The sequence below is a fragment of the Polaromonas sp. genome (assembly GCF_049790275.1).
GTDB lineage: Bacteria > Pseudomonadota > Gammaproteobacteria > Burkholderiales > Burkholderiaceae_C > Polaromonas.
Genome location: NZ_JBAQYR010000119.1, coordinates 1 through 50,735, shown reverse-complemented (window position 1 = coordinate 50,735; position 50,735 = coordinate 1). Strand labels below are relative to the sequence as shown.

The following is a 50,735-nucleotide window of genomic DNA, read 5'->3' as shown; positions in this document are numbered from 1 at the left end:
GGCCGGCTCGGCGCCGGACTCGGCGGCGGGACCTGGCTGCTGGGCGGCCGGCAGGAAAATAAGAACCAGTGCAGCCAGCACCAGCAGCAGGCCTGCCAGAACCGCGGGCCGGGAAACCTGCGCCAACAGCGACGGGCCGGGCCCATCACCTGGCGAGCGGAAAGGCGCATTGATGGGGGTGTGCTGCTGACCGAGACTGGGCTTGCCGGTTTGCGGCAACAGCGCCAGCACCTGGCCGGCGTCGATCTTCAGCGTGCGGCAGACGCTTGCCGCAAGCGCACGGACAAATACCGCGTCGGGTAACAGATCGAGCCGGTCGGCCTCAAGCGCTTCAAGCTTTTTGACCGGTACCTTCAGGGCCACTGCGAGTGCCGCGATATGCAGGCCCGCCATCTCCCGGGCTTGCCGGATCAGGGAACCGGCGCTGGGAACAGAACCATCGACAGGCTGGCCGGCGATCCCCGGCCGCAACGCATCGTCCTGCGTCATTGCAGGGCTGCCGTTGAACTCACTCATTGAAGGCTCCTCGGTCATACGCAGCCGCCTCACGCGATTGTCCAAAACGTTTTTTCAGCTGATCAGCCAGTTGCATCATCGCTTCGCGATTGCCCAGGCTTCGCTCCACCTTGATGCCCAGCCACAGGGTTTCAGCTCTGGCCAGATCGCTGTTATTTACACGACGAATGTAGAACTGCGCACGCGACAGGTCACCGCGCTGGAAAAGCGCGTTCGACAAGTGATAGCCGGTAATAGGGTTGCCCGCATCCAGTTCATAAGACTGCGACAGGCTGCGCTCACCTTCAGCCGCCTGGCCTGCACTGATTTGGCAAATGCCTTGCGTCATCAGTGTTTTGGCCGACCCGCCATACGAAGGGATAGCCAGGGCGCGCCCGAACAGGGCGATCGACTCGCCATATCTTTTTTGCTGGCACAGCAGCCAGCCGTAGTTATGCAGAATGTCGCCGTCACGCGGGTTGAGCGCCATCGCACGGCGAAAACTGTCTTCGGCCAGCGCGTTGTCGCCCATGCGCATGTAGACCAGGCCGCGCAGGTTGTGGGCATCGGGATAGGACGGATCCGCGAGCAAAGCCTGCTTGAGTTCATCGAGGGCGACATTGGTCTGGCCCTGCTGGAAATAGTTGGCAGCAAGCTCAAGTCGCAGACGCGCGCGCTTGCGCCCGTCCGTTTCATCCGACTCGGTCATGACCTCCGCGCGCCCGCTAGCGGCGCCGGACGCGGCACCCGGTGTGCCGGCGCAGCCGGCCAGCAGCACGGCCACCCAACAGGCAGAAAGCCAGATGGCATTGCGGACGAAATTCATACACCGACCCCCTTGGTTACAACCTTGATTCCCTTGAGCATACCTTGCCGCCGCGTCGCCATGCGCTGCTCGACACCGGTGCGGTCCTGCACATCGCCGGCCAGTTGCCCGCAAGCTGCATCGATGTCGTCGCCGCGTGTTTTCCGGACGGTGGTCACGATACCCGCATCCAGCAGAATTTTCGCAAAAGCCATGACCTGCGGCATGCCGGACCGCTTGAGGCCCGAGGCCGGGAAGGGATTGAAGGGAATCAGGTTGAACTTGCAGGCCAGACCCTGCACGGCATGTTCACGCATCAGGGCAAGCAGCTGGTGTGCATGCTCTGGTTGGTCATTGACGCCGTCGAGCATGCAATATTCAAAGGTGATGAAATCTCGGGGCGCCGCCACCTGGTAACGGCTGCAGGCCTGCAGCAGTTCGGCAATCGGGTATTTTTTGTTGAGCGGCACAAGATTGCTGCGCAGCTTATCTTCAGGCGCATGCAGCGACACTGCCAGTGCCACGGGGCAATCTTGGGCCAGACGGTCCATCATGGGCACCACACCCGAGGTGGACACAGTGACGCGCCGGCGCGAGAGCCCATAGGCATGGTCATCCAGCATCACCCGCAGGGCAGGCAACAGTTGCGAATAGTTCTGCAGCGGCTCGCCCATACCCATCATCACCACGTTGGAGACAACTCGCTCCTCCTTGCCGAGGTGCTTGCGCAGGAAGTGCTCGGCGTACCAGAGCTGGCCAATGATCTCGGCCGTCGTCAGGTTGCGGCTGAAGCCCTGATGGCCGGTGGAACAGAAGCGGCAACCCACGGCACAGCCGGCCTGTGAGGAAATGCAAAGCGTTCCGCGGTCGGATTCGGGAATAAAGACGGTTTCGATGACGTCGCCAGCACCGACATCAAACAGCCATTTGATGGTGCCATCGGCCGAATCGTGGCGGGACACCACCTTGGGCCCCTCAATGTGGGCTGAAGCGGGAAGTTTCTCGCGAAGGGATTTCGCCAGATCGGTCATCTGGTCGAAGCTGGTCGCACCCTTCTGGTGAATCCATCGGAACAGCTGGGTGGCCCGGAAACGTTTTTCTCCGAGCCCCTCGCAAAACGCAGCCAGACCTTCCAGATCGTAATCAAGCAGGTTGGCTGTCATCGCATCGGAAATTCGCGAACTAGCGCGAATAGATGTTCATGCCCGCGAAGAAGAAGCTGATCTCCACCTGGGCGGTTTCGGTGGCGTCAGAGCCATGCACGGCGTTGGCATCAATGCTGTCGGCAAAATCGGCGCGGATGGTCCCGGCGGCGGCTTTTTTCGGGTCCGTGGCGCCCATCAGGTCGCGATGTTTCAGAATCGCGTTTTCGCCTTCAAGCGCGGAAATCATGACCGGGCCGGAAATCATGAACTCAACCAGGTCCTTGAAGAAAGGACGCTCTTTGTGCACCGCATAAAAGGCTTCGGCCTCGCCGCGCGACAGGTGCGCCATCCGGGCCGCAACCACTTTCAGGCCGGCAGCCTCAAAGCGTGCATAAATTTGACCAATGACATTTTTGGCCACTGCATCGGGTTTGATGATGGAGAGAGTGCGTTCGATCGCCATGAGATTTCCTTAACCTTGATTTTCTGGGCTTTATTCGAATCGAATAAAGCCTCTGATTTTAACCCGGGGCCAATGGCCCTGGTTAAAAAGTGCGTGGGCTTGCGCCGGGAGTCAGCGGTTTCCGCCGCGGTTGCCGCCACCGCTGCGATTGCCGCCACGGTTTCCACCACCGCCCCCCCCGCTGCGCCGCTGGCCGGAACCTCCGCCGCCGCCGCCAGGGCCACCGCCACCACCACCACGGCGCTGGCCCTGACCAGGCGCCTGACGCTGGCGGGTGAAGGTTTCCGCACCAATGTAGCCGAATGACGTTTTCATGGGGTCAGGCTGCGCCCCGCCCGGACTCTTGTCGCCCCGGTCACCGCGATCACTCCCACGGTCATCGCGGCGTTTCGGGCCTTGCCCGCCGGCATTGCCGCCGAACTTGCCCGGCGGGCCGGACCGGGGACCGGCGCCATTGCCTCCGTTTCCCCCATTGCCACGACCACCCTTGGCACCGCGGCGCCGGTTGCCGTCGCGCGGCGCCTCATTCCGGTTCATCGGCGGTTGCAGGTCGAGCGGATCGTGTCCGGCTTCGTCGTCCTGGTCACCCGGTTCACTTGCCCTGTTGTTTTCGGGCATGGCCTGCGCGTCCACCGGCCTGACGACTCCGTTATCCGGCCGCCCACGCCCGCCGCGCGGGCGGTCCGTGCGGCGCGGTCCGCGTCCTGGGCGGCCTTCGCCGGATCCGGCCTCGCCTGCTTCTGCGACGTTCCTGTGCGCGCCACGCGGATCGGCACGGGCTTCCGAACGCCCGACAGCGTTGGTCAGCGCCGCGATGTCGCGCTCATCCAGCTCGACAAAGGCCCCTCGCTTGAGGCCGCGCGGCAAAACCACGGCGCCATAACGGATGCGGATCAGGCGGCTGACGGCGTGACCGACCGCCTCGAACATGCGGCGCACTTCGCGGTTGCGCCCCTCGGAAATTGTCACGCGGTACCAGCAATTGGCACCCTCGCCACCGCCGGCCTCTATCGTGCTGAACTGGGCCATGCCATCGTCAAGCTGCACACCATCAAGCAGCCGTTTTTTCTCTTCATTGTTCAGGGCACCCAGCACACGCACCGCATATTCGCGCTCCAGGCCAAAGCGTGGATGCATCAGCTTGTTGGCCAGCTCGCCGGAGCTGGTCAGCAGCAGCAGGCCTTCGGTGTTCAGGTCAAGCCTGCCGACCGACTGCCATTTGCCCTGGAACAGCTTGGGCAGGCGGCGAAACACGGTGGGCCGGTTTTGCGGGTCGTCATGCGAAACCACTTCGCCGGAGGGCTTGTGGTAGGCAATCACCCGCGGCGGCGGCGGATCGATACGCACCCGGATCGGTTTGCCATTGACCTTGACCGTGTCGCCAAACTGGATGCGCTGGCCGATGTGGGCCGGCTCGGCGTTGACGGAAATTCGCCCTTCCAGAATCAGTTGCTCCATTTCCAGCCGCGATCCCAAACCTGCCTGCGCCAGCACCTTGTGCAACTTGGGCGTCTCCGGCTGGGGCAACAGGACGCGCTTGGGAGGCTCGAGCGCGCCATCTTCCTCATCCGCATCAAACTTGCCGGTAATCACGTCTTCAAAGCGGGCCAGCGCCGGCGGCATGGCTGCTTGTCCGGTCCTACCCGGAGCGACCTTGCCCATGCCTTCCGCAGAAGTATCGGGAACTACCAATTCGATAGCACTCTTCGCCTGTGAATCAAGGGCTGAAGCCACTTTTGGCTCTTCAGCCTGGGAAGCTGCAGCGGTGGCCGGAGCCGGATTTTCGTTTTGATTCATGCGTTACGTTCAGGCGTTGGGGTCGATGGCCGTGGGGCTGCTCAGGGAAGCGTCCTGTTGTATGTCCGCGGGGTCGCCCGCGGCGGAAATATCTGCAAGCGCCAGGCCAGCCTCCAGCCCATCCGCCAGTTCCGGAACGGCCACTGACGCAGGCGCTTCATCCACGGCCAACGTGGCGGACATGCCAAATTCGATCTGCTCCAGCATGGAGGCCTGCCCCGCCGCGTTGTCCATCGCCGGCAGCTGGTCCAGTGACTCCAGGCCCAGGTCATCGAGAAACTGCCGTGTGGTTGCGTACAGGCCTGGCCGCCCGACGGTTTCGCGGTGGCCGATCACCTCGACCCAGCCACGGTCCTCAAGCTGCTTGAGAATCATGCTGTTGATCGTCACTCCGCGTATGTCTTCCATGTCGCCGCGGGTGACCGGCTGTCGATAGGCGATGATTGCCAGCGTTTCCAGGGTGGCACGGGTGTAACGCGGCGGTTTCTCAGGATGCAGGCGATCGAGGTATTCGCGCATCTGCGGACGGCTCTGGAAGCGCCAGCCGGTGGCGACATGCACAAGCTCCACGCCTCGCCCGTACCAGTCGTTTTGCAGATCCTCCAGCAGGAGCTTGAGGGTGTCGGCCGTGAGTGCCCCGTTGAACAAAACACCCATCTCACGCAAAGGCAGCGGCTGCTGCGCGCAAATAAGTGCCGTTTCGAGGACGCGCTTGGCATCCGTCGTATTCATGGTCTTGGTTCCGAAATGATTCGAGATAAAGGCGCCTGGCGGCGCAGTTCACATTCATGCGCAACCACAACATCTGGGCGCGCCATGCGGCGGGTAGCAGAAAACTACTGGATTTGATTGTATCCCAGCCCCAGCCGGGTCAGAGCCGCTGCCAGATCCTCCGGCAGCGGCGCCCTGAACTCGAGGGCATCACCGGTGACCGGGTGGGTGAACGCCAGCCTGCAGGCATGCAGCGCCTGACGGCCCAGACCTGCCGCAGGCCTGCCGCCATACATCTCGTCCGACACCAGAGGATGGCCGATGGAGGCCATATGGACCCGGATCTGGTGGGTCCGCCCCGTATGCAGCCTGCAGCGCACCAGGCAAAACGAGCCCTCACTCTGCAGCAGATAAAGATCGGTCGAAGCGGTCTTGCCTGCATTTTTTTCCAGGTCCACCACCGCCATGCGCAAACGGTTGCGCGGATCGCGGCCCATGGGCGCATCAACCCGGCGGCCCTTGGGGCCTTGCCAGGCGCCATGCGCCAACGCCAGGTATTCACGGCTGACACTCCGCTCGGCGATCATGGCCACCAGCTGGTCCATGACCTGGCGCCGGCGCGCCACCACCATCAGGCCGCTGGTGTCCTTGTCCAGCCGGTGCACGATGCCGGCGCGCGGCAGCCCGCTGGCCTGCACGTCGCGCGCCAGCAGTCCGTTGAGCAGGGTGCCGCTCCAGTTGCCGGGCGCCGGATGCACCACCAGGCCAGCCGGCTTGTTGATGACCAGCAGGTGCTCATCCTCAAAAACGACCTCCAGCGCCATCGCCTCCGGCTTGAAGGCCTGGCTCTGTGGCGTGGGTTTGAGTTCGATCACGAGCTTGTCACCGGCCTTGACCCGGGTGGAAGCCTTGGTCGCCGTGACGCCGTTCAGTTGCACAGCGGCAGCTTCAATCAGCTGCTGCAGATAACTGCGCGAGAACTCGGGCACCATGCCCGCCAGCGCACGGTCCAGGCGTGTCCCGTGGCTTTCCACGGGAACACTCACCTCGCGCAATTCGGCATCAGCGCCGGTTTCGCCCTCCCCCAGAATCTCGTCCACCAGGCTGCCTGCGGTGATGGCGCTCGATATAATCAATTTGCTTTGTACAGAATCAGTCATTAACAGGATCAATAGCGATGTTTTCCACCAAATTATCGGTTGTTCCAGCCACACGCCCTGCGGCCGCCGCGATGCTCGCCTGTGCATTCGTCCTTTCGGCATGCTCCTCTGCCGTCAAGGATCCCACTGCCGCCTGGAGCCCGAACAAGATTTACGCAGAAGCCAAGGACGAAGCCAACTCCGGTGCTTACGACAAGGCCGTCCCGTTGTTTGAAAAGCTTGAGGGCCGCGCCGCCGGCACACCGCTGGCGCAGCAGGCCCAGCTGGAAAAAGCCTACGCCCAATTCAAGGGCGGCGAGCAGGCCCAGGCTCTGGCGACACTGGACCGCTTCATGAAGCTGCACCCGGCCAGCCCGGCGATCGACTACGCCCTTTACCTCAAAGGCCTCGTCAACTTCAACGAGAACCTGGGCATGTTCAGCTTTCTGTACAAGCAGGACCTGTCCGAGCGCGACCAGAAAGCGGCCAAGGAATCGTTCGAAACCTTCAAGGAACTGGTCAACCGGTTTCCCGAATCCAAATATTCGGCAGATGCACGCCTGCGCATGACCTACATCGTCAATTCGCTGGCCCAGTATGAGGTTCACGTGGCGCGTTATTACTACTCCCGCGGCGCCTACATTTCGGCAATCAATCGTGCGCAAACCGCGATCGCGGATTACCGGGATGTGCCGGTACTCGAAGAGGCCCTGTTCATCCTGTACAGGTCTTACGACGCCCTCAAGATGACCCAATTGCGCGACGACACCCGGCGCGTGATGGAAAAAAACTATCCCCAGAGCGAGTACCTGTCCAAAGGCTTCAAGTCGGTGGATGGTCCCTGGTACAAGTTCTGGTAAGCAGCTCCAGCCTGTCGTTCAACTCCTCTTCCGAAGCCAGGCGCTGCATCGCGGGCAATGCGCGCAGCAGCCGTTTGCCATAGCCCATCAAGGCCAGCCGGCTGTCGCAGACCACCAGTACACCCTGATCGGTTTCGCGGCGTATCAGCCGACCGGCGCCCTGCTTGAGCGCCACTGCCGCCTCCGGCAGGAAATAATCGTTAAAAGCGCTTTTGCCTTCCGACTCCAGCAGCCGGGACCGGGCTTCCACCATCGGGTCGTTCGGCGGCGGGAAAGGAAGCTTGTCGATGATCACCAGTTGCAGCGCCTCCCCGGGCACGTCGATACCCTCCCAGAACGAAGCGGAGGCCACCAGAACGCAGCCACGGCCACCCTGTCCGTCGGCTTGCCGGAAGCGCTCGATCAGGGCCCGCTTGGGCATCGCGCCCTGCACCAGCACCTCAATGTCGGATGAGCCCTCAAACGCCGCCTGCAACGCCTCGCCAATAGTGCGCAAGGCACGCAAGGTCGTGGTCAGCACCATGGTGCGGCCGCCGAGCCGGCGCGCCCAGTGCGCCGCCGAGGCCGCCACCGCCGCCGTGTGTGCGGGATCGCCCGGCTTGGGGAAATTGCGCGGGATATAAAGCGCCGCCTGGCGCGCATAGTCAAAAGGGCTGCCCACCTGCAGGACTTCGGCGCCGGTCAGTCCGCAGGGCTGCGTGAACCAGCTCAGGTGCGCGTCATCACCGAGGGTGGCCGAGGTAAACACCCATGACTTGGCCGCGGCTTTGTCGTCCGTGAAAACCTTGGCCTGGATGGCCTGGGCGATATCCAGAGGAGACTCCACCAGCCGCAGCTGGGTGCCCACATCCAGCCAGCGGACACCGCCCGGCTCCGGGGCAAGGGTAAAGCAGCGGGCACGCTCGTCCAGCTCGATGGCACGTTCGTGCAAGCGGACAAAATCAGGTGCGATTTCACTGACCGTGTCCAGGGCCTCGCAAGCCTTGGCCAGAGAGATGCAAACTGCGGCCAGCGCCCCCGTCCACTCATGCGCGTTCAGCCCTTCAGGTGTTGCCTCGTTCCAGCGCAGTTTGCTGCCCGGATAGGCTTTGCCCACGCATAAACGCAGGTCGCGTGCGGCGTGTTCGACGGCACCCGCCAGCATCTGCCAGTCCTGCAGGCCACGCGCAAGCTGCAGCCCGGTACCCAGCATGTCGCGCGAAAAATCGAGCAACTGGCCCGTGGAGAGGTTTTTCCCGAGGAACTGCACACCGGTTTCATTGAGCTGGTGCGCCTCGTCAAAAATCGCAATCCTGACTGTCGGCAGCAGCTCGGCAACGCCTGATTCGCGCACCGCCAGATCGGCAAAAAACAGGTGATGGTTGATGACCACCACGTCCGCAGCCAAGGCTTCACGGCGCGCATGGTTGACATGGCAGGCGCGAAAGCGCGGGCACTGGGTACCCAGGCAGTTTTCACGGGTGGAGGTAACCCAGGGGATGACTGGCGAACGTTCGTCCAGACCCGGGAGTTCGGCCAGGTCTCCGGTCTCCGTCACGCGTGCCCACTCTTCCACCTTGGCCAGCGCGCGAAGCGAGCTGCGTTCCGGAAAGTTGGCATCGTGGCGGGCCATCTCCATCCTGTGCAGGCACAGGTAGCTACCGCGTCCCTTGAGTAGCGCGGTGCTGACCGGCACACCCAGGGCTTTGACAAGGGTGGGCAAGTCGCGTCCGAACAGCTGGTCCTGCAGCGCCTTGGTGGCAGTGGACAGCAGGACCCGCTCGCCGCTGAGCAAGGCTGGCACCAGGTAGGAAAAGGTTTTTCCGACCCCTGTGCTAGCTTCCACCACCAGTGGGTACGCCCCCTCGATGGCGCGCGCCACGGCCAGCGCCATATCGGTTTGCCCGCTGCGTGGGATAAAGTGTTCGGTCGCGCGCGACAAGACGCCGTCGGGGGCAAAAGCCTCCAGGACTTGGGCTTCCAGGTTCATCAGGCGGGTTCAGGCGGATCGAGGGACAGCTCGAGCTGGGAAATCTGGTCGCGCAGGAGAAGGCGGCGTTTTTTGAGGCGCCTGAGCATCAACTCGTCAATCGGCACGGCATGCGATGTGAGGTCCACCAGGGCATTGAGGTCGGCATGTTCGATTTTGAGTTCTATCAGGCGGCGCTCCGGGGAGTGCAGGTTGGAGTCCAAGTTTTTTATCCGGGCAGGCAGCTTCATCTGATAATACGTCGATTACGGAGATAAATCGAGTCCACATGACTCGGCCATTCAATATGTCCAAAGGTTATCGAATTACAGCTTCCACCGGTATCCACAAAGGAGACCGCGACTACCAGCAGGACCAGGTGGCCCTGCTAAGCCATCCACGCATTGCCGGCTGTATGCTTGGCATCGTCGCCGATGGCATGGGCGGCCGAAGCGGCGGCCGCAAGGCGTCCGACCAGGTCATGATGACTGCCAAACAGCTGTTCGAGCGGTATGCCCCCGACACGGACGATGCCGCTGCGATGCTCAGGCAACTCGTGGAAGAAGCCCACACCGTGATCAAGCTTACCGCCATTTCAGCCGAGCAGGAACCGCACAGCACGCTGGCCGCGTTTTTGATCAACCCGGGGGGCGACTGCCATTGGGCACATGCGGGTGATTCGCGCATCTATCACTTCCACGGCGCCAAGCTGGTCAAGCGGACAACGGACCACTCCTATGTCCAGACGCTGGTGGACAAGGGGGAGATCACCGAGGAGGAAGCCAATGTGCACCCTCAATCCAACATCCTCATGGGTTGCCTGGGCACCGAAGAAGCGCCACCCGTCAGCCTGCACTTCATCCCCCAGTTGCGTCCCGGCGATTCATTGATTGCCTGCAGCGACGGCATTTGGCACTATTTCAGCCCGAGCGAAATGGGCTCAGCGCTTTCCATGTTGTCTCCGCGCGAGGCTACGGAATTCCTGATCCAGAAAGCCAGGTCACGCGCTCACGGCGGTGGCGACAACCTGTCGCTGGTGATTGTCAAGCTGGAAGCGCTGGCCTGAGGCTCCGGACAGGCCCTAGTTGGGGGTTGGTAAAGAGGCTGCCGGCGGTTTGGTCTGCTCGCGCTGCCTTTTCTCGCGGCTGGCTCTTCTTTCAAGCACTTCCTGCTGCTTGTCATTGTATTTCTGCACCTCGTCGGCAATCTCTGCCTGTCTTTCCGCACGAGCCTGTGCCCTCTCTTTGGAGCCTTTGAGCTTGCTGGCGGCATCGGCAGCATTCGAAGCTTCGCCCTGTTGCAGATTGACCCGTTCATCGGCTTTTTTGCGTGAACGTTCTTCCCGTGCTTCCGTGTCTTCCAGTGCTTTGGTACGGCGCTCGGCCGCCTGCCTGAGTATTTCAGGTGAGGACTTTTCTTCCGTTTTACGGAGCTGGTCGGCCGCTCTCTCGCGACGCTGCTGGTCGTTAAGAGCCACTTCGCGCTGCTTGAGCCCGGTCATCGCCTCGCGTTGCCTGAGTTTGATGGCATTCAGGCAACTGTTGACTGCAAACTTTTTGTAACAGGCTGCCTCCTCCACGTCGAATTTCGCTTCCAGCGCTGCGCGTTCGGCGTTGATCTGTTCGCGCTCGCGATCTACTGCGGCGGAGACCGGGTCATTCGCGACCTGTCCACTGGCAGCCGCGCCGAAGAGGGAAAACAGCAACAAAAAGAATAAGTTTTTCATGTCAGCTTGGTGTCGACATTCCTGCGCTCAAGTGCCAGAAACTCGGAGGACTGCATTTCATTGAGCCTTGAAACCGTCCGGGGAAACTCATGAGCCAAGGGTCCTTCCGTATATAACGCCTCCGGGGCCACTTCCGCCGACATGATGAGCTTGACGCGGCGGTCGTACAGCACATCGACCAGCCAAGTAAAGCGCCGCGCCTCGGACGCCATGCGCACGGGCATGTGGGGTACATCACTGAGCAGCACCGTATGGAACTGTGTGGCAATTTCCAGATAGTCATTTTGCGAACGAGGCCCGCCGCACAGGGTCTTGAAATCGAACCAAACGACGCCGCCGGCCTTGCGTCTGGCCTGGATTTTCCGCGCTTCAATATGCAGCACAGGTGATTCATCATGGGACTCTGCCAGCCGCTCAAAAGTTTCCCTCATTTCGGCATCCGCCTGCGGACCCAGCGGCGTGTGGTAAAGCCTGACCTGCTCCAGCGTGCGCCGGCGGTAATCGGTGCCATTGTCGACGCTGATCACCTCCAGGTGCTGCTTGAGCAGCGCAATCGCCGGCAAAATGCGGTCGCGGTGCAGGCCGTTGGGATAAAGCTCGTCGGGATGGAAGTTGGACGTGGTGACAAAACCCACCCCATTGTCGAACAGCGCCGCCAGCAGGCGGTGCAGAATCATCGCGTCGGTGATGTCGGCCACGTGGAACTCGTCGAAGCAGATCAGCCGGTAACGTTTTGCAATACGTTTGCCCAGTTCATCGAGCGGGTTGACCGTGCCCTGGAGCTCGCGCAACTCGCGGTGGACCTCCCGCATGAACTCATGGAAATGCAGGCGCGTTTTGCGCTTGAGTGGAACCGCGTTGTAAAAGCAGTCCATCAAAAAGCTCTTGCCGCGCCCCACCCCGCCATGCATATAGACGCCACGCGGGATGTCGGGCCGGTTGATCAGTTTTTTAAGCGGGTTCGAGCGCTTCTCCTTGAAGGCCGCCCACTCGGTGGCGCAGCGCTCCAGGGCGGCGACCGCGCGCAACTGCGCGGGATCGCTGGCGTAGCCCCGTGTCTTCAGCTCAGACGCGTACTCCGAACTGACGGACATCGTGTCGTTGACCGGCGGGCTCAGAAGTTCAGTGTGCGTTTGTCGACGGCCAGGGCCGCTTCCTTCGTTGCCTCACTGAGCGAAGGATGGGCATGACAAATCCTGGCAATGTCTTCCGAACTGGCCCGGAATTCCATCGCCACCACGCATTCGGCAATCAGTTCGCTTGCCATGGGGCCGACTATGTGCACACCGAGGATTTCGTCAGTGGTGGCGTCGGCCAGCATTTTCACCATGCCGGTGGTATCGCCCAGCGCCCGCGCGCGGCCATTGGCCATGAAGGGGAAGGTGCCGGCCTTGTAGGCCCGGCCGGCAGCCTTGAGCTGCTCTTCGGTCTGGCCCACCCAGGCGATTTCGGGGTTGGTGTAAATCACCCAGGGAATGGTGTTGAAGTTGACATGGCCGTGCTGGCCGGCAATACGCTCGGCAACCGCCACGCCTTCTTCTTCGGCCTTGTGCGCCAGCATGGGACCGCGCACCACGTCTCCAATTGCCCAGACATTGGGCAGGCTGGTTTTGCAGTCTTCATCGACCACCACCGCGCCGCGTTCGTCGAGCTTCAGGCCCACGGCCTCCGGATTGAGGCCCTGGGTGTTGGCCACCCGGCCGATCGAGACGATGAGTTTGTCCACCTCCAGTGTCTGCGCTTCGCCCTTGGCATCGGTGTAGGCCACACTGACGCCCTTCTTGCTGCTTTTGATTTCGCCGACTTTCACGCCGAGCGCGATTTTCAGACCCTGCTTGTCGAAAGCCTTTTTGGCCTCCTTCGCGATCTGCTGGTCCACGGCCCCCAGGAAAGTTGGCAGGCCTTCCAGCACGGTGACTTCAGCGCCCAGACGGCGCCAGACCGAGCCCATTTCCAGGCCGATCACGCCGGAACCGATCAGGCCCAGCTTTTTGGGAACCGCCCCAATGCGCAGGGCCCCGTCGTTCGACAGGATGTTCTCTTCGTCAAACGGCGCGCCGGGCAAGGCACGCGCGCTGGAGCCGGTGGCGACAATGATGTGTTTGCCGGAAACGGTTTCTTCGGCAGCACCGGCGACCTGGATGTCGTACAGCCCGTCTTTGATTGCCGTGAAGGAACCGCGGCCGTGGAAGAAGGTAACCTTGTTTTTCTTGAACAGGTAGACGATGCCGTCGTTGTTCTGCTTGACGACCGTGTCCTTGCGGGCCAGCATCTTGGCGACATCCAGGCCCAGCCCCTTGACCTCGATGCCATGCTCGGCAAAGTGGTGGCCGGCATGGTCATAGTGTTCCGAGGACTGCAGCAGCGCCTTGGACGGAATGCAGCCGACGTTGGTGCAGGTGCCGCCCAGGGCCGGGCCGCCCTTGGCATTTTTCCACTCGTCGATACAGGCCACGTTGAAGCCCAGCTGGGCGGCGCGAATGGCAGCAATGTAGCCGCCGGGGCCACCGCCGATGACGATGACGTCGAATTGTTTAGTACTCATCAATATTCTCACTTCACTTTACGAAATGCCGGACTGTGAATGCCGGCAGGCGAACCAAAAGCAATCAAATAACCTGTGTCGCTGACAACCGGAGACCATGAAAAGTCATTACCCCGAAACGAAAGCGACACCTTGGTTGGCACGCGGCAAAACATCGGCATGGGCCAACCTTCACGGATACACCGAATCGAATCTAGTGGCATGTTGTCGCTGAACAGGCGCCCCACGTCTTCCCGGCTCATTTCGCGCCAAGTTTGGGAGGTCACGTCATCAGGCGCGTTCCCGACGATTCTTGCTTTCCACTGCCCCTCTGCACTCCCGGAGATGATTAGCTGCTTTACGCCGGCGATGAGGTAACCGTTAAGAGGCACTTCCTCAAACTCGCCCGAAAAACCGTCGTCGGGGCGAACCGCCGCGCAGCCTGCTGCCAAGCATGCGGCAAGGATTACCAGGATGACGCGCGCGGAAAACCCTCCCGCCGCGCCCCCACTGGCTTTCCCTGGCGTCATCAGATGTCAAACAGCAGACGTGCGGGATCTTCCAGCGCTTCCTTCATGGCCACCAGGCCGAGCACGGCTTCGCGGCCGTCCACGATGCGGTGGTCGTAGCTCATCGCCAGGTAGTTCATCGGGCGCACCACGATCTGGCCGTTTTCCACGACGGCGCGGTCCTTGGTCGCATGCACGCCGAGGATGGCCGACTGCGGCGGGTTGATGATGGGGGTGGACAGCATGGAGCCGAACACGCCGCCATTGGAAATCGAGAAGGTGCCGCCGGTCATCTCTTCGATGCCGAGCTTGCCGTCGCGCGCCTTGGCGCCGTACTCTGCAATTTTCTTTTCGATGTCGGCAAAACTCATCTGGTCGGCATTGCGCAGGATGGGCACCACCAGGCCGCGCGGCGAACCGACGGCAATGCCGATGTCGAAGTAACCGTGGTAGACGATGTCATTGCCGTCCACCGAGGCGTTGAGCACCGGGTATTTTTTCAGCGCATGCACCGCCGCCTTGACGAAAAAGCTCATGAAGCCGATCTTCACGCCATGCTCTTTCTCGAATTTTTCCTGGAAACGCTTGCGCATTTCCATCACCGGCGCCATGTTGACCTCATTGAAGGTGGTCAGGATGGCGTTGGTGGCTTGCGACTGCAGCAGACGCTCGGCGATCCGTGCGCGCAGGCGGCTCATGGGCACACGCTGCTCCGGACGCTCACCCAGGTTGCTGGCCCTGGAAGGTGACGCAACTTGAGGCAGGGAAGTGGTTGGAACACCCGTCGGTATTGCGCTGGCAGCTACAGATTTAGGAGCAGATGCAGCGCCACCGGCGACCGCACCCAGCACATCGCCCTTGGTCACGCGGCCATCCTTGCCGGTACCTGGAACCGAGCCCGACGCCAGCTGGTTGTCAGCCATCAGCTTGGCGGCGGCAGGCATGGGTACACCGGCCATGCTCCCGCCAGATGCCGCTGGCGCGGCGGGAGCTGCAGCAGGAGCGGCCGCCGCAGGCGTTGCGGCGGCAGGTGCCGCAGCGGCTGCCTTGCCCTCGGTATCAATTCGGGCAATCAACTGCTCGGCCGTGACCGTGCCGCCATCGGCCACCAGGATCTCGGACAGAACGCCTGCCGCGGGTGCCGGCACTTCGAGCACCACCTTGTCGGTTTCGATTTCGATCAGGATTTCGTCGATGGCAATGCTGTCACCAACTTTTTTCTTCCACTGCAACATGGTCGCTTCGGCGACGGATTCGGACAGCTGCGGGACTTTGACTTCTACGGTAGCCATTTAAATTCTTTCGTGTGTAATTTCCGGGCAGACACGCCTGAGGCAGGCGTGGCCTTTTCTTTATTTGGACAGGATGAAACCCTTGAGCTTGGCGAAGGCGCCGTCTACCAGCGCCTTTTGCTGCTCCTGGTGCAGATGCGAGTAGCCCACGGCCGGCGAAGCCGAAGCTGCGCGACCCGAGTAACCCAGCTTCTGGCCTTCAGCCATGTTCTCGTGGATGTAATGCTGCACAAAGAACCAAGCCCCCTGGTTTTGCGGCTCGTCCTGGCACCAGACAATGTCGGTGACATTCGGATACTTCTTCAGCTCTGCTGAAAACGCCTTGTGCGGGAAGGGATAGAGCTGCTCCACACGCAGGATGGCCACGTCGTCCACACCTTTTTCGTCACGCTTTTTGGCCAGGTCGTAATAAACCTTGCCCGAACAGGCGACAACCCGCTTGACTTTCTCCGCCTTGAGCCCGGCGCTGTCCGGAATCACGGTCTGGAAGCCGCCCTTGGTGAATTCCGAGAGCGGCGAGGTGGCGTCCTTGTTGCGCAGCAGCGACTTGGGCGTCATGATGACCAGCGGCTTGCGCAGGTTGCGCACCATCTGGCGGCGCAGCACATGGAAAATCTGGCTGGCTGTCGTCGGCTGGACCACCTGCATGTTGGTGTCGGCCGACAGCTGCATGAAGCGCTCCAGGCGCGCCGAGCTGTGCTCCGGGCCCTGGCCTTCGTAGCCGTGCGGCAGCATCAAGGTGATGCCGTTGACACGCCCCCATTTGACTTCGCCGGAGGCAATGAACTGGTCGATCACGACCTGCGCGCCGTTGGCAAAGTCGCCGAACTGGGCTTCCCAGATCACCAGCGTGTTGGGGTCGTTCGACGCGTAGCCATATTCGAAGGCCAGCACGGCTTCCTCGGACAGGATGGAGTCGATGACCACGAACGGTGCCTGGTTCTCGGCCACGTTCTGCAGGGGCACATAGGTGCCGGTGTCCCATTTCTCGCGGCTCTGGTCATGAATCACCGCATGGCGGTGCGTGAAGGTGCCGCGTCCGCAGTCCTCACCCGAGAGGCGCACCGGGTAGCCGCTGGCCACCAGCGAGGCCAGCGCCATGTGTTCGCCCATGCCCCAGTCAACAGGAATATCGCCGCGGCCCATGGCAGCGCGGTCGTCGTAAACCTTTTTGACCAGCTGGTGCGCCGTCACCGTGGCGGGGATGGTGCTGATCTTTTCAGCCAGTCGCTTCCATTCGGCCATGGGAATCGCAGTGTCGCCGGCATCGGTCCACTTTTTGCCGAGGAAAGGGCTCCAGTCCACGGCGTACTTGCTCTTGAAGTTGGTGATCACCGGATCAAAAGTGCTCTTGCCGGCGTCGAGCGCGGCGCGCACGGCCTTGACCATGTCGTCACCCAGCGTCTCGCCCATCCCCTGGGCCGCCAGCCTGTCGGCGTACAGCTTGCGCGTACCGGGATGCTGCGCAATTTTTTTGTACATCAGTGGCTGTGTCAGCGCCGGTGTGTCCTGCTCGTTGTGGCCGAGCTTGCGGAAACAGATGATGTCGACCACGACGTCCTTCTGGAACTCCATGCGAAACTCGAGGGCCAGCTGGGTCGCCAGCACCACGGCTTCCGGATCATCGCCGTTGACGTGCAGGACAGGCGCTTCGATCATCTTGACCACGTCGGTGCAATACAGCGTGGACCGGCTGTCGCGCGGGTCGCTGGTGGTGAAACCAATCTGGTTGTTGATCACCAGGTGCACCGTGCCGCCGGTGGAATAACCACGGGTCTCGGCCAGCGCCAGCGTTTCCATGACCACGCCCTGCCCGGCAAAGGCCGCATCGCCGTGCACCAGCACCGGCAACACCTGTTTGCCCTTGGGGTCGTTACGGCGGTCCATGCGGGCGCGCACGGAACCTTCCACCACGGGATTGACGATTTCGAGGTGCGAGGGGTTGAAGGCCAGGCTCAGGTGCACCGGCCCACCGGGGGTAGTCACATCGGAGCTGAAACCCTGGTGGTACTTGACGTCGCCGCTGGGCAGGTCTTCCGGCGCCGTATGGTCAAACTCGGCAAACAGGTTGGCAGGGACCTTGCCCAGCGAGTTGACCAACACATTCAGGCGCCCGCGGTGGGCCATGCCAATGACGATTTCCTGCACACCGATGCTGCCGCCGCGCTGGATCAGCTCGTCCATGCTGGCAATAAAACTCTCGCCGCCTTCCAGCGAGAAGCGTTTCTGGCCGACGTACTTGGTGTGAAGGAAGCGCTCCAGGCCTTCGGCCGCCGACAGGCGGTCCAGGATATGAAGCTTCTTTTCCTGGGTGAAATGGGGTTTGCTGCGGATGCTTTCGAGTTTCTGCTGCCACCAGCGCTTCTGGTTCTGGTCGGTCATGTACATGTACTCGGCGCCAATGGTGCCGCAGTAGGTCTCGCGCAGCGCATTGAGCAGCTCGCGCAGGCTCATGGTTTCCTTGCCGAAGAAGGTGTTGCTGGTGTTGAACACCGCCTCCTGGTCGGCATCGGTGAACCCGTAAAAAGACGGGTCCAGTTCGGGAATGTTGTCGCGTTCGGTGCGCTTGAGGGGGTCGAGGTCGGCCCAGCGGGCGCCGACGTTGCGGTAGGCGGCAATCAGCTGCTGGACGGCCGTGCGCTTGCGCCCCCACTCGGAGTCGGCGGTGGAAGCACCCACCACACGGGTCACGCCCTGCTTGGCCCGTTCGGCGAAGGCGTTGACGACCGGCAGGTGCGGAACGTCCTTGGCATTGCTGCCATCGACAGCGGGCACGTGCTGCAGGGCGTCGAAATACTCGCGCCAGTTGTCGGGCACGCTGCCGGGGTTGGCCAGGTAGTTTTCGTACATCTCTTCGACATAGGGCGCATTGCCACCGAAGAGATAGGTGTTGCCTTGATAGGCTGAATAGACGGACGATGCCGCCGGCAGGGAACTCATTACGCTGACCTCCGTTTCCCTTGAGGAAACATTAGCTGGCCACAACAGGATGTGGCTGGTTGATTAACCTTCCGCAACACGGCTTGACCGATTAGCGGATGCGACTGTGGCAAGGAAGGGCCTTCAGAAACAGGCTCGATTGTGCCACCGAATGCCCAAATGGCGAAACCCGGACCACCACAAAGGCGCCCGGGTTTTGTCATGCAGCGGACCGACCGCGTTGGTCGGCCTGCTTCAGGCTCAGGTCAGGCCGGGGTTTCCCGCCATGCCGATCAGGCCCGGCACATTGGGTTTGGGCGGCTTGAGGACCTTGTGTGTCTTCAGGTAAGTCTCGACAATCTCCCAGACTGGTGGGCCGGCATTCTTGCTGGCTTCCTGCACCGGCGCCCAGCCGGCCACCTTGTAGGTCTTGCCGGCCTCGATCAGCTTGTGGCCCAGTCGCATGTCCTGGATGCGGGCGCCCATCTTCGCGCCAGGCTCGCAGCGATAGCTCAGCCCACCGACACGAACCATGTCGCCGCCCTGCTGGTAATACGGGTCGGGGTTGAACAGGTTGTCACCCACGTCTTCGAGGATGGTCTTGATCATGTCGCCGCGCATCTCGGTCAGCGTGGTCCAGGGGTAGGTGATGGCCGTCTGGTCCATCAGGTGCTCGCGCGTGATCGCCTGGCCCGGCAACAGCGAGGTGCCCCAGCGGAAACCGGGTGAAAAGGCGATGTCGGCGCCCCGCACCTCCATCAGCGCGTCAAGGATGAGCTGGTCAAAAGTACCGTTGAAGTTGCCGCGTCGGTACAGCGTAGCCTCGGTGACAGCGAGTTTTTCGGACAGTTTGGCCTCGTAGGGCGCGCGAACCTTTGCAATCAGTGAGCTCATGGCCGCGTCAGGCGGCAGCAGGTCTGAAAACACCGGCAGCAGGCGGTAGTTGAAAGCCATCACCTTTTTGTCCTTGACGTCGAGGTCGAGCACACCCAGGAACTTGCCGTTGCTGCCCGCATTGGTGACGATGGTCTGGCCGCCGGGGTTTTTGACGATCACCGGCACCGGCACGCCGTCGTGGGTATGGCCGCCCAGGATCGCGTCGATGCCGGTCACGCGCGAGGCCATTTTGAGGTCCACGTCCATGCCGTTGTGGCTCAGCAGCACCACGGCCTGCGCACCTTTGGCGCGAGCTTCGTTGACGGCTTCCTGCATCTCGCTTTCGCGGATGCCGAAAGTCCAGTTGGGCGTCTGCCAGGACGGGTTGGCAATCGGCGTGTAGGGAAAGGCCTGGCCGATGATGGCGACGGCAACCCCGTTCATTTCCTTGATGACATAAGGCTTGAACACCGGGTCGCCGAAATCGCTGGTCTTGATGTTCTGCGCAACAAAATCGACTTTGCCGGCAAAGTCCTTCTCGACAATGGTCTTGATGCGCTCTTCTCCGTAGGTGAAGTCCCAGTGGCCGGTCATCACATCCACGCCCAGCAATTTGGCGGCATCGACCATGTCCTGGCCCTGCGTCCACAACGCGGTGGCACTGCCCTGCCAAGTGTCACCGCCATCGAGCAGCAAGGCTCCGGGCCGGCTGGCCTTGAGCTGACTGACCAGCGTCGCCAGGTGCGCAAAACCACCAACCTTGCCATACTGGCGTGCCGCCCGCTCGAAGTTCAGGTAGGTGAAGGCATGGGCCTCGGCCGTTCCGGCTTTCAGGTGGGCTGCCTTCAGCAGGTTTTGCCCCACCAGATGCGGCAGCCGGCCCTTCATGCTGCCCACACCGATGTTGACGGAGGGTTCGCGGAAATACACCGGCATCAGTTGGGCATGGCAGTCGGTCATGTGCAGCAAATGCACATTGCCGCTGCGCGGCACGTTGTACAAGCCAGCCGCCTGCGCGGCGCCGGCCTCACGCTGTAACGGAAAACCGGCGGCCAGTGCGGCCGCCATGACACTTGCAAACTCGCGGCGGGACAGATTCATGGCGATGGATACCCTGCCTGTTCAAGCAGGCGCTGTTGAATGACTACTGTTTTGATAGCTGCCTCCGCCCGCTGGGCAAGGGCTACAGGCATAAAAGGCTATCAACTCACTTGTTCACGGGCGACGCCGGATCCAGCAGAAGCGCCATCACATGACGCAGCTGGGTTTCGTTCAGGATGCCGGCATGGCCAAACCGCGGCATGCCAGAGCATGCGTTATACGCCTTGGAATTCCAGAGCTTGCCCCAGGTGTAGTCCACAACGGGTTTGCTGGTTGCGGCCGCCGGATCGGCGACGCCGCGCAGCTTGCCGTAGTTGTAAAGGCTGGGACCGATGGAACCAAAGGACAGCTCTTCCTTGCTGATCTGGTGGCAGTTGTAGCAGCTTCCGCCGTTGGCGGAACCGGGCTGGTCGGTCCAGGTCATGCCACGGCCGTTCTGCGCGATTTTTTCGCCCTCTTTCCAGTCGCCCAGAAACTTGCCGTCCGAAGGCATCTTGATGGTCTTCAAATTGGCCTCCTCGATGGATTTGGCCAGTTTTTCGTCGAGCGCCGCGCCCTGGGCTTCCGAGCAGGCCTTGTTGGACGCGTCCTGGTCCAGCCAGCTGGTTTTGGCAATGCCCTGGTCACGGAACGAGGATCTGATCACTTTCTGCGTGGCCTCGGCCACCTGCTGCGGCGAAGGACCCGCGGCGCAACCGGCGAGCAGCACGCTCAGGGCCAGCATGCCGGCCTGCTTGTATGTCTTTTTCATGTCTGTGCTTCCTGTTCTCGTTTCAACGCTTGAGGGCCGGTGCCGTGGAGGCGCCGCCTTTTCCGTTCACCCCCATGAAAACGCCCAGTGCGATGGTCGCATCCGAGGCATATCCGGGAAACGGAAAGCGTTGCTGCCGATAGCAGTCGTTCAGCCGCCGCTGCATGCCCCAGAGATCGCCGCTGGAAACCCGATAGGCCGGCCAGGCACCGAAGCCGTCGCCGGCGCCCGGATTTTTGGTCAGGTTGGGCAGGTCCTGCAGACGCACCCGCTTGTTGTCTTCGCCATGGCAGGAAGCGCAGGAGAAGTCATACGGGCCGCCGCGCTGGTAGAACACCTGCTTGCCCACGGCGTACATGAGTTTTTCCTCGGCATGGGCCTGCGGCAGATTGAACTTCATGCCGCGTGATTCGCCGGAAATCCAGGCCACCAGCGACTCCATGTTCTTCTGTTCACCGCGGCCGAACGGCGTCTTGGCGATGGCATCGGCGCTGAACCCCTGCAGGGTTTCCATGCAGGTCAGCAGGCGCGACTCCAGGTCCTGCACACGGCCGGTGTCGGCGAAATAACGCGGCAATTCGACAAAAGCGCCCTTGACGACGCCCGGGCCCTTGCCCAGGTCGCATTGTGCCAGGCTGGCATTTTTCGGGCCGCGGGCCTGCTTCCAGAGGGCTTCTCCCCTGGCCTCGTACAGCTCGGCGGGGTTGCCATCGGCCAGCATGGCGCGGTATTCGGCAATGCCCTCGGCCGTGCTTTTTTGCGCCGCCGCCGACAAAGGCAGCAGGCACACGGCCGCCAGCCCCAAAAGATTCCATCTCATCGCGTGCTCCTCGTAGTTATTGGCTTGTCAACGGTTCAGGAAATCACTGCTTCATCGGTTCGCTTGTCGCCCTTGTTGTCGACCCAGCTAACGGCTACTTTATCGCCGGCCTTGCCACCCTTGAAGGCAAACTGCATAAAGGGGTTTTTGGACACGGCCGGGCCCCACTGGGCGCTCATCACCGTCTTGCCATTGTGCGTGGCGCTGATGTTCTGGATGAACCAGGCCGGCACGATTTTTCCGGAGGCGTCCTTGCGCTGGCCACTTTCCATTTCATGGCTGACCAGCACACGCACCGTGGTTTTATCACCTTGGGCCTGTGCCCGGATTCTCATTGGATCTGACATTTTCTCTTTCCTTTCAATCGTTTCTGGATACCGGAAGCGGGATGCAAGGCCATGGCGCCCGCCTTCCGGCTCAACCGCCGCAGCCGCCCAGGGTGACCTTCACTTCCTTGACCGCGTAGAAAAACTTGTCCCCCACCTTGGCCAGCGCATAAACGTTCGAGGACTGGCCCATCTTCAGGTTGGTGGAAACGTTGGGGTCGGTGCCCTCGGGAATGTCGAACAGCGCAGCCAGGGCGTTCGGGTTTTTCTCCACCACCAGCGCCAGTTGCGTGGTTCCGGCGATCTTGCTTTGCGCGCCGACACGCACCACGGCGCCGTTCTCCGCAATTTCGGGTGCCTGCAGGATCAGGTCCTTGCTTTCGACCGGCGCAGCGGTAGCGCCCAGTGCCTTGGCGGCCTCGGCCATGGACTTGCTGTCAAACGCAAGCTTGTTCCAGGCAGGCGCGGTTTGCGCGTGGGCCGGTGCGAGCCCGGCCGAGGCGGCCAGTACCAGTGCGGTAGCACCAGAACCGGTGGCTAGAAATTGACGACGCTCCATGCTTTGAACTCCTTTGAATATGACTGTGCTTATTAAACTTGAAAACGACTGGACATAAAACGCGAACCAGCAACTCCGGCCTGCCTACGGCGAAAAATCCCGTGCCAACCACTGGGCCAACTGGGTCGATTCGGCATCGCTCAATGACTGCGGCGGCATCGGCATGGTGCCCCATATGCCCTGCCCGCCTTGCTTGATTTTGCCTGCAAGGTAATTCACCGCGTCGGTGCGGCCCTTGTATTTGGCCGCAACGTCCCTGAAAGCCGGGCCGACCAGTTTGCTGTCAATCGCATGGCAGCCCACACAGGCGTTTTTCTGCAGCAGGGGCATGACAGCAGCCGTGGCGGCGCCGGCTGCATTTCGGGGCAAACCCGCACCCGCTATCTTTTCAGGAGCTGCTTGCGCTTTATCAGAAAGGGCTACGCCCCTGTTTGGCATGAAAACTTCAGCCGCCGGACGGCTGGTGTCGGCACCTCGGGTGGAGCCCACCAGACGCATCTGGTCCGCCAGTTGCCCGTGGGCATTGCGGGCGTAGTCCGGCAAGAAGCTTTTCACGACGACCTCTTTGCGGCAGTCGCGCATACAGGCCGAACCCTGAGCATCGGGCTTGGCCGTACCGCCGAACTCGGGCCCCGGCCACATAGCATGGGCCGTGGTGGTGCCCTTGCGGTTGGGCAGGCGCTCCTGCACCTCGCGGATATTGGCATCGGACAAGGTGAACTCTGCAGGAACAATGCTGCCCAGGTTCAGGATGTAGGCCGTCACCGCATACACCTCGTCGGTGCTCAGCGACTTGGGTGCGTTCCATGGCATGGCCCGGTTGATGTAGTCCCACAGCGTGGACAGCGTCGCCATTTTCATCAGCGCCGTGCGTTGCGGCTGGTTGGCACCGGGCAAAAGGTTGTGCACCCGGCCGGTCTTGATGTCTTCGGCCGTGGTACCGCCCGCAATCGGTGTGAATATCTCGGACGATTCGCCAAAGCTGCCGTGGCAGGAGGCGCATTTACCTTCCCAGACCACTTCACCCTGGCGCACCGACCCCTGTCCTTTGGGCAAACCTTTGAAATCGGGCCGGACATCGATGTCCCAGGCCCTGATTTCCGCCGTTGTGGCCGTGCGGCCTATGCCCGGGTACCTGTCCGCGGTTTTTCCATCGGCATGGGCCACGGATGCACCCCCAGCCGCGAACACAAAAACGAGGGTCGCCCAGCCAAGGCGCAAAAATCTAGAGTTGGACATTCTTGACCTCGCCGTTCTCTCCCAGCGCCCAGGTCTGGATCGCGTTGTTGTGATAGATGCTGCGCGAAGCCCGCACCTTGCGCAGATCGCCATAGGTCGGCTGAATGTGGCCGATTTCGTCGATGGCGCGGCTCTGGAAAAAAGCCGGCTTGCCGTCCCAGACGAAGTCGCTGTTGAAGCGCGTCAGGCATTTGGACAGCACCGGCCCTTCAAGGCGCGCCGGCTTCCAGTTCCGGCCGCCGTCCACGGACACATCGACCCGCCGGATCTTGCCGCGTCCGCTCCAGGCCAGGCCGGTGACGGTGTGAAAACCCTTGTCGAGCAGCACCTGGCCGCCGCTTGGCGATGTGATCACGCTTTTGACTTCCTGGATGCTGGTGTACTGGCGGTGCAGGCCATCAGGCATCAGGTCCATATAGTGAATGCTTTCGTCCTTGGTCGCATAAGGCATGTCGCCGAGTTCGATGCGACGCAGGTACTTGACCCAGCTGACGCCCTGTACGCCCGGCACGACCAGGCGCAGGGGGTAGCCGTTTTCGGGGCGAAGCATCTCCCCGTTCTGTCCGTAGGCCACCAGCACTTCGCCACTCATGATCAGACTCATCGGGATGGTGCGTGTCATGCCCGAGCCATCGGCGCCTTCGGCCAACACAAATCTGGCGCGCTTGAAGTCGGCCCCGCACAACTCCAGCAGCGCGCGCAGCGGCACCCCGGTGAATTCGCTGCAGCTGAGCATGCCGTGGGTGTACTGCACCGTCGGCACGGCCACATTGCCCCACTCCATGCCGGTGTTGGCGCCGCACTCGATGAAGTGCATGCGGCTGACGCTGGGCAGGCGCATCAGCTCATCCATGTTCAGTACCATGGGCCGCTTGAGCATGGTGGCATCCGAGCCATTGATCATCAGCCGGTGTTTCGACGGATCCATGTCCCACCAGCCCTGGTGATGCCGTTCAAAATGCAGGCCGCTCGGCGTGATGATGCCGAACAGGCCCTGCAGCGGGCAAAAACTCACGCTGGACTGCGGCACCCGCGTCAGGCCCGGGCTTTCACGGCGCTGCAGGTTTTTTTCCCACTCACTGGGCAAGCCATAGGCACGGGCCGCCACCGGCTGGCCCAGCCCCTTGCTGTGGGCCGGCAAGTTCATGATCTCGGGGTCGTCCCCCGCCATCGCCCGTCCCGTCACCATGGCACTGGCAGCTGCAGCCACCGCGCCAGACAAAAAGCTGCGCCGCCCGGCACGAACTTCCTGGATCTGACTACGGCTCAGGAAATTTTCCGGCGCACGCCGGATAAAACGGTTCAGCATGGGGCGCTCGCAAAAGTTTCAGATGTCATAGCTGTGCGCCTTGGCGTGCTGGATGGGCGAAAGGCTTTGTTCTGCCGGAACGGCACCCGGCTCGTCGAGTTCAATCGCAATCTGGGTACAGACGCTCCGGCACAGGGCGACGGCTTTTTCGCTTTGCACGCGATAAATCACCTGCGTGCCTTCCTTGCGCTTGGCGAGCACGCCGGTACGAAACAACACCGCGAGGTGCTGGGACAAATTGGGCTGGGTGGTATCAATCTCGGCCAGCAGCTCGTTGACCGATTTTTCGCGCTCGCACAGAGCGCTGAGCACACGCAGGCGCATGGGGGTGGCCAGCACCGCGAACAGTTCGGCCGCAAGTTCAAAAACCCGCCCCTGCTCGGATTTGGCTCCCGCCTGGATCATGTCATTCATAGGCAGTCTGGATATTTAAATATAAGGAATGACTGATATTAAGAGTGAGATGCATCACAAAAACACCGGAGATACCCTTAGGCGACGGGCAAAGAAAAGGAGCTGTCGCTAGGGAAACCGTTGACTGGCACGCAATTCGCACAAGGTCGGCACGGCCAGAAATCACCACAAAAGAGGGGGCTTTTGTCTCACGCCGTGCTATAAAACCACTGGCGTCCAGTGGTTGTTACCTGTCCATACCCTATGTTTCTCAAACGGCTTGTTTTTTCAATTTGTGCTGCGTCGGCCTTTGCTTTCCCGATCGCTCCCGCACACGCCGAAGTTGACGTGCTGGTTCGCGAATCTCTGGCGCTCGTCGAACAAGGGCAGGCACAACAGGCCTTCGACCGGCTTGCTGCCGTCGAAACAGAACGCGCCGGCGACCCGGACTTCGACACCGTGCTTGGCATCGCGGCGAACGACACCGGGCAGTTCACCCGTGCCGTCTTTGCACTTGAGCGCGCCCTGACCGTCCAGCCGGCCAATGCGCGGGCCCGCGCTGAACTCGGCCGCGCACTCTTCGCGCTAAAGGACAACCAGGCCGCCCGCCAGGTCTTGCAGGAAACCAAGCGGGAAAACATCCCGGCCGATGTGGCTCGTCGCATAGACGATTTTCTGCTGGCGATCGACCGCAATGAAGAGGCCGCACGGTCTTCCATCAAGGCGTACATAGAAACCAGTTATGGCTCCGACAGCAACATCAACAGCGGTCCCAGCAACGCCAATGTCGCCGTTCCGGCGCTTGGCGGACTGGTTTTCACCCTCAGCCCCACCGGCGTCAAACTGAAAGATGACTTTTACAGTGTCGGTGCGGGCATCTCCGGACGCTACGTGACGGAAAACCCCCGTCTTTCGCTGATTGGCAGTGCGACCGGCAACTACCGCTTCAACCTGGACCACAATGACTTCGATACCAACCAGTTCGACATCACTGCGGGAGCAAGCTACCGGGTCGACAAGGACGAATTCACCGCCGTCGCGCAGGTCGGCACCTATGCAGCCGACAACACCCCCGTGCGTAATCAAAGAGGTGTGGTGGGTGAGTGGACCCACCGCCCGGACGTCGCCAGCCAGTGGAGCACCTACCTGCAGCTGTCCACTCTGCGCTACCCGGGTCAAAGCCTGCGCGATGCCGAGCGTTATGTGTTGGGCACCTCCTATGCAACCGTCCTTCGCAGCGGACTACTGGTTTTCGGCGGTGGCTACTTCGGCGTCGAAGACGAGCGCGCTTCCGGCGTGCCGCACCTGGGCCACCGGCTGGTGGGCCTTCGCGCCGGCTTGCAGCAGCCCCTTAATGCCGATATCGACCTGTTTGCCAGCGTGGGGTTCGAAAATCGCCGCTACGGCGGACCCGATCCACTCTTTCTTGTTACACGTGATGACCGGCAGTCCACCCTGAACCTTGGCTTGAACTGGGTCCCAGCGGTAACCTGGCGCGTCACGCCTCAGTTGTCCTTGTTGAAAACAAGCTCCAACATTGCCATCTCGGACTTCACCAAACGCGTGCTCTCCGTCACGGTTCGCAAGGATTTTTAGGGAAGCCAGCGATGTTGTCACCGTAGCGGTCGTTTTTGCAAAACAATAGCCAATAGCGCGATTACCGCCATTCATCATCGCCTGGTCAACGTCATGTCCGGATCGAAAGAAATTCATCATGAAGCAAGACTTCCAACTTAAGAACACCGTCCTGCTGATGGCGCTGGCTGCTGCCTATCCCATGCAAGCCCACGCCCTGGCGGGTGTCGCCCAGTTCACGGCAGGCGAAGTCAATGTGCGGCAGACCGATGGCCGTACCATCGCGCTCGCAAAAGGCAACAACATCGACAGCGGCCAAGCCATCGTGACCGGCGGCAACGGCCGCGCCCAGGTCAGGTTCACCGATGGCGGGCTGATCTCCCTGCAGCCCAACACCGAATTCAAGATCGCCAACTACGTCGACCAGAATGATCCCAAGGAAGACCGTTTCCTGGTGGACCTGCTACGCGGCAGCATGCGCGCCATTACCGGCCTGATCGGCAAACGCAACCGCGACAACTACAAGCTCACCACCACCACGGCCACCATCGGCATCCGGGGCTCGGGCTTCAAGGTCGGCTACAACCCCGATGGCTCGCTGAGCATCAGCAGTGAGCTGGACAAAATTGAGGTATGCAACCAGAGCGGCTGCATCGGGCTGGTGGCCGGCGAATCGGTGAGGGTTGTGGACAGTAACTCACCACCGGTGCGCACAAGCGAGCAGGCCAAGGTGGAAACGCCAACCACGCAAGAGGATCCCAATCCTGTTGGCAATCAGGTGAATTCCACCGGCGCAAGCTCGGCAATCGGATCAACAACCACCGTTCCAGTCGTGCGTACCTTTACAAACATCAAGGTCAACGCGGCAGGCTCGAATGGTACGACTGCGTACAAGGTTTCCACAGCGGCCGGTGCGACCACCGTCTTCAGTGACAACAAGTTGCTCAAGCTCGACGACGTCAACGGTGTTGAGGGCAAATGGGGCGAAACCGGCACACCACAGCCGGAGGTCAATTTCAAATCGGTTGGCAATGTGACCGATGCCAACTTCATTGGTTGGGGAATGTGGACCACCGGGCAAAGAGACTACATGGGGACAGTGTTGCTGAACCATGTTCACTATATTGCCGGTCGGCCAACGTCGGCGCCCGAAATTAGCGCCATGTTCAACCCGATTCCATACAACCTGACTTACAACATGGTTGGCAGTACGGCACCGACCTATGACGGCGCTATCGGTACGCTCAACGGTGCCAACTTGGTATTGACGTTCGGATCAGCGGCCTACCAGTTCTCGGCAACGATCAATACCAATTTCGTCAGTTTTACTGACTCGGCCTCAAGTCTCACGGGCTCGTCGTTTACTGGCGTCAATGGTTATATCAAGGGCGAATTGATAGGATCAGGTGCGGCCTTTGCAGGCCTTACATACAGCAAACCCCTCACCAACGGCCCCGTCACGGGCGCCATTGTTTTCAAGAAGCCTTAGCAGGGAAATCTAGTAGCTTGCGCGAACGGCTGCAATGGCCGCTTCGCCATGCAGAAGTTCCGCTTTGCGCACCCCGGCTTGCACCATGGCCTGACGAAGCAGCGGCTGTGCTGCCAGACGGGACAGTGCCTCCCAGGCGTCCTCCTGGGACGCGACAAGAAGCCCAGACTCTCCCTGGACAATCACCTCGGCATAGCCTCCGTGGATTCCGGCGACCACTGGCAATCCCGACGCCATGGCTTCTGCAACCACCCGGCCGTACGCTTCCACCGTTGCGCCCGTGCGATAGAAAAAAACATCCAGCGACTGGTAAAAATCGACCACGTCCCCCGCGCCCGCAGGCAAAAGCTCCACACCCTCCACCCCCTGCAGCTGAGGCGCCAGACAGGTGCCGCCCATGATCCGCACACGCCAACCTTTGGCAGCCAACATGCGGTAAAGCAGCGGGTCCTGCGGGTGGTGTTTGTCAGGCGCATCCCGGCTGACCCGGCCTACAGTGAGCGCTCCCGTTGACGACGGATTGCGCAGACGCGCCGCGTGCAGAAAAGGTTGAATATCCATCGGGCTGTAGATGACCTTGCCGGGCAAGCCCGCAGTGAGTCGCAAAGCCTCGGACGCAAAGACGAGTTCAGGCTCCAGCGATGTGGTGTCCCGGAAGATCTCAATCAGGGTAAAAAGGCGCTCAAAACTTGCCAGGTTGCATTGAAGGACCACCCTTTCAAAACTCCCGTACTTGAGCCATGGCGCGGGAGGCACATGCACCCCACCCCATACCAGCACGCCTTTGCGCGGAAAATTCCCGGCAAATGGCTGGACAGCCGTCACAGCCTGGGAGGCAAAAACGGGATGCGGGGGAACGACGGACCAGAGCTTGACTGAGCGGGTCGGCCCAAGCAGTCTGGCCAGAGACATCAGCTCAAGCTCGGCCCCGCTAAAAGGGTCGTCGAAGTACCCAGTCAAGTGAATGACTGGCAGGGCTTGGGCGGCAGAAGACGGGTCCATGGTGATGCAGTTTTGGCGACCATTGCTGATCTAGAGTCTGTCACATAATCAAATCATGACTTCATCAGAGGCCCCGGACGCACCGGCGGAACTACCGACTTTCCATGACCAGATGTCGCGCGGCATTGCTGCTCATGAGGCTGGCGATCTGGTGGGCGCACTGACAGCTTTTGAGTCTGCGGTCGCACTGGAGCCGGGCAACACCAACGCGGTTTCGGCCTGCGCGACGCTGCTGTCCGCTCTTGCGCGGCCCCATGCAGCATTCAAGCTCCTGCAGCAAGTGGAACCCGGATTGCTGGGAGAAGTTGGCGGCGCCACCAACCTTGCCATCGCCGCCATGGATAGCGGGCATTGGCAGCAAGCCAAAAATTACATCGCGTGTGCTCTGGCCCTGGACAGCGACGACATTCGGGCGCTGAACCACGCGGGGCAGATGGCCGCACGTGAGGGGCGCTGGGAAGAAGCAATCGATCATGCAACGCGGTGCCAGAGGCGAGCAGCTGGGTATGAAACTGCGTGGACGCAGCTGGCAGACTATCTGATGGGGGCACGCCGTTACGCACAGGCGCTGGCCCACATCCAGGAGGCCTTGAAGCGTTTTCCCGAAAGCCCCCAGCTGACCATGCGACAGAGTGTTGCTCTCGCGCTGCAGGGAGAATTCGACGCGGCGGACACTTGTCTGGCAGCGCTCGGGCCCGAGGCCAATGCCGCCTTGCTCGGGTTTTGGTTGCAAGGCGCAGTGCCGGAGCCCGGCCGCACGCCCGCCGCGTTGCCCTGCGCCCGCGCGCTTTTTTGCAGGCATGCGTTTGGTGCCATGGACGACTGTGACTGGCGCGACCAGGATCGCCTGATTGAGGTGCTTCATGCAGAAATAGATAGAGGTAGCAAAACAGCTGGCGGTGCCCGCATCGACCTTCGTCCTGTCATGTATAACGGCCTGGTTTTGCCCTGGGGTGAAAGCGAGTTGATGCAAGCCTCAGAGCTGATCTGGTCCGCCATGGCTGCCTCGCAGAGGAAACCTTTGCCGCCTTTTTCGAGTAAACGCACCCTGCGACCAAACGACGGGCGCATCCACGTCGGTCTGGCTGTGCCAAGTCTGCGCGATGCGGCCACCACCGAATCGCTTGCCGCACAGCTGGCTCTGCACGACGATTCGCGCTTCGCATTTCACATCTACTCCGCTACGCCAGAACCACAAGCAGTGTGGTCAGCGCCGCTGCTGCCCCACAGCGTGATCGAGATGGCGCACTTCAGCGATGAAGAAACGGTGCAGCGCACACGCCTGGATCAACTCGATATATGGGTGGACATGACTTTGGGCAGCCCAGGCTGGCGGCCCTATGTCGCGCATCGCCGTGTGGCTCCGGTTCAGATTCAACAAACCCCCTGGCAGTCTCGATCACCGGCCAGCCCGTTTGACTACGCCTTGTCCGACAACTTTGTTCATCCCGGAATAGATGCCCACGCGCATGAGGGTGCACTGGTACGGCTGCCCCACACATGCTGGCTTGCACCCGTCGCGCAAGCGTCGCCGCCGCCTGCTTTCACCCGGACGGACGCCGGTTTGCCTGCGGAGGCCCTGGTGCTGTGCGCCTGGGTACCAGCACTGCGCATAGACCCCCAGAGCTTTAGCCTCTGGATGCAATTGCTGAACGCGCTACCTGAAGCAGTGCTGTGGCTGCCGCCCTTCACACTGGCCGCGCAGGCGAACCTGACGCGAGAAGCGCAACAGGCAGGCATCCTCGCCTACCGCCTGATTTTTGCCACGCCCGATACCCGACAAAACACGTTGGCACGCATGCCGCTGGCCGACCTGTTTCTGGATCCGCTGCGATTCAATGCCAGCCAAAGCCTTGCGGACGCGCTGCGCGCGGGCCTGCCCGCCATCACTTGTGCGGGCAAGAATAAGGCGTCGCGGCTGGGCGGCAGTATCATCCGGGCGGCCGGTTCGCCAGACTGCGTTTTCGAGAATGAAGAGGCTTACCTGGAAGCCGCCATTGGTCTGGGCCGCGACCACCATCGGCTGGCCGGATTGCGCGCCAGACTCCTGAATGCGAGCGCCACAGCACCACTGTTCCAATCGAAAGCAAGAGTCAAAGAGCTGGAAGCCGCGTGGGCCTTCATGGTCCAGCGAGCACGTGCCGGCTTGTCACCAACGACATTTGATGTACCTGGGCATCTGCCCCAGTCACTACCATATTGATAGCAAACTATTACTACCTCTAAGGGGAAAATACGATTTTCGCTGATATCACTCGATACACTGCCTCTTCAGGGCCTCTAGGCCGATTTCATGAGGTCCTTGATCTGCTGCAACGCCGCCGGGTCATCCAGCGTCGTTAGGTCGCCAGCATCGCGGCCTTCGCACACCGCCTGGATGGCGCGCCGCAACAGTTTGCCGCTGCGGGTTTTCGGCAGGACGGACACAAAACGCACCCGCGAAGGCCGGGCCAGCGCGCCGAGATCCTGGTCCACGCATTTCATGATCTCGCCTTCGAGCTTGAGCGCGCCCGCGCTATCGGCCAGCACACTCCCGTCCTTGGGTACGACAAAAGCCATGGCGACCTGGCCTTTGAGGCTGTCGGCCACACCCACCACAGCCACCTCCGCCACGCCGGCGTGGCCGGAGATGCTTTCTTCGATCTCGCGCGTGCCCAGGCGGTGGCCGGCGACATTGATCACGTCGTCGGTACGGCCCAGGATGAAGTAATAACCGTCCTCGTCGCGAATGCCCCAGTCGAAGGTGCTGTAGACCATCTTGCCAGGCACACTTTTCCAGTAGGTGTTGACGAAGCGGGCATCGTCTTTCCACACCGTTTGCATGAAGCCCGGCGGTGTCGGGCCTTCCAGCACGACCACGCCTTTTTCGTTCGGCTGGGTCAACTCTTCACCGGTGGACTCGTGCAGGAGCTTCACGTTGTAGCCGTACATCGGAATGCCCGGGCTGCCGAACTTGCTGGCCTTTTTCTCGACTGCATTTGCAATCGTCAGGATGGGCCAGCCGCTTTCGGTCTGCCAATAGTTGTCGATGATGGGCACGTTCAGGCCCTCGCTGATCCAGCGCGCCGTCGGCTCGTCCAGCGGTTCGCCTGCCAGAAACAGCGCTCGCAGGCTGGACAGATCGTATTTATTGAGCAACGCCGGGTCCTGCTTCTTCAGCACGCGCACCGCGGTCGGGGCACTGAACATCGCCGTGACCTTGTACTTCTCCACCAGCCGCCACCAGATGCCGCCGTCGGGCTGCTGGTCCAGGCCCCGCGTCGGCAAGCCCTCGTACATCAGCGTTGCCATGCCGGCGATCAGCGGGCCATAAATGATGTAGCTATGGCCCACGACCCAGCCGATGTCGCTGGTCGAGAAATAGGTTTCGCCCGGCCGGCCGTCGAAGATGTGTTTCATGCTGGCGGCCAGCGCCACCGCGTAGCCACCGGTGTCGCGCTGCACGCCCTTGGGCTTGCCCGTGGTGCCGCTGGTGTAAATCGTGTAGCTGATGTCGGTGGACTTCATCCACTCGCAGGGCACCTGATCGTCCAGGTGCCTGGTGCGCAAATCCGACCACAGATGGTCGCGCCCGTGCACCAGTTCCATGGGCGAGAGCCCGCGATCCACCAGCAGTACAGCTTCCGGCTTGTGGCTGGAGAGACGAATCGCCTCGTCGAGCAGCGGCTTGTAGGGCACGATCTTGCCGCCGCGCGAACCCGCATCGGCGCTGACGATGACCCTGGGCGTCGCGTCCTCGATGCGCGAGGCGAGCGAGCCGCTGGCAAACCCGCCGAACACCACGCAGTGAATCGCGCCTATGCGTGCACAGGCCAGCATGGCAAACGCGGCCTCGGCAATCATGGGCATGTAGATCAGCACACGGTCGCCCTTTTGCACACCCAGTGCCTTCAGGCTGGCCGCCATGCGCTGCACTTCGACATGCAATTCGGCAAAGCTGTAGGTTTTCTCAATGCCGGTTTCGGTCGACACATAAATTAGCGCTGGCTGGGCGGCCCGGTCTTTCAGGTGACGGTCCACTGCGTTGTGGCACAGGTTGGTGGTACCGCCCTCAAACCAGTGAACGAACGGCGGCTTATCGTAGTTGCAGACACGCGCGAAAGGCTGCTTCCAGTCGATCAGTTTCGCCTGCTCGGCCCAGAAGACGTCGGGTTCGTTGATCGACCGGCGATAGAAATCGGCGTAACTTGTCATGCGTTGTCTCCAGTTTTTGGTTCCACGATTCAGATTTTGACCACCACACGGCCGCGGACCTTGCCCGCCATCAAGTCGGCGGCTTTTTCCACCACGCGGCTCAGCGGTATTTCTTCCACGATGGCCTCGAGTCTGGCCGGGTCCAGGTCCGTCGCCAGCCTGTCCCAGGCTTGTTGCCGGCTTGCCAGGGGTGCCATCACGCTGTCGATGCCCGCCAGGGTCACGCCGCGCAGGATGAACGGCATCACCGTCGCCGGAAAATCCGCGCCCTGTGCCAAGCCGCAGGCGGCCACCACACCGCCGTAACGCGTTTGTGCACAGGCATTGGCCAGCGTATGGGAGCCGACGGCATCGATCACCGCGGCCCAGCGCTCCTTTTGCAGCGGCTTGCCGGGAGCAGAAAGTTCAGTGCGGTCCATGATGCTGGCCGCGCCCAGCTGCTTCAAATACGCCTCTTCACTGGCCTTGCCCGTCGCAGCTACAACCCGGTAACCCAGCCCGCCCAGCAAAGCAATCGCCACGCTGCCGACGCCGCCGCTTGCACCGGTGACCAGCACCTCGCCGTTGCCAGGGGCCGCGCCATGTTTTTCCAGCGCCAGCACACAAAGCATGGCGGTGTAACCTGCCGTGCCTATGGCCATGGCCTGACGTGTGCTGAAAGCGGGCGGCAAGCGAACCAGCCACTCGCCCTGCAGGCGTGCCCGCTGCGCCATCAGACCCCAGCGAGTTTCACCCAGGCCCCAGCCGTTATGGATAAAGCGGTCGCCAGCCTTCCACGCCGGATGGCTGGACTCGAGGACAACACCGGCACCATCGATACCGGCCACCATAGGCCAGCTCCGCACCACCGGGCCTTTGTTGGTGATGGCCAGGCCGTCCTTGAAGTTAAGGGTGGAATACTCGACCTGCGCCAACACGTCGCCCAAGGGCAGTAGCACCTCGTCAATTTCTGCAATATCCGCTGAGAATCCGGCATCTGACCTGGTAAGTTGCAAGGCTTTGAACATGTTTGCCTCCGGTTCATCTTTGAAATTGAATTTATAATTATGAATAATAGTCTTGCGGCATGCTTACACCCATCGCGCGCGTCGCGCCGGAAACCAGGCTGCCTCCTCCTCCTCCTCGTTCATGGCTGTCCAGGCGAGCGTGGCTTCTCCAGGATCACCATTGCGATGCCACCCAGAATGGCCAACGAAGCCAGCACCAGGCGCAGCGTGATCTCCTCACCGAGAAAAGCCACGCCCCCCAGGGCAGCAATCACCGGAACACTCAGCTGCACGGTTGCGGCACTGGTGGCTTTCAAGGCCGGCAAGGCCGTGTACCAGATGGCGTAACCCATTGCGGAGGTCAGCGCACCTGACGCAAGCGCGTACCAGAAACCGGCGGCATCCACCGACACCTGATTCATCATCAGCAGGCTCAACGCGGCTGCAATCGGCGCCGCACGCAGGAAATTACCCGCGGTCACCCGGGTCGGGTCGCCCTGCCCTCTGCCGCGCAGGGAATAAACGCCCCAGGCCACCCCCGCGCCCAGCATCAGCAGGGATCCCGCCAGCGGCGGCGCCGACAATCCGGGCAGCAACAGGCCGACCAGCCCCCCCAGCGCCAGGACGAGTCCGACCAGCTGCAGCTTGCGAAACCGCTCGCCAGACCAGACACCATGACCGATCATCGTGGCCTGAACCGCGCCGAACAGCAACAATGCGCCGCTCGCAGCCGGCAGGCTCAGATACGCAAAAGAAAATCCGGCGGCATAAGCAAACAGGGCCAAGGCCGACAGCCAGTTGCCGCCACCCCTGGCTGTGCCGCGCCTCGCCCGCACCACCAGCCAGAGGGTCAATGCGCCCGAAACCAGGCGAATGGTGGTGAAACTGGCTGCATCCATTCCACTGTCCTTGAGCGCCGCCCGGCAGAGCAATGAATTGCCGGCAAACGCCAACATGGCGAGAAACGTCAGGGCAATCAGGCGTGCAGGAACCATGGCGCATCTTAGCGACGCGTGGCCATCGTGCCGCGGGGGCAAATACCGGGTTGGAACCCGGGCAGACGCTTAGGCAGCACCCTGCTTCACCAGCTCAAGCACCTTCCCGAACGCAGGATGCTCCGCCGTGCGCAGCCATTCGAAGGCGACCATCTCGGTTGTCACCAGTTCGGCACCGGCGCCGGCCAGGCGGTCGAAGGCGGCGTCGCGGTTGCGTTCGGTGCGCGAGCTGCAGGCGTCGGTGACGACCCAGACCTCAAACTCTTCCTCCAGCAGGCCCAGTGCTGTCTGCATCAGGCAGACATGGGCTTCGCAGCCGGCGATAACGATGGCGCCCCTGCCCTCTTCTTCAGGCGGCGCGGCTTTTTGCAGGTGTTTGGGCAGGCTGCGGGCATTGCCTCCGACGGGCGGCTTGCGCACAGGTGGCCGCAGCCAGTCGGCCAGGCCATCATCCATCGCATTGAAATGCATCTTCGCCAGCGTTTTGCCGCCGGCCGCTTCAATGGCCGCCTGGAGTTCGGGGACATTGGGGCCCAGCCCATCGGGGTTTTGCACCGTGCCCCAGACGGGCAGATCGAGCAACTTCGCCATGTGCGCCAGACGCAAGGCATTGGCAAGCACGAGCTCATTTTCAAATATGGCGGGCATCAGGCGAACCTGGTAGTCCACCAGCACCAGTTGGGAGTCATCGGCATCAAGCAACATAGTGGGTCCAGAAAGTTTCAATTTGAAGATCAGTGCAGTGGGCAGGCAGTTGCCGCGCAACCGCAGGCGCCGCCTGCTTTAAAGCGGTGGCGACTGCGGCTGCTGCGGCAGCTCCGCAAATTTCAGCAGACGGGTCGCAAGCAGCGTTTCTGCCAGGAAGCACAGCAGCGCCAGCAGAAAGCAGAACACGCCGGAGAGAAAACTCACCGTGGCGATTTTCAGGATGGGCAGGTCGCTGGTTTCACCCAGGAACAGCAAGACAATGGTCAGCCCGATCAGGATGGCGCAAAACGTCAGCAATGCCAGGCAGCCGTTGACCAGCCAGCCGCGGTGCCTGAGTTCTCCCAGCTCCGCGTACATTTTTTTCGCCCTGGCTTCTTCGACGCCACCTGCCTCCAGTTTGTTCTCGAGGAAACGTGCGCGGTCAATGATGCGTGCCAGCCGGCCGGCCACGGCGGCAATCATGCCGGAGACGGCCGTCAGCAGAAACACCGGCGCCACCGCCAACTGTATGCCGTGGGTCACCGTGGCAAGGTCAGACGCAAAATTCATCGAGGGAGCTCCGGCTCGTCATGGGGAAGACGGCATTTTGTCATGCGGCCGCCGGTCCGGGTCGCAGATTCAGGATTCAGGATTCAGGATTCAGGATTCAGATGAGGCCGGGCCCGGAGTCCCGTCCTGGCACCGGCCTCCCGGGGTGCTTGCGCATCGCCTCCTACGTGAATGTCGTCTCTGTCCGACATCCAGAAGGCCAAACCTGCCCCACACTGCGTGCTCAAGCACCCATACCGCCTTCGCTCGCCACCCAAAGGATTCCCGCATGCTGCCCAACCGAGAGGGACAACGCGTTCCCGACGTCACCTTCAAGATCCGCCGGGACAACCAGTGGGCCGAGGTTTCCAGCGCAGACCTGTTCAAGGGCAAAACCGTGGTCCTGTTCGCGCTGCCGGGCGCCTACACGCCGACCTGTTCTTCCGAACACCTGCCCGGCTTCAACCGGCTGGCGCCGGTATTCAAGTCCCGCGGAGTAGACGACATCATCTGCCTGTCGGTCAATGATGCCTTTGTGATGAACGAATGGGCCACCGCGCAGGAGGCGGAAAACCTGACGCTGATCCCCGACGGCAACGGCCAGTTCACCCAAGGCATGGGCATGCTGGTCGATAAAAGCGACCTCGGTTTCGGCCAGCGATCCTGGCGCTATTCCATGCTGGTCGAGGACGGCATCGTCCGGAAGATGTTCATCGAGCCGGAGAAGGAAGGTGACCCGTTCGAGGTCTCCGGCGCCGAAACCTTGCTGCACTACCTGGACCCGGATGCGCCGCTGCCTGAACCAGTGGCAATTTTCACCAAACCCGGCTGTCCGTTCTGCGCACGGGCCAAGGCCCTGCTTGACGACGCGTTGCTGCCGTATGAAGAAATCACCCTTGGGAAGGGCATCACCTCGCGCACCCTGCAGGCAGTGGCCGGCGCCGGCACCACACCGCAGGTGTTCATCGGCGGACGAAAAATCGGTGGGCACGAGGCCCTGCAAGCCTGGCTGGCCGATCGGCATGTGTCCGTCCTGGCGCCCGCCTGATCCGCATTTCCCCCTTGTGGCTGCGCCCTTCCGAACCTGTGCCGCATGTTGTCCGCGCGGTGACTGGCCCACCCCGGTGATAGGATATTTGCGTTGCCTCCCTGACCTTGAGTGAAGAGTTATGACACCACCAAACGCCGCTCCCACCAGCACTTCACAGCCCGGCCCGGACCTGCTCCGCGAGGAGGCGGCACGTTACGCACTGCTGCGCCGCATTGCGCCGGCCATCCGCCACCACATGGCGGGCACGCTGCAGCCCATCGGCATGATTTCCGCCATCCTGGAGCGGCGCCTGCAGGCGTCCGCGCCCGACCTGGCCGTGCTGCGGGACAACAGCAAGTCCATCAGCACGCTGTCGCGTTCGGCCGCCAGCGGCTGCATGAACCTGATCACCTGGATCGTGCCCAAGGAAAATGGCGTGATCTCACTGGAAGCCGGGGTGGAAGAAGCGATGGGCATGCTTGCCACCGATCTGGCCTTCCGCGGCTTCACGGTGTCCAACCAGATCAATGCGCCGGAGGTGAACACCTCGGTCTTCGCGTTGAGAACCGTGTTCACCGCCTGCCTGATTGCCCTGACCGACGCGGCCCCTGCACCGGCCAGCGTGGTGCTCCGCAGTGAACCGGCCGATGGCCAGACACGGGTCTGCATCACCGTCACCCGGGACAAGGGCCAGGCCGCGCCCGATGAAGCACGCACCTACCGCGCGCTGGGATGGGACGATGTGCAGGCCCTCGCCGCAGCCGAAAAAGTCAGTATCAGCTACAGCGCCGACCATGCCGACATGCTGTTCAGCGAAATCGAACAGGCCCTTGTCACCGGCTGAAGCCCGGCACTCGCTCCTCTTTTGATAGCTGCTTGCGCCCACCCACAAAGGGCTAGAGGCATTTTTCGTTAAAAAATTTCTCCACAGCGGCGAAACGGCCACCCTGCCTGCCCGCAGTGGTTATGCTCTCTGGCACGGAAGCGGCCTGCGCCCTTCACCCAGCCTGCCATCAGCCACCACGCCGTCCACCGGCTTTCATGAACAAAAGCGGAATCCTTCTTCACATCGCCGGCCTGTGGCTGCTCTCGACACTGGACGCTTCCGGCAAATGGCTGGTTTTGGCCGGTGTGCCGGTGCTGATGGTGGCCTGGGTACGTTACGCCGTGCACACCGCCCTGATGACGGCCGTGGTGCTGCCTTCGCGCGGCAAAGCCATGTTCCGGACCAGGTCGCTGCCGCGCCAGCTGCTGCGCGGCCTGCTGATGATCACCACCACCGTGCTGTTTTTCTCCGTGCTGGGCCGCCTGCCGCTGGCGGAAGCCACGGCCATCAACTTCATGGCGCCGCTTTTCCTGATGGCCATGGCACCCTGGCTGCTGCGCGAGCCGCACCGCCTGCACCGCTGGCTGGGCGTGCTGGCCGGTTTCGCCGGCATGCTGATCGTGGTGCGGCCTGGCGCGCAGCTGGACCCGATCGGCGTAGCGCTGGGCCTGGCCACGGCGCTGGCCTTCGCCTTCTTTCAGGTTGCCACGCGCCGCGTGGCCCACGACGACCCGCTCACCACCAATTATTACGGCGGCCTGTTCGGCACCATCGCGCTGACGCTGGCCCTGCCCTGGTTCTGGGCCACGCCTGACCTGAACCTCTGGCAGTGGCTGTTGCTGCTGTCCACCGGCGTCACGGGTTTCCTTGGCCACTGGCTGCAGGCTGCGGCCTACCGCCAAAGCCCGGCCACCCTGCTCGCGCCCTTCAGCTACCTGCAGATCGTGGCCGCTGCCACGCTGGGCTGGCTGGTGTTCGGCCAGGCACCGGGCCGGACCACGGCCGTGGGCATGACCCTGATCTGCCTGGCCGGGCTGGGCGTGGTGCTGATTGAAGCCCGCATGGCCGTGATGCGGTCCAGGGAGTAGCCGCTCCGGCAACTGTGAGCCTGCAACCGGTGCGTAGCGGCGTTCCTAGTCCGCGTAAACGCCGGCAGCCTTGATGATGGGCCGCCACCGGGCGGTCTCCTTGCTCAGAAAGGCCCTGTGCCCGGCCAGCGTCGCGCGCTCATCCTGCACAACCTGTATGCCTGACGCGATCTGCGCTGCCTTGAAGGCCTCGGTTTTCATGACCAGCCTCAGGGCATCGTTGAAGCGCTGCTGAACCTGCGGCGGTGTGTCCTTCGGTGCGTACAGGGCGAACCAGACGCTCATTTCGACATCGGCAATGCCGAACTTCGCCATGGTCGGAACGGCGGCCAGCGGCGTGCCGGCCAACGGCCTGGCCGTGGTCACGGCGATGGCCTTGAGTTTGCCGCTCTGGATATGGCTGACGGTGGTCGGCGTCGGATCGCAAATCATGTCCACATGCCCGCCGAGCAGGTCGGAGACCGCAGGCGCGCTGCCGCGGTAAGGCACGGTTGTGATGCTGCTGACCTTCAAGGAAGACTGGAGCAACAGCCCACACAGGTGCGATGAAGATCCGATGCCGGAGTTTGCAAGCCTGACCTGCGGCTGTGTTGCCATCCAGCGGATCAGGTCCACGATTGAGCCCGTGGGCACCTGGGGCCGTGCCACCAGCACCGAAGGCGTGTCCACCACCACGCCCAGCGGCACAAAGTCGGTTTCCGGCTTGAAGCCCAGGTTCCGGTACAAGGCAGGCGAAGTTGCCATGCCGATGTGGCCCATCAGCAGCGTATGGCCGTCGGCCGGGGCCCGCATGGCGATGGCCGTCCCGAGGTTGCCACCGGCGCCGGAAAGATTCTGGACAAGGATGGGCTGCTTGAGCTGAGCCTGCAGAGGCGTGGCCAGCTCCCGCGCCAGTTTGTCCATGGGCCCCCCCGCCGCAAAAGGCACGATGATGGTGATTGGTTTGGTGGGGTAGACATCCTGCGCCTCTGCCGGAGCGGCGCAGAGCACAAGCGTGGTGGCAAGGCAGACGGCTTTGAACATGGTGCGCTCCCGGAATGGTCAGACAGACATCAATGGCAATACCGGCTCGCCGCTGGCCGCTGTCAGGTCGCGCCGGGCGGCCTCGACTTCGCGTACGCCGAACGGCAGGTGCCTGGCCACGTCGAGCAGCGAAGCGACCGCGGCCTCCTCCAGTCCCGGGTGCAGGCCCACCAGGGCTGCTGCTATCGGTACGCCATCCGTTTTCGATTTCTGGCAGGCCCGGGCCACCAATTCATGCGCCCGGTTCAGGCCAATGCTCCTGGCCAGTTCCATCTGCACGGTTTCACTGACGATCGCACCACCCGTGAGAGTCACGTTGCAGGCCATCTTTTCGGCATCGATCACCAGCTCTTCCAGCATGGTCCGCGCCTGGCCGAGCAGTGCGCCCATCAGGCGAAAGCACTGCGGCACGGCGTGCAGTTCGACATACCAGGCATCGAGCGACCTTTCGTTTTCGACCAGGGAGGCATCCAGCATCATGGGCGCCGCATGGAACAGCATCCTCGAGAGCGCCACCACCGACGATGCCGCAACGGGGTTGTTCTTTTGCGGCATGGTGCTGCTGGCGCCCCGGTCGGCGGCAAAAGCCAGTTCACCGACTTCCGTGCTGGACAGCATCAGCATGTCCCGGCCGATTTTCCCCAGCGTGGCCGCAATCTGCGACAGCAGCAGCACCGCTTCTGTCGGGCCGTCACGCATGGCATGCCAGGCGATGGCCGGTTCGGCCAGACCCAGCTGCTGCATCAGGCGGCGCCGAGTTTCGTGGCCCACCCCGGAAAATGAAGCGAGCGTGCCCACAGCACCGCCGAGCTGGCCAACCGACGCCCGCTGCTGGACCTGGCCAAGCCGGTCCATCTGCCGGCGCACGCCGGAATTCCAGACAGCGGCCTTGAACCCGAAGGTGACGGGCAAGGCATGCTGCTGGTTGGTTCTGCCGGCCTGTATCGTTCCCTGGTGCGTCGTGGCCAGCGCGTCGAGAGCCGCCGAAATATGGGCGAGCGAATCGCCGACCAGCGCCAGTGCCTCCTGCATCTGTAGCGCCAGCGCGCAGTCCATCGCGTCCTGGGTGGTGGCGCCGTAATGCACGTACTGGCCCAGGTCGGCGCGGCACAGGCGGACCACCTGGCTCACCAGCCCCACCAGGGGCAGGCCGACGGACCGCGTCTTTTGCCGGAGCTGAGGGAAATCGATGTTGTCGACGCTGGCGACCCGCCCGATTTCTTCTGCCGCCTCAGTCGGAATAACACCCAGCTCAGCCTGCACGCTGGCCAGTGCCCGCTCGAAGCGCAGGCAGCGGTCGACAAAACTTTCCTCGGAAAAAATGGCCGCGATCGCTCCGCCGTCATGCAAATCACTGAAAAGCTGGTTCATCGTCCGGACCCTGTTGCCGCAGGCCTGTGCCTACCTGAAACAAACTGTATCCACTATGATCAATCTGCAAAAACAATTTGTTGAGATAGTTCCGTTCTGTTTTATAGATGGGTCAACATGGACGTCCTGAGCCTAAAAACATTCGAGACGGTGGCACGCCAGGGCGGCATCACCGGTGCGGCGCAGGTGCTGCACACCGTGCAATCGAACATCACCCAGCGCATCCGGGCGCTGGAATCCGAGCTGGGCCTGGCGCTGTTCAAGCGCCACAGCAGGGGCATGGAACTGACGCGCGCGGGCCAACGGCTGCTGCCGTATGCGGATCGCATCGTAGCGCTGATGGTCGAAGCGCAAGCGGCAGCCAAAGGGGAAGAAGCCTCCCCTGCCGCACTGGCGATCGGCTCGATGGAAACCACCGCCGCAGTCCGCCTGCCCCCGCTTCTCGCGTCTTACCGCCGCCTCTATCCGCAGGTGGCCATCTCGCTGGAGACCGGCCCCACCGCTGCCCTGATCGACGCCGTGCTCCAGCGGCGTGTGGACGGGGCCTTCATTGCCGGCCCCCTGGACAACCACGCACTGGTCGGCCAGGTCGCTTTCGAGGAAGAACTGGTGCTGGTCTCCTCCGCCAACTGGACGCGTCCCAGCGAGCTTGGCAGGCGGTTGGAAAATGGTGCGGCGGCGATCATGTTCAAAACCGGCTGCTCGTACCGGCAGCGCTTCGAGCAGCTTCTCAGCGAGCGCGGCTGGCCGCGTTTCACCCGCCTTGAAATGGGCACCCTCGAAGGCATCCTGGGCTGTGTGGCGGCCGAGGTCGGCATCTCGCTGCTGCCGCGGGCTGTGGTCGACAATGCAAGCAACAAAACCGCGCTGCGTTGCCATCCCGCCAAAGGCAAACGGCTCAGCGTGCAGACGCTGTTTATCCGCCGGCGCGACGAACACCCCGGGCAAGCACTGCAACGTTTCATGCGCCTGCTCTGAGGGAGCGGCAGGCGTCGGTGCCGCTCAGAGCGGCAGGTCGGCTTTTTTCAGCGTGCGCAGCACAAAGCTGGACTTGCTGTGGCGTATGCCCTTGATCTTGTAAAGCCGCTCGCGCAGTAGGCGCTCGTAGTCCTGGGTGCCGCTGACGGCAATGCGCAGCAGGTAGTCGTAATCGCCGGAGACCAGGTAAGCCTCGATCACCTCGGGAATCTTCGCCAGCGTTTCACCGAATTTTTCCAGCGTGTTGTCGGAGTGGCTGTCCAGTGTGACCTGCACCAGCACCGTGTCGCTGAGGTCCAGCGCGGCGGCATTGATGCGCACGGTGTAACCCTCGATCACCCCGGACTCCTCCATCTTCCTGATGCGGTTCCAGCATGGCGTGTGGCTCAGGCCCACGGCCTGGCCGATCTCCTGCAGGCTGGCGCGGGCATTGGCCTGCAGCACTTGCAGTATTTTCCGGTCCATCTTGTCAATCAAGTTTTATTTCCTTCATTTTCAAATTTATGAAGGAATTATTACTTAATTGAGTGGGAATCAGAAGAAATACAGAAGCACTTTCTCCAGCTGAAGGCGGATACTTCTTTCTGGCAAACGGATTTACCGATACGTGTTGCAAGACAGACGCACCAGCGGGTTACCGCCCGCTGGTGCGTTTGGGCATGTCCGGCATGCGCTGCGGGTCAACCGCGCGACGACAAAGCAGGCTCAGCCGAACTTTCGCAATGCATCGAGCGCCAGGCCGGTGCCGATACTGCCGAACAAATCACCTTCGGCACGGCGCGCCTGCGGCAGCAGCGCCGCAATACGTTCGCGCAGCAGCGGCACGCTGCTCGAGCCCCCGGTGAAAAACACCGTGTCCACCGCGTCCGCCTGCACACCCGCATCGCGCAGCAGGCCGGTCACGCTGCGCTCCACCGTGCCGACCAGTTCGCCGATGGCAGCATCGAAGGCCGTGCGCTGCAGCAACAGGGTTTCGCCCGGGTTGATGCGGCCCAGGTCCAGCTGCACCTGGGGCGCACCGGAGAGCGCAATCTTCGCCTCTTCCACCTGCATGGCCAGCCAGTGGCCGGCGCGCCCGCTCACCAGGTTTTGCAGGCGCACCAGTTTGTCCTTCTCCTCCGCTTCGCGATGCAGCTCACCGATCTGCGACCACGCCTGCCGAGTGTAGGCAAAGTTGATCGTGTGCCAGGTCGCCAGGTTGAAGTACAGCGATGACGGCATCTGCAGGCCGCTTTTGAGCTGGCTGCCCAGGCCCAGCAACGGCATGACGCTGGCCAGGCTCAGGTACTTGTCGAAGTCGGTGCCACCTATGTGCACACCGCTGCTGGCCAGGATGTCGTCCTTGCGCTCTGCCCTGCCCGCCCGCTCGGGTGCCAGGCGCACCAGCGCAAAGTCCGAGGTGCCGCCGCCGATGTCGACCACCAGCACCAGTTCTTCCCGCGTGACCTGCGACTCGTAGTCGAACGCCGCGGCAATGGGCTCGTACTGGAAAGCGATTTCCTTCAGGCCGACAGCATGCGCAATTTCGGCCAGCGTGTTTTCAGCCTGCCGGTCGGCGGCGGTGTCGCCATCGACAAAAAAGACCGGCCGCCCCAGCACGGCACGGGTGAACTCACGGCCTGCCGCGAGTTCGGCGCGGCGCTTGAGTTCACCGATGAACTGTGCCAGCAGCTCGCGAAACGGCAGGGCACGGCCGGCCACCTCGGTCTGCTCGTCGATCAGCGAGGTGCCGAGCAGGCTCTTGAGCGAGCGCATCAGACGCCCTTCGTCGCCGGCCAGGTAGTCGGCCAGCGCTGCGCGGCCATAACTGGTGTGCCCGTCCTCGGCATGGAAAAACACGACCGAAGGCAGGGTCGGTTTGCCGCCCTCGAGCGGCAGCAGCGCTGCACGGTCTGAGCCTGAAGCGGCGCTGCAGCCTGCCGTGGAATTCGAAGTCCCGAAGTCGATGCCGCAGGCGTCGGGCAGGACGGGGAAGCTGCCCGCCATCAGGGCTTGAGGAAGCCGCCGTCGGCCCAGGCCGTGGCGCTGGCGCGGCTCAGCTTGAAAGCTGGCGCCACGCGCTGCTGCGCGAGCTGTTCGCCGGCCTCGTCATGCGCGCTCAGCATGGCAGAAGGGTTGTCTTCATCGGGCACGATGTCCAGCGACACGGTGACCCGTGCGCCGCGCGCGCTCACCTCCACGCTCTGGTGCAACGTGGCATGCAGCTGCTGCTCATGGCGACGCACAAATTCGGAAGCGGTTTTCACCAGCGTGCTGAAGGCCGGGCCATCGAGCGGCTTGGGATTTTTCTTGTCGCGCCCCATGGTCCACGGGCCGACCAGCGCAGGCTCAGGCTCGCCGTCCTTGACCATGGCCACCGCCCAGCCGTCGTCGTCTTCGTTCTTGATGACGCGGGCGGTCCAGCCGTCACCGCGCCATAAACGCGGCTGCTGCACAGGGGTATCGGTGTCGAGGGAAGTTTCGGGCGAAAAAAGGGAAGAAGAAGTGTCGGGCGAGGTGTCGGCGATGTCGGTCACAGGGATCCGTTTCGGTCAGAAAAAAAGCGCTGTTGCGCGTTCAGGGTGCGGACTTATTTTACCGCCGGGCCTCTGGCGCAGCGACGGCTCCCGACGCTGTTCTGCCTTGCAGAATATGCCCCGCTCGTAAACCTTGATGACACCTTCGCGGCGGCCCGATACGCTCGACATTTCAGATGACCCGCAACTTTTTCCGGAGAACTTTCATGACCAACCGCCGCGCGTTTATTGCCAGCACCACCGCCGCAGTGGCCGGTGCAGCCTTGCCTCTGCTGGCCAGCGCACAGGCCTTCCCCTCGCGCCCCATCAAGTACATCTGCCCCTGGCCTGCAGGCGGCTCGACCGACGCCGTCATCCGTGCGCTGGCCGAAAGCGCCGGCAAGACCCTGGGCCAGACCATCATTGTCGAAAACAAACCGGGCGCCGGCGGCATGCTGGGTGCCAACGAGATGATGAGCGCCAAGCCCGACGGCTACACACTCACACAGCTGCCGCACGGCGTGTTCCGCATTCCGCATATGCAGAAAGTGCAATACGACCCGCTCAAGGATTTCACCTGGATCGCCTGCCTGACCGGCTACACGTTCGGGCTGGTCGTGCCCGCCGATTCGCCGATCAAGAGCATCAAGGACCTGGTGGCCTACGCCAAGGCCAACCCCGAAAAATTCACCTACGGCTCCACCGGTACCGGCACCAGCCCGCACCTGGCAGTCGAGGAATTCGCGCAGCGCGCCGGCATCAAGCTCACGCATATTCCCTTCAAGGGCAATGCAGACAACATGCAGGCCATCCTGGGCGGCCATGTGATGGCCGCAAGCGATGCCACCGGCTGGGGCCCGCATGTGGAATCGGGCAAGTTGCGCCTGCTGGCCACCTACGGCAGCAAACGCACCAAGCGCTGGCCCAATGTGCCGACGCTGACCGAACTGGGCTACGACACCGTGTCGGACTCGCCATTTGGCGTGTGCGGCCCCAAGGGCATGGACCCGGCCGTCGTTGCCACGCTGCACGAAGCTTTCAGGAAAACACTGAACGACCCGGCCGTGCTCGCGACCTTCGACAAGTACGACCAGTCGGTGATCTACATGAACACCGCGCAATACACCAGATTCGCCCGCGAAACCTTTGCTGCTGAGAAAGCAACGATAGAGCGGCTCGGCATGTCCTTCAAGGGCTGACACCGCCTGGCCCGCGCTTATTTGGCAGGCAATCTGTTGCAAGCCGCGGCCGGCAAGCCTTTGCCGGCTTTCGCGCCTGCTTATCCACAGATTCGTGCACAGGATGCGTGGGCAACCCGGCCCCGCGTTCATGGGAGGCGCGGCGCAGAACAAAGGCCGGCCCCATGAGCCGGCCGCGCTTTTATGGTGTTTCAAGACTTTCCAGCGGCTTGTCCCTGACACGACCCAAGGGCAAGACTCGCAACGGCAAAGCTCCGCGGCTCCCTGCGCTATGCTCTCGGCCTACCCCTTCACTGGTGCCGACATGACCTTCAGATCTTTCAGTCTTCTTCCCGCCACGCTGCTGGCAGCCATGCTTTTGTTGAGCGCCTGCGGCGATGCGCCCGGCACCGGTGCCACGGCCAAGGCCGGCAGCACTCCGGTGTCCACCGCCGTGATTGCCGCCGAGGCCAAAGGTTTCACCGCCGGCCAGGCCATGAGCGCGCGCACCGTGTATGTGTTTTTTGATGCCCAGTGCCCGCACTGCACCGCGCTGTGGATGGCCGCGAAACCCCTGAAGTCGCAGGCCAGATTTGTCTGGATTCCCGTGGGCCTGCTGAATGCTTCAAGCACCGCCCAGGGCGCCACCCTGCTGGCCGCCAAGGACCCGGTGGCGGCGATGGATGAGCACGAAGCGTCCATGCAGGCCAAAGGCGGCGGCATCAGCGCCGGCAGCGACATCGCCGCACAAGAAGAAATGGTGGAAAAAAACACCGCGCTGCTGACCCGCCTGGGTTTTGCGTCGATTCCAACGATTGTCGGCACGCACGCACAAACCGGTGCACTGGTCACACAGGAAGGCTCCATGCCGACCGCGGCGCTGGCTGCCCTGCTCGGGCTGCAGGTGCCGGCGGGTTTATAGCCCCCACGTTCGCGCACTGCGTGTCGCTCTCTGCCCCCCGAAGGGGCGCTTGCGCCTGCGGGCCGGCAGAGCCGGGCCCGCGGCCCCGGCTTGAAAAGAGATGCCTTCGCTTTTGTTCGCTGGTTTTCCGTTCATCCTGAGCTTGTCGAGGATGCTCCCCAAGGGGCGCTGCGCCTACGGCTTGGCAGAGCCAGATCCGAAGGCCTTCATGTCCGCCCGCTGATCGTCTAGAACAGCACGCGGCTGCGAATGGTTCCAGGCACGCCGGCCAGCTTGGCCAGTGCCATGTCGGAGTGGGCGGCGTCGATGTCGATCACCACATAACCGATGGCTTCGTTGGTCTGCAGGAACTGCGACGCGATGTTGATGTTGTTGTCGGAAAACACGCGGTTGATTTCGGCCAGCACACCCGGCACGTTGCGGTGAATGTGCAGCAGGCGATGTTTGCCCGGGTGCGCCGGCAGTGCCACTTCGGGGAAGTTGACCGAGGAGGTGGAGGTGCCGTTGTCGCTGTACTTGACCAGTTTTTCCGCCACCTCGACGCCGATGTTTTCCTGGGCTTCCATGGTGGAGCCACCGACGTGCGGCGTCAGGATCACGTTGTCCAGCCCGCGCAGCGGCGACTCGAACACATCCTTGTTGCTGCGCGGCTCGACCGGGAAAACGTCGATCGCCGCACCCAGCAGTTTTTTCTGGCGCAGGGCTTCGGCCAGCGGCTCGATTTCGACCACGGTGCCGCGCGAGGCATTGATCAGCACGCTGCCGGGTTTCATCGCGGCAAGCTCGGCCGCACCTATCATCCACTGCGTGGCCTGGGTCTCGGGCACATGCAGGCTGACCACGTCCGACTGCGCCAGCAGCTCGGTGAGCTTGCCGGCCTGGCGCGCATTGCCCAGTGGCAACTTGGTGACCACATCGAAAAACACCACCTGCATGCCCAGCGCTTCGGCCAGCACCGACAGCTGCGTGCCGATGGAGCCGTAACCGACGATGCCCAGCGTCTTGCCGCGGATCTCGAACGCATTTTCAGCTGACTTCTGCCAGCCGCCGCGGTGCGCCACGGCGCTTTTCTCGGGCACGCCGCGCAGCAGCAGGATGGCCTCGGCCAGCACCAGCTCGGCCACCGAACGCGTGTTGGAAAACGGCGCATTGAACACCGCGATGCCGCGCTCACGCGCCGCATTCAGGTCCACCTGGTTGGTGCCTATGCAAAAACAGCCGACGGCCGTGAGTTTGGCCGCGTGGGCGAACACATCGGCGGTGAGCTGGGTACGCGAGCGGATGCCGACAAAGTGGGCGTCGGCGATTTTTTTCTTCAGCTCCTCGCCTTCCAGGGCGCCGGTCAGGCTTTCGATCTGTGTGTAACCCGCCGCCTGGAGAACCTGCACGGCGGAGGGGTGAATGCCCTCCAGCAGGAGAAACTTGATCTTTTTCTTGTCGGTCGAGGTTTTGCTCATGGCGCTCAGGCAGGTGGTGGAGCACCGAAGTATGACCCAAGGCATGGGCCCCGGCCTCTGGCGCCGGTTTTGACCGCACGGAAAAAGGGTTCAATCGACCGGCGCGGGGGCCGCACGGGCCAGGGCCTGGCTCCGGCTTGTGAACTGTGCGAGCGCCACGCCCACCAGGGTCAGCGCGGCACCGGCCAGCTTGATGGCGGTGTACTGCTCACCGGCAAACAGCCAGGCCACGAGGCCTGCCACTGGTGGCATCAGATACATCAGCGGCGCCGTGCGGGCCACGCCGCGCACCGCGTTGACCCAGCCCCAGACCAGCCAGCCGAGAAAAGCCGACACCGTGACCGACCAGACCAGGCTGGCCCACACCGCCAGCGAGGCTTCGCCCCAGGGCGCGGACAGGCCGGCCGGCAGTGAAAACAGCACCACCGGAATGCTGCCGAGCAAGGTGGCATAGGCCATGGTCACCACGCCGCCGTGGCGCTCGATCAGCGGTTTGGCGGCCACGGTGTACCAGGAAAAAAAGCTCGCCGCGACCAGCAGGAAAAGATCGCCCCCGGTGGCGCGCCAGTTGCCGCCCAGCAGCTTGTCGGACAAAAAGATCAACACCCCGACAAAGGCCACCGCCACGCCGCCTATCTGCGCCTTGTGCAATTGCTCCACGCCCATGAAGCGCAGGATCAGCAAGGTGAAGATGGGCCCGCAGGCAAGGATCAGTGAACTCGAAAACGCGGTGGACCAGTGGATGCCGTAGGTGACCATGCCCACATGCAGGAAATGCCCGGCAAAACCCAGGCGCGCGAGTTGCCAGAACTCGCGGCGCGTGATGCGCGGAAAGCGCGTGCCGTAACGCCAGGCCAGCAAACCCAGCGCACACAGCGGCATGATCAGGTAGCGGGCAAACAGGAAACCGCCGGGGCCCACCACATTGAACACAAACTTCTGCAGGGAAAAGTTGATGCCCCAGATCACGACCAGCACCAGCGCCGCCGCCAGGGCGATGGAAGCCCGGCGGAGTTTTTTCTGTTCAGGGGTCATCGCGCCGTATTCAATAAAAAGTAGGGGCTTAGGAAGCAAAGTTCATCAACAGATGAGCTAAGTTCCTATGGTGATTCAGAAAAATCGGTATTTCAGACGCTCCAAACTCAGCGAAGCAAAAGTGCGTCAAATCCTGCGTTACTTTGCG

47 protein-coding genes are annotated in these 50,735 nt (G+C 62.3%); 11 read left to right on the top strand and 36 right to left on the bottom strand.

The window, feature by feature from the left end:
- From WA904_RS16895 to WA904_RS16865, 7 genes are all read right to left on the bottom strand, one after another.
- Positions 1 to 516 (bottom strand): helix-turn-helix domain-containing protein (locus WA904_RS16895; RefSeq protein WP_425198292.1); only part of this gene is annotated, 516 nt, incomplete at its 3' end.
- A complete protein-coding gene (gene pilW, locus WA904_RS16890) occupies positions 509 to 1,321 on the bottom strand; it encodes a type IV pilus biogenesis/stability protein PilW (protein WP_425198291.1) in 813 nt (270 codons plus the stop codon). The genes WA904_RS16895 and pilW, both read right to left, overlap by 8 nt.
- On the bottom strand, positions 1,318 to 2,463 hold the full coding sequence (gene rlmN, locus WA904_RS16885; protein WP_425198290.1) for a 23S rRNA (adenine(2503)-C(2))-methyltransferase RlmN: 1,146 nt from the start codon (positions 2,461 to 2,463) through the stop codon (positions 1,318 to 1,320). Before rlmN ends, pilW begins: the two co-directional genes overlap by 4 nt.
- Positions 2,464 to 2,482: 19 nt before the next feature.
- Positions 2,483 to 2,908, bottom strand: a complete 426-nt coding sequence (ndk, locus tag WA904_RS16880) for a nucleoside-diphosphate kinase (RefSeq protein WP_425198289.1) — start codon at positions 2,906 to 2,908, stop codon at positions 2,483 to 2,485.
- A 111-nt stretch (positions 2,909 to 3,019) separates the two neighbouring features.
- On the bottom strand, positions 3,020 to 4,531 hold the full coding sequence (locus WA904_RS16875) for a pseudouridine synthase (protein ID WP_425198288.1): 1,512 nt from the start codon (positions 4,529 to 4,531) through the stop codon (positions 3,020 to 3,022).
- Positions 4,532 to 4,714: 183 nt separating this feature from the next.
- Positions 4,715 to 5,437, bottom strand: a complete 723-nt coding sequence (gene scpB, locus WA904_RS16870; protein WP_425198287.1) for an SMC-Scp complex subunit ScpB — start codon at positions 5,435 to 5,437, stop codon at positions 4,715 to 4,717.
- A 104-nt stretch (positions 5,438 to 5,541) separates the two neighbouring features.
- Entirely contained in the window at positions 5,542 to 6,576 is a 1,035-nt protein-coding gene (locus WA904_RS16865) for an RluA family pseudouridine synthase (protein WP_425198286.1), read from the bottom strand.
- Between the two features lie 17 nt (positions 6,577 to 6,593).
- On the opposite strand from WA904_RS16865, the gene WA904_RS16860 reads away from it, so the two are divergent.
- Positions 6,594 to 7,415: an outer membrane protein assembly factor BamD gene (locus WA904_RS16860; RefSeq protein WP_425198285.1), complete on the top strand. Its 822-nt coding sequence runs from the start codon at positions 6,594 to 6,596 to the stop codon at positions 7,413 to 7,415.
- Here the strand turns inward: WA904_RS16860 and WA904_RS16855 are convergent.
- Positions 7,378 to 9,384 carry an ATP-dependent DNA helicase gene (locus tag WA904_RS16855; protein ID WP_425198284.1) on the bottom strand — a complete coding sequence of 669 codons (2,007 nt, stop codon included), beginning with the start codon at positions 9,382 to 9,384 and terminating at the stop codon, positions 7,378 to 7,380. The two genes, WA904_RS16860 and WA904_RS16855, sit on opposite strands and share 38 nt — an antisense overlap.
- Entirely contained in the window at positions 9,384 to 9,587 is a 204-nt protein-coding gene (locus WA904_RS16850) for a DUF465 domain-containing protein (protein ID WP_425198283.1), read from the bottom strand. The genes WA904_RS16855 and WA904_RS16850 overlap by 1 nt, the downstream gene beginning before the upstream one ends.
- An 83-nt stretch (positions 9,588 to 9,670) precedes the next feature.
- Between WA904_RS16850 and WA904_RS16845 the strand changes: the two genes are divergently transcribed.
- Complete coding sequence (locus tag WA904_RS16845; protein ID WP_425198295.1) at positions 9,671 to 10,429, top strand: PP2C family protein-serine/threonine phosphatase; 759 nt, start codon at positions 9,671 to 9,673, stop codon at positions 10,427 to 10,429.
- A 15-nt stretch (positions 10,430 to 10,444) separates the two neighbouring features.
- Here the strand turns inward: WA904_RS16845 and WA904_RS16840 are convergent, their stop codons facing one another.
- From WA904_RS16840 to WA904_RS16775, 14 genes are all read right to left on the bottom strand, one after another.
- Positions 10,445 to 11,089, bottom strand: coding sequence for a hypothetical protein (locus tag WA904_RS16840; RefSeq protein ID WP_425198282.1), 645 nt, complete (start codon positions 11,087 to 11,089; stop codon positions 10,445 to 10,447).
- Complete coding sequence (gene zapE, locus WA904_RS16835; protein WP_425198281.1) at positions 11,086 to 12,183, bottom strand: cell division protein ZapE; 1,098 nt, start codon at positions 12,181 to 12,183, stop codon at positions 11,086 to 11,088. Before zapE ends, WA904_RS16840 begins: the two co-directional genes overlap by 4 nt.
- Before the next feature lie 20 nt (positions 12,184 to 12,203).
- Positions 12,204 to 13,634, bottom strand: a complete 1,431-nt coding sequence (gene lpdA, locus WA904_RS16830) for a dihydrolipoyl dehydrogenase (protein ID WP_425198280.1) — start codon at positions 13,632 to 13,634, stop codon at positions 12,204 to 12,206.
- Positions 13,635 to 13,642: 8 nt separating this feature from the next.
- A complete protein-coding gene (locus WA904_RS16825) occupies positions 13,643 to 14,143 on the bottom strand; it encodes a hypothetical protein (RefSeq protein ID WP_425198279.1) in 501 nt (166 codons plus the stop codon).
- Entirely contained in the window at positions 14,143 to 15,414 is a 1,272-nt protein-coding gene (odhB, locus tag WA904_RS16820; protein ID WP_425198278.1) for a 2-oxoglutarate dehydrogenase complex dihydrolipoyllysine-residue succinyltransferase, read from the bottom strand. The genes WA904_RS16825 and odhB overlap by 1 nt, the downstream gene beginning before the upstream one ends.
- A 60-nt stretch (positions 15,415 to 15,474) precedes the next feature.
- Positions 15,475 to 18,354, bottom strand: a complete 2,880-nt coding sequence (locus WA904_RS16815; protein WP_425198277.1) for a 2-oxoglutarate dehydrogenase E1 component — start codon at positions 18,352 to 18,354, stop codon at positions 15,475 to 15,477.
- A gap of 240 nt (positions 18,355 to 18,594) precedes the next feature.
- A complete protein-coding gene (soxB, locus tag WA904_RS16810; protein WP_425198276.1) occupies positions 18,595 to 20,310 on the bottom strand; it encodes a thiosulfohydrolase SoxB in 1,716 nt (571 codons plus the stop codon).
- A 106-nt stretch (positions 20,311 to 20,416) separates the two neighbouring features.
- A complete protein-coding gene (soxX, locus tag WA904_RS16805) occupies positions 20,417 to 21,061 on the bottom strand; it encodes a sulfur oxidation c-type cytochrome SoxX (protein WP_425198275.1) in 645 nt (214 codons plus the stop codon).
- A 22-nt stretch (positions 21,062 to 21,083) separates the two neighbouring features.
- Positions 21,084 to 21,881 (bottom strand): sulfur oxidation c-type cytochrome SoxA, encoded by a 798-nt coding sequence (gene soxA, locus WA904_RS16800; protein WP_425198274.1) that lies wholly within the window; start codon positions 21,879 to 21,881, stop codon positions 21,084 to 21,086.
- Positions 21,882 to 21,916: 35 nt separating this feature from the next.
- A complete protein-coding gene (gene soxZ, locus WA904_RS16795) occupies positions 21,917 to 22,228 on the bottom strand; it encodes a thiosulfate oxidation carrier complex protein SoxZ (protein WP_425198273.1) in 312 nt (103 codons plus the stop codon).
- Positions 22,229 to 22,298: 70 nt separating this feature from the next.
- Positions 22,299 to 22,766 (bottom strand): thiosulfate oxidation carrier protein SoxY, encoded by a 468-nt coding sequence (gene soxY / locus WA904_RS16790; RefSeq protein WP_425198272.1) that lies wholly within the window; start codon positions 22,764 to 22,766, stop codon positions 22,299 to 22,301.
- Between the two features lie 84 nt (positions 22,767 to 22,850).
- Positions 22,851 to 24,005: a c-type cytochrome gene (locus WA904_RS16785; protein WP_425198271.1), complete on the bottom strand. Its 1,155-nt coding sequence runs from the start codon at positions 24,003 to 24,005 to the stop codon at positions 22,851 to 22,853.
- A complete protein-coding gene (gene soxC / locus WA904_RS16780) occupies positions 23,992 to 25,314 on the bottom strand; it encodes a sulfite dehydrogenase (protein WP_425198270.1) in 1,323 nt (440 codons plus the stop codon). Before soxC ends, WA904_RS16785 begins: the two co-directional genes overlap by 14 nt.
- Positions 25,315 to 25,332: 18 nt before the next feature.
- Complete coding sequence (locus WA904_RS16775) at positions 25,333 to 25,728, bottom strand: ArsR/SmtB family transcription factor (protein ID WP_425198269.1); 396 nt, start codon at positions 25,726 to 25,728, stop codon at positions 25,333 to 25,335.
- 327 nt (positions 25,729 to 26,055) lie between these two features.
- Here WA904_RS16775 and WA904_RS16770 point away from each other — a divergent pair, with 327 nt between their 5' ends.
- The gene (locus WA904_RS16770; RefSeq protein ID WP_425198268.1) at positions 26,056 to 27,303 is read left to right on the top strand and encodes a surface lipoprotein assembly modifier; all 1,248 of its coding nucleotides are present in this window, start codon (positions 26,056 to 26,058) and stop codon (positions 27,301 to 27,303) included.
- Positions 27,304 to 27,421: 118 nt separating this feature from the next.
- Positions 27,422 to 28,771 (top strand): FecR family protein, encoded by a 1,350-nt coding sequence (locus WA904_RS16765; protein ID WP_425198267.1) that lies wholly within the window; start codon positions 27,422 to 27,424, stop codon positions 28,769 to 28,771.
- Positions 28,772 to 28,780: 9 nt separating this feature from the next.
- Here WA904_RS16765 and WA904_RS16760 read toward each other — a convergent pair whose 3' ends face one another.
- On the bottom strand, positions 28,781 to 29,773 hold the full coding sequence (locus WA904_RS16760; RefSeq protein ID WP_425198266.1) for a glycosyltransferase family 4 protein: 993 nt from the start codon (positions 29,771 to 29,773) through the stop codon (positions 28,781 to 28,783).
- A 55-nt stretch (positions 29,774 to 29,828) separates the two neighbouring features.
- Between WA904_RS16760 and WA904_RS16755 the strand changes: the two genes are divergently transcribed.
- Positions 29,829 to 31,976: a tetratricopeptide repeat protein gene (locus tag WA904_RS16755; protein ID WP_425198265.1), complete on the top strand. Its 2,148-nt coding sequence runs from the start codon at positions 29,829 to 29,831 to the stop codon at positions 31,974 to 31,976.
- A gap of 77 nt (positions 31,977 to 32,053) precedes the next feature.
- On the opposite strand, the gene WA904_RS16750 is transcribed toward WA904_RS16755, so the two are convergent.
- The 5 genes from WA904_RS16750 to WA904_RS16730 form a co-directional block, all read right to left on the bottom strand.
- Entirely contained in the window at positions 32,054 to 34,000 is a 1,947-nt protein-coding gene (locus tag WA904_RS16750; RefSeq protein WP_425198294.1) for a propionate--CoA ligase, read from the bottom strand.
- Positions 33,997 to 34,974 (bottom strand): MDR family oxidoreductase, encoded by a 978-nt coding sequence (locus WA904_RS16745; protein ID WP_425198264.1) that lies wholly within the window; start codon positions 34,972 to 34,974, stop codon positions 33,997 to 33,999. Before WA904_RS16745 ends, WA904_RS16750 begins: the two co-directional genes overlap by 4 nt.
- A gap of 119 nt (positions 34,975 to 35,093) precedes the next feature.
- The gene (locus tag WA904_RS16740) at positions 35,094 to 35,948 is read right to left on the bottom strand and encodes a DMT family transporter (protein WP_425198263.1); all 855 of its coding nucleotides are present in this window, start codon (positions 35,946 to 35,948) and stop codon (positions 35,094 to 35,096) included.
- A gap of 69 nt (positions 35,949 to 36,017) precedes the next feature.
- A complete protein-coding gene (locus WA904_RS16735) occupies positions 36,018 to 36,653 on the bottom strand; it encodes an isochorismatase family protein (protein ID WP_425198262.1) in 636 nt (211 codons plus the stop codon).
- Positions 36,654 to 36,731: 78 nt separating this feature from the next.
- Positions 36,732 to 37,205, bottom strand: a complete 474-nt coding sequence (locus WA904_RS16730) for a DUF2721 domain-containing protein (RefSeq protein WP_425198261.1) — start codon at positions 37,203 to 37,205, stop codon at positions 36,732 to 36,734.
- A gap of 268 nt (positions 37,206 to 37,473) precedes the next feature.
- Between WA904_RS16730 and WA904_RS16725 the strand changes: the two genes are divergently transcribed.
- From WA904_RS16725 to WA904_RS16715, 3 genes are all read left to right on the top strand, one after another.
- Positions 37,474 to 38,232 carry a glutathione peroxidase gene (locus tag WA904_RS16725; protein WP_425198260.1) on the top strand — a complete coding sequence of 253 codons (759 nt, stop codon included), beginning with the start codon at positions 37,474 to 37,476 and terminating at the stop codon, positions 38,230 to 38,232.
- A 121-nt stretch (positions 38,233 to 38,353) separates the two neighbouring features.
- Positions 38,354 to 39,058 (top strand): hypothetical protein, encoded by a 705-nt coding sequence (locus WA904_RS16720; RefSeq protein ID WP_425198259.1) that lies wholly within the window; start codon positions 38,354 to 38,356, stop codon positions 39,056 to 39,058.
- A gap of 197 nt (positions 39,059 to 39,255) precedes the next feature.
- On the top strand, positions 39,256 to 40,128 hold the full coding sequence (locus WA904_RS16715) for a DMT family transporter (protein WP_425198258.1): 873 nt from the start codon (positions 39,256 to 39,258) through the stop codon (positions 40,126 to 40,128).
- Between the two features lie 45 nt (positions 40,129 to 40,173).
- Here WA904_RS16715 and WA904_RS16710 read toward each other — a convergent pair whose 3' ends face one another.
- Both WA904_RS16710 and WA904_RS16705 read right to left on the bottom strand, forming a co-directional pair.
- Entirely contained in the window at positions 40,174 to 41,151 is a 978-nt protein-coding gene (locus tag WA904_RS16710; RefSeq protein WP_425198257.1) for a tripartite tricarboxylate transporter substrate-binding protein, read from the bottom strand.
- Between the two features lie 18 nt (positions 41,152 to 41,169).
- The gene (locus WA904_RS16705; protein ID WP_425198256.1) at positions 41,170 to 42,522 is read right to left on the bottom strand and encodes a class-II fumarase/aspartase family protein; all 1,353 of its coding nucleotides are present in this window, start codon (positions 42,520 to 42,522) and stop codon (positions 41,170 to 41,172) included.
- Positions 42,523 to 42,639: 117 nt separating this feature from the next.
- Between WA904_RS16705 and WA904_RS16700 the strand changes: the two genes are divergently transcribed.
- A complete protein-coding gene (locus WA904_RS16700; RefSeq protein ID WP_425198255.1) occupies positions 42,640 to 43,500 on the top strand; it encodes a LysR substrate-binding domain-containing protein in 861 nt (286 codons plus the stop codon).
- 24 nt (positions 43,501 to 43,524) lie between these two features.
- Here the strand turns inward: WA904_RS16700 and WA904_RS16695 are convergent, their stop codons facing one another.
- The 3 genes from WA904_RS16695 to WA904_RS16685 form a co-directional block, all read right to left on the bottom strand.
- Complete coding sequence (locus tag WA904_RS16695) at positions 43,525 to 43,974, bottom strand: Lrp/AsnC family transcriptional regulator (RefSeq protein ID WP_425198293.1); 450 nt, start codon at positions 43,972 to 43,974, stop codon at positions 43,525 to 43,527.
- 231 nt (positions 43,975 to 44,205) lie between these two features.
- The gene (locus WA904_RS16690; RefSeq protein WP_425198254.1) at positions 44,206 to 45,486 is read right to left on the bottom strand and encodes an Hsp70 family protein; all 1,281 of its coding nucleotides are present in this window, start codon (positions 45,484 to 45,486) and stop codon (positions 44,206 to 44,208) included.
- Positions 45,486 to 46,016 (bottom strand): hypothetical protein, encoded by a 531-nt coding sequence (locus WA904_RS16685; protein ID WP_425198253.1) that lies wholly within the window; start codon positions 46,014 to 46,016, stop codon positions 45,486 to 45,488. Before WA904_RS16685 ends, WA904_RS16690 begins: the two co-directional genes overlap by 1 nt.
- A gap of 206 nt (positions 46,017 to 46,222) precedes the next feature.
- Here WA904_RS16685 and WA904_RS16680 point away from each other — a divergent pair, with 206 nt between their 5' ends.
- The gene (locus WA904_RS16680) at positions 46,223 to 47,194 is read left to right on the top strand and encodes a Bug family tripartite tricarboxylate transporter substrate binding protein (protein WP_425198252.1); all 972 of its coding nucleotides are present in this window, start codon (positions 46,223 to 46,225) and stop codon (positions 47,192 to 47,194) included.
- 304 nt (positions 47,195 to 47,498) lie between these two features.
- On the top strand, positions 47,499 to 48,095 hold the full coding sequence (locus WA904_RS16675; RefSeq protein WP_425198251.1) for a thioredoxin fold domain-containing protein: 597 nt from the start codon (positions 47,499 to 47,501) through the stop codon (positions 48,093 to 48,095).
- 227 nt (positions 48,096 to 48,322) lie between these two features.
- On the opposite strand, the gene serA is transcribed toward WA904_RS16675, so the two are convergent.
- Positions 48,323 to 49,552 carry a phosphoglycerate dehydrogenase gene (gene serA, locus WA904_RS16670; protein ID WP_425198250.1) on the bottom strand — a complete coding sequence of 410 codons (1,230 nt, stop codon included), beginning with the start codon at positions 49,550 to 49,552 and terminating at the stop codon, positions 48,323 to 48,325.
- A gap of 90 nt (positions 49,553 to 49,642) precedes the next feature.
- Positions 49,643 to 50,587 carry a DMT family transporter gene (locus WA904_RS16665; RefSeq protein WP_425198249.1) on the bottom strand — a complete coding sequence of 315 codons (945 nt, stop codon included), beginning with the start codon at positions 50,585 to 50,587 and terminating at the stop codon, positions 49,643 to 49,645.
- Positions 50,588 to 50,735 lie beyond the last annotated feature (148 nt).

Excerpts from the sequence above, each read along its gene's own strand:
- WA904_RS16680 (WP_425198252.1), top strand. The coding sequence starts at position 46,223 with ATGACCAACCGCCGCGCGTTTATTGCCAGCACCACCGCCGCAGTGGCC.
- WA904_RS16785 (WP_425198271.1), bottom strand. The coding sequence starts at position 24,005 with ATGTCCAACTCTAGATTTTTGCGCCTTGGCTGGGCGACCCTCGTTTTT.
- WA904_RS16735 (WP_425198262.1), bottom strand. The coding sequence starts at position 36,653 with ATGTTGCTTGATGCCGATGACTCCCAACTGGTGCTGGTGGACTACCAG.
- zapE (WP_425198281.1), bottom strand. The coding sequence starts at position 12,183 with ATGTCCGTCAGTTCGGAGTACGCGTCTGAGCTGAAGACACGGGGCTAC.
- WA904_RS16730 (WP_425198261.1), bottom strand. The coding sequence starts at position 37,205 with ATGAATTTTGCGTCTGACCTTGCCACGGTGACCCACGGCATACAGTTG.
- WA904_RS16745 (WP_425198264.1), bottom strand. The coding sequence starts at position 34,974 with ATGTTCAAAGCCTTGCAACTTACCAGGTCAGATGCCGGATTCTCAGCG.
- soxY (WP_425198272.1), bottom strand. The coding sequence starts at position 22,766 with ATGGAGCGTCGTCAATTTCTAGCCACCGGTTCTGGTGCTACCGCACTG.
- odhB (WP_425198278.1), bottom strand. The coding sequence starts at position 15,414 with ATGGCTACCGTAGAAGTCAAAGTCCCGCAGCTGTCCGAATCCGTCGCC.
- WA904_RS16690 (WP_425198254.1), bottom strand. The coding sequence starts at position 45,486 with ATGGCGGGCAGCTTCCCCGTCCTGCCCGACGCCTGCGGCATCGACTTC.
- WA904_RS16710 (WP_425198257.1), bottom strand. The coding sequence starts at position 41,151 with ATGTTCAAAGCCGTCTGCCTTGCCACCACGCTTGTGCTCTGCGCCGCT.
- WA904_RS16840 (WP_425198282.1), bottom strand. The coding sequence starts at position 11,089 with ATGAAAAACTTATTCTTTTTGTTGCTGTTTTCCCTCTTCGGCGCGGCT.
- scpB (WP_425198287.1), bottom strand. The coding sequence starts at position 5,437 with ATGAATACGACGGATGCCAAGCGCGTCCTCGAAACGGCACTTATTTGC.
- serA (WP_425198250.1), bottom strand. The coding sequence starts at position 49,552 with ATGAGCAAAACCTCGACCGACAAGAAAAAGATCAAGTTTCTCCTGCTG.
- WA904_RS16705 (WP_425198256.1), bottom strand. The coding sequence starts at position 42,522 with ATGAACCAGCTTTTCAGTGATTTGCATGACGGCGGAGCGATCGCGGCC.
- WA904_RS16700 (WP_425198255.1), top strand. The coding sequence starts at position 42,640 with ATGGACGTCCTGAGCCTAAAAACATTCGAGACGGTGGCACGCCAGGGC.
- WA904_RS16845 (WP_425198295.1), top strand. The coding sequence starts at position 9,671 with ATGTCCAAAGGTTATCGAATTACAGCTTCCACCGGTATCCACAAAGGA.
- pilW (WP_425198291.1), bottom strand. The coding sequence starts at position 1,321 with ATGAATTTCGTCCGCAATGCCATCTGGCTTTCTGCCTGTTGGGTGGCC.
- WA904_RS16675 (WP_425198251.1), top strand. The coding sequence starts at position 47,499 with ATGACCTTCAGATCTTTCAGTCTTCTTCCCGCCACGCTGCTGGCAGCC.
- WA904_RS16765 (WP_425198267.1), top strand. The coding sequence starts at position 27,422 with ATGAAGCAAGACTTCCAACTTAAGAACACCGTCCTGCTGATGGCGCTG.
- WA904_RS16860 (WP_425198285.1), top strand. The coding sequence starts at position 6,594 with ATGTTTTCCACCAAATTATCGGTTGTTCCAGCCACACGCCCTGCGGCC.
- WA904_RS16725 (WP_425198260.1), top strand. The coding sequence starts at position 37,474 with ATGCTGCCCAACCGAGAGGGACAACGCGTTCCCGACGTCACCTTCAAG.
- WA904_RS16865 (WP_425198286.1), bottom strand. The coding sequence starts at position 6,576 with ATGACTGATTCTGTACAAAGCAAATTGATTATATCGAGCGCCATCACC.
- WA904_RS16825 (WP_425198279.1), bottom strand. The coding sequence starts at position 14,143 with ATGACGCCAGGGAAAGCCAGTGGGGGCGCGGCGGGAGGGTTTTCCGCG.
- WA904_RS16665 (WP_425198249.1), bottom strand. The coding sequence starts at position 50,587 with ATGACCCCTGAACAGAAAAAACTCCGCCGGGCTTCCATCGCCCTGGCG.
- soxC (WP_425198270.1), bottom strand. The coding sequence starts at position 25,314 with ATGCTGAACCGTTTTATCCGGCGTGCGCCGGAAAATTTCCTGAGCCGT.
- soxZ (WP_425198273.1), bottom strand. The coding sequence starts at position 22,228 with ATGTCAGATCCAATGAGAATCCGGGCACAGGCCCAAGGTGATAAAACC.
- WA904_RS16855 (WP_425198284.1), bottom strand. The coding sequence starts at position 9,384 with ATGAACCTGGAAGCCCAAGTCCTGGAGGCTTTTGCCCCCGACGGCGTC.
- lpdA (WP_425198280.1), bottom strand. The coding sequence starts at position 13,634 with ATGAGTACTAAACAATTCGACGTCATCGTCATCGGCGGTGGCCCCGGC.
- soxB (WP_425198276.1), bottom strand. The coding sequence starts at position 20,310 with ATGAATCTGTCCCGCCGCGAGTTTGCAAGTGTCATGGCGGCCGCACTG.
- WA904_RS16775 (WP_425198269.1), bottom strand. The coding sequence starts at position 25,728 with ATGAATGACATGATCCAGGCGGGAGCCAAATCCGAGCAGGGGCGGGTT.
- soxA (WP_425198274.1), bottom strand. The coding sequence starts at position 21,881 with ATGAGATGGAATCTTTTGGGGCTGGCGGCCGTGTGCCTGCTGCCTTTG.
- WA904_RS16875 (WP_425198288.1), bottom strand. The coding sequence starts at position 4,531 with ATGCCGCCGGCGCTGGCCCGCTTTGAAGACGTGATTACCGGCAAGTTT.
- WA904_RS16740 (WP_425198263.1), bottom strand. The coding sequence starts at position 35,948 with ATGGTTCCTGCACGCCTGATTGCCCTGACGTTTCTCGCCATGTTGGCG.
- WA904_RS16720 (WP_425198259.1), top strand. The coding sequence starts at position 38,354 with ATGACACCACCAAACGCCGCTCCCACCAGCACTTCACAGCCCGGCCCG.
- WA904_RS16715 (WP_425198258.1), top strand. The coding sequence starts at position 39,256 with ATGAACAAAAGCGGAATCCTTCTTCACATCGCCGGCCTGTGGCTGCTC.
- soxX (WP_425198275.1), bottom strand. The coding sequence starts at position 21,061 with ATGAAAAAGACATACAAGCAGGCCGGCATGCTGGCCCTGAGCGTGCTG.
- rlmN (WP_425198290.1), bottom strand. The coding sequence starts at position 2,463 with ATGACAGCCAACCTGCTTGATTACGATCTGGAAGGTCTGGCTGCGTTT.
- ndk (WP_425198289.1), bottom strand. The coding sequence starts at position 2,908 with ATGGCGATCGAACGCACTCTCTCCATCATCAAACCCGATGCAGTGGCC.
- WA904_RS16815 (WP_425198277.1), bottom strand. The coding sequence starts at position 18,354 with ATGAGTTCCCTGCCGGCGGCATCGTCCGTCTATTCAGCCTATCAAGGC.
- WA904_RS16760 (WP_425198266.1), bottom strand. The coding sequence starts at position 29,773 with ATGGACCCGTCTTCTGCCGCCCAAGCCCTGCCAGTCATTCACTTGACT.
- WA904_RS16755 (WP_425198265.1), top strand. The coding sequence starts at position 29,829 with ATGACTTCATCAGAGGCCCCGGACGCACCGGCGGAACTACCGACTTTC.